Origin of the sequence: Streptomyces sp. NBC_01716 (genome assembly GCF_036248275.1) — a bacterium.
Taxonomy (GTDB): domain Bacteria; phylum Actinomycetota; class Actinomycetes; order Streptomycetales; family Streptomycetaceae; genus Streptomyces.
In genome coordinates, this window is the sequence record NZ_CP109181.1 from 3,443,704 (window position 1) to 3,501,374 (window position 57,671).

General features: G+C 69.0%; 45 protein-coding genes, 4 tRNA genes and 1 pseudogene (1 of these 50 running past the window's edge). 11 read left to right on the forward strand and 39 right to left on the reverse strand.

What is annotated here, in order from left to right:
* The 16 genes and pseudogenes from OIE74_RS14975 to OIE74_RS15055 form a co-directional block, all read right to left on the reverse strand.
* Positions 1-5,039 (reverse strand): annotated as a pseudogene (locus OIE74_RS14975) (polymorphic toxin-type HINT domain-containing protein); its annotated part reaches 1,541 nt to the left of the window's first position; the annotation flags it as partial.
* A gap of 91 nt (positions 5,040-5,130) precedes the next feature.
* The gene (locus OIE74_RS14985) at positions 5,131-9,339 is read right to left on the reverse strand and encodes a LamG domain-containing protein (RefSeq protein WP_443076352.1); all 4,209 of its coding nucleotides are present in this window, start codon (positions 9,337-9,339) and stop codon (positions 5,131-5,133) included.
* 347 nt (positions 9,340-9,686) lie between these two features.
* Positions 9,687-10,880 (reverse strand): elongation factor Tu, encoded by a 1,194-nt coding sequence (gene tuf, locus OIE74_RS14990; protein WP_023539362.1) that lies wholly within the window; start codon positions 10,878-10,880, stop codon positions 9,687-9,689.
* A gap of 165 nt (positions 10,881-11,045) precedes the next feature.
* On the reverse strand, positions 11,046-13,175 hold the full coding sequence (fusA, locus tag OIE74_RS14995; RefSeq protein ID WP_329383155.1) for an elongation factor G: 2,130 nt from the start codon (positions 13,173-13,175) through the stop codon (positions 11,046-11,048).
* A 38-nt stretch (positions 13,176-13,213) separates the two neighbouring features.
* Complete coding sequence (rpsG, locus tag OIE74_RS15000; RefSeq protein ID WP_023539364.1) at positions 13,214-13,684, reverse strand: 30S ribosomal protein S7; 471 nt, start codon at positions 13,682-13,684, stop codon at positions 13,214-13,216.
* 3 nt (positions 13,685-13,687) lie between these two features.
* Positions 13,688-14,059 (reverse strand): 30S ribosomal protein S12, encoded by a 372-nt coding sequence (rpsL, locus tag OIE74_RS15005; protein ID WP_003948652.1) that lies wholly within the window; start codon positions 14,057-14,059, stop codon positions 13,688-13,690.
* A gap of 316 nt (positions 14,060-14,375) precedes the next feature.
* Complete coding sequence (locus OIE74_RS15010) at positions 14,376-18,281, reverse strand: DNA-directed RNA polymerase subunit beta' (RefSeq protein ID WP_329383158.1); 3,906 nt, start codon at positions 18,279-18,281, stop codon at positions 14,376-14,378.
* Between the two features lie 134 nt (positions 18,282-18,415).
* Positions 18,416-21,898 carry a DNA-directed RNA polymerase subunit beta gene (gene rpoB / locus OIE74_RS15015; RefSeq protein ID WP_329383161.1) on the reverse strand — a complete coding sequence of 1,161 codons (3,483 nt, stop codon included), beginning with the start codon at positions 21,896-21,898 and terminating at the stop codon, positions 18,416-18,418.
* Between the two features lie 606 nt (positions 21,899-22,504).
* Positions 22,505-22,891, reverse strand: a complete 387-nt coding sequence (gene rplL, locus OIE74_RS15020; protein WP_329383164.1) for a 50S ribosomal protein L7/L12 — start codon at positions 22,889-22,891, stop codon at positions 22,505-22,507.
* Between the two features lie 85 nt (positions 22,892-22,976).
* A complete protein-coding gene (rplJ, locus tag OIE74_RS15025; RefSeq protein WP_189107669.1) occupies positions 22,977-23,534 on the reverse strand; it encodes a 50S ribosomal protein L10 in 558 nt (185 codons plus the stop codon).
* Positions 23,535-23,863: 329 nt separating this feature from the next.
* Positions 23,864-24,811: a hypothetical protein gene (locus OIE74_RS15030; protein ID WP_329383167.1), complete on the reverse strand. Its 948-nt coding sequence runs from the start codon at positions 24,809-24,811 to the stop codon at positions 23,864-23,866.
* 142 nt (positions 24,812-24,953) lie between these two features.
* On the reverse strand, positions 24,954-25,676 hold the full coding sequence (rplA, locus tag OIE74_RS15035) for a 50S ribosomal protein L1 (RefSeq protein WP_189107671.1): 723 nt from the start codon (positions 25,674-25,676) through the stop codon (positions 24,954-24,956).
* Between the two features lie 98 nt (positions 25,677-25,774).
* Positions 25,775-26,209, reverse strand: a complete 435-nt coding sequence (gene rplK / locus OIE74_RS15040) for a 50S ribosomal protein L11 (protein ID WP_078075574.1) — start codon at positions 26,207-26,209, stop codon at positions 25,775-25,777.
* Between the two features lie 201 nt (positions 26,210-26,410).
* On the reverse strand, positions 26,411-27,289 hold the full coding sequence (gene nusG / locus OIE74_RS15045; RefSeq protein WP_329383172.1) for a transcription termination/antitermination protein NusG: 879 nt from the start codon (positions 27,287-27,289) through the stop codon (positions 26,411-26,413).
* Between the two features lie 80 nt (positions 27,290-27,369).
* Entirely contained in the window at positions 27,370-27,660 is a 291-nt protein-coding gene (secE, locus tag OIE74_RS15050) for a preprotein translocase subunit SecE (protein WP_329383175.1), read from the reverse strand.
* A gap of 108 nt (positions 27,661-27,768) precedes the next feature.
* Positions 27,769-27,841: transfer RNA gene (locus tag OIE74_RS15055), tRNA-Trp, on the reverse strand.
* A 226-nt stretch (positions 27,842-28,067) separates the two neighbouring features.
* Here OIE74_RS15055 and OIE74_RS15060 point away from each other — a divergent pair.
* Both OIE74_RS15060 and OIE74_RS15065 read left to right on the forward strand, forming a co-directional pair.
* Positions 28,068-29,294, forward strand: coding sequence for a pyridoxal phosphate-dependent aminotransferase (locus OIE74_RS15060; protein ID WP_329383178.1), 1,227 nt, complete (start codon positions 28,068-28,070; stop codon positions 29,292-29,294).
* 120 nt (positions 29,295-29,414) lie between these two features.
* Positions 29,415-30,473 (forward strand): adenosine deaminase, encoded by a 1,059-nt coding sequence (locus tag OIE74_RS15065; RefSeq protein WP_329383181.1) that lies wholly within the window; start codon positions 29,415-29,417, stop codon positions 30,471-30,473.
* A gap of 20 nt (positions 30,474-30,493) precedes the next feature.
* Here the strand turns inward: OIE74_RS15065 and OIE74_RS15070 are convergent, their stop codons facing one another.
* Positions 30,494-31,096: a TetR/AcrR family transcriptional regulator gene (locus OIE74_RS15070; protein ID WP_329383185.1), complete on the reverse strand. Its 603-nt coding sequence runs from the start codon at positions 31,094-31,096 to the stop codon at positions 30,494-30,496.
* 106 nt (positions 31,097-31,202) lie between these two features.
* Here OIE74_RS15070 and OIE74_RS15075 point away from each other — a divergent pair, with 106 nt between their 5' ends.
* A complete protein-coding gene (locus tag OIE74_RS15075; RefSeq protein WP_329383188.1) occupies positions 31,203-31,838 on the forward strand; it encodes an NAD(P)-dependent oxidoreductase in 636 nt (211 codons plus the stop codon).
* Between the two features lie 326 nt (positions 31,839-32,164).
* Here OIE74_RS15075 and OIE74_RS15080 read toward each other — a convergent pair whose 3' ends face one another.
* From OIE74_RS15080 to OIE74_RS15115, 8 genes are all read right to left on the reverse strand, one after another.
* Positions 32,165-33,220, reverse strand: coding sequence for a UDP-N-acetylmuramate dehydrogenase (locus OIE74_RS15080; RefSeq protein ID WP_329383191.1), 1,056 nt, complete (start codon positions 33,218-33,220; stop codon positions 32,165-32,167).
* A 78-nt stretch (positions 33,221-33,298) separates the two neighbouring features.
* A complete protein-coding gene (locus tag OIE74_RS15085; RefSeq protein ID WP_329383194.1) occupies positions 33,299-34,762 on the reverse strand; it encodes an MFS transporter in 1,464 nt (487 codons plus the stop codon).
* Between the two features lie 102 nt (positions 34,763-34,864).
* Positions 34,865-35,425 carry a TetR/AcrR family transcriptional regulator gene (locus OIE74_RS15090; protein WP_329383197.1) on the reverse strand — a complete coding sequence of 187 codons (561 nt, stop codon included), beginning with the start codon at positions 35,423-35,425 and terminating at the stop codon, positions 34,865-34,867.
* Between the two features lie 104 nt (positions 35,426-35,529).
* On the reverse strand, positions 35,530-35,958 hold the full coding sequence (locus tag OIE74_RS15095) for a MaoC family dehydratase (protein WP_329383199.1): 429 nt from the start codon (positions 35,956-35,958) through the stop codon (positions 35,530-35,532).
* A gap of 5 nt (positions 35,959-35,963) precedes the next feature.
* Complete coding sequence (locus tag OIE74_RS15100; RefSeq protein WP_329383202.1) at positions 35,964-36,416, reverse strand: MaoC family dehydratase N-terminal domain-containing protein; 453 nt, start codon at positions 36,414-36,416, stop codon at positions 35,964-35,966.
* Between the two features lie 119 nt (positions 36,417-36,535).
* On the reverse strand, positions 36,536-36,700 hold the full coding sequence (gene rpmG / locus OIE74_RS15105) for a 50S ribosomal protein L33 (RefSeq protein ID WP_003956487.1): 165 nt from the start codon (positions 36,698-36,700) through the stop codon (positions 36,536-36,538).
* A gap of 89 nt (positions 36,701-36,789) precedes the next feature.
* Positions 36,790-36,862 (reverse strand) — tRNA-Met (locus OIE74_RS15110).
* Between the two features lie 47 nt (positions 36,863-36,909).
* Positions 36,910-36,982, reverse strand: a tRNA-Thr gene (locus tag OIE74_RS15115).
* 314 nt (positions 36,983-37,296) lie between these two features.
* On the opposite strand from OIE74_RS15115, the gene OIE74_RS15120 reads away from it, so the two are divergent.
* Both OIE74_RS15120 and OIE74_RS15125 read left to right on the forward strand, forming a co-directional pair.
* Positions 37,297-38,544: an amidohydrolase family protein gene (locus OIE74_RS15120; protein WP_329383205.1), complete on the forward strand. Its 1,248-nt coding sequence runs from the start codon at positions 37,297-37,299 to the stop codon at positions 38,542-38,544.
* 79 nt (positions 38,545-38,623) lie between these two features.
* Positions 38,624-39,283: an SDR family oxidoreductase gene (locus OIE74_RS15125; protein WP_329383208.1), complete on the forward strand. Its 660-nt coding sequence runs from the start codon at positions 38,624-38,626 to the stop codon at positions 39,281-39,283.
* A gap of 64 nt (positions 39,284-39,347) precedes the next feature.
* Here OIE74_RS15125 and OIE74_RS15130 read toward each other — a convergent pair.
* Positions 39,348-39,429, reverse strand: a tRNA-Tyr gene (locus OIE74_RS15130).
* A 226-nt stretch (positions 39,430-39,655) separates the two neighbouring features.
* Between OIE74_RS15130 and OIE74_RS15135 the strand changes: the two genes are divergently transcribed.
* Positions 39,656-40,144 (forward strand): YajQ family cyclic di-GMP-binding protein, encoded by a 489-nt coding sequence (locus OIE74_RS15135; protein ID WP_329383210.1) that lies wholly within the window; start codon positions 39,656-39,658, stop codon positions 40,142-40,144.
* Positions 40,145-40,283: 139 nt separating this feature from the next.
* Complete coding sequence (locus tag OIE74_RS15140; RefSeq protein ID WP_329383212.1) at positions 40,284-40,943, forward strand: alpha-ketoglutarate-dependent dioxygenase AlkB family protein; 660 nt, start codon at positions 40,284-40,286, stop codon at positions 40,941-40,943.
* A gap of 6 nt (positions 40,944-40,949) precedes the next feature.
* On the opposite strand, the gene OIE74_RS15145 is transcribed toward OIE74_RS15140, so the two are convergent.
* The gene (locus OIE74_RS15145) at positions 40,950-41,219 is read right to left on the reverse strand and encodes a GlsB/YeaQ/YmgE family stress response membrane protein (RefSeq protein ID WP_329383215.1); all 270 of its coding nucleotides are present in this window, start codon (positions 41,217-41,219) and stop codon (positions 40,950-40,952) included.
* Positions 41,220-41,305: 86 nt separating this feature from the next.
* On the opposite strand from OIE74_RS15145, the gene OIE74_RS15150 reads away from it, so the two are divergent.
* Complete coding sequence (locus tag OIE74_RS15150) at positions 41,306-42,562, forward strand: APC family permease (protein WP_329383218.1); 1,257 nt, start codon at positions 41,306-41,308, stop codon at positions 42,560-42,562.
* 13 nt (positions 42,563-42,575) lie between these two features.
* Here the strand turns inward: OIE74_RS15150 and OIE74_RS15155 are convergent, their stop codons facing one another.
* The 12 genes from OIE74_RS15155 to OIE74_RS15210 form a co-directional block, all read right to left on the reverse strand.
* On the reverse strand, positions 42,576-42,968 hold the full coding sequence (locus OIE74_RS15155; protein ID WP_329383221.1) for a YccF domain-containing protein: 393 nt from the start codon (positions 42,966-42,968) through the stop codon (positions 42,576-42,578).
* Positions 42,965-43,828 carry a zinc metalloprotease HtpX gene (htpX, locus tag OIE74_RS15160; protein ID WP_329383224.1) on the reverse strand — a complete coding sequence of 288 codons (864 nt, stop codon included), beginning with the start codon at positions 43,826-43,828 and terminating at the stop codon, positions 42,965-42,967. The genes OIE74_RS15155 and htpX overlap by 4 nt, the downstream gene beginning before the upstream one ends.
* Positions 43,829-44,015: 187 nt before the next feature.
* The gene (locus tag OIE74_RS15165; RefSeq protein ID WP_329383227.1) at positions 44,016-45,626 is read right to left on the reverse strand and encodes an NADH-quinone oxidoreductase subunit N; all 1,611 of its coding nucleotides are present in this window, start codon (positions 45,624-45,626) and stop codon (positions 44,016-44,018) included.
* On the reverse strand, positions 45,623-47,215 hold the full coding sequence (locus OIE74_RS15170) for a complex I subunit 4 family protein (RefSeq protein WP_329383230.1): 1,593 nt from the start codon (positions 47,213-47,215) through the stop codon (positions 45,623-45,625). Before OIE74_RS15170 ends, OIE74_RS15165 begins: the two co-directional genes overlap by 4 nt.
* A 3-nt stretch (positions 47,216-47,218) precedes the next feature.
* Positions 47,219-49,225, reverse strand: coding sequence for an NADH-quinone oxidoreductase subunit 5 family protein (locus OIE74_RS15175; protein WP_329383233.1), 2,007 nt, complete (start codon positions 49,223-49,225; stop codon positions 47,219-47,221).
* The gene (gene nuoK / locus OIE74_RS15180; protein WP_329383235.1) at positions 49,222-49,647 is read right to left on the reverse strand and encodes an NADH-quinone oxidoreductase subunit NuoK; all 426 of its coding nucleotides are present in this window, start codon (positions 49,645-49,647) and stop codon (positions 49,222-49,224) included. The genes OIE74_RS15175 and nuoK overlap by 4 nt, the downstream gene beginning before the upstream one ends.
* On the reverse strand, positions 49,647-50,195 hold the full coding sequence (locus OIE74_RS15185) for an NADH-quinone oxidoreductase subunit J family protein (protein ID WP_329383238.1): 549 nt from the start codon (positions 50,193-50,195) through the stop codon (positions 49,647-49,649). Before OIE74_RS15185 ends, nuoK begins: the two co-directional genes overlap by 1 nt.
* Positions 50,192-50,773, reverse strand: a complete 582-nt coding sequence (locus OIE74_RS15190; RefSeq protein WP_329383241.1) for a NuoI/complex I 23 kDa subunit family protein — start codon at positions 50,771-50,773, stop codon at positions 50,192-50,194. The genes OIE74_RS15185 and OIE74_RS15190 overlap by 4 nt, the downstream gene beginning before the upstream one ends.
* On the reverse strand, positions 50,774-51,742 hold the full coding sequence (locus tag OIE74_RS15195; protein ID WP_329383244.1) for a complex I subunit 1/NuoH family protein: 969 nt from the start codon (positions 51,740-51,742) through the stop codon (positions 50,774-50,776).
* Positions 51,739-52,575, reverse strand: a complete 837-nt coding sequence (locus OIE74_RS15200) for an NADH-quinone oxidoreductase subunit C (RefSeq protein ID WP_329383247.1) — start codon at positions 52,573-52,575, stop codon at positions 51,739-51,741. The genes OIE74_RS15195 and OIE74_RS15200 overlap by 4 nt, the downstream gene beginning before the upstream one ends.
* Positions 52,575-53,261: an NADH-quinone oxidoreductase subunit B gene (locus OIE74_RS15205; protein WP_329383250.1), complete on the reverse strand. Its 687-nt coding sequence runs from the start codon at positions 53,259-53,261 to the stop codon at positions 52,575-52,577. The genes OIE74_RS15200 and OIE74_RS15205 overlap by 1 nt, the downstream gene beginning before the upstream one ends.
* Positions 53,252-53,653 carry an NADH-quinone oxidoreductase subunit A gene (locus OIE74_RS15210; RefSeq protein ID WP_329392303.1) on the reverse strand — a complete coding sequence of 134 codons (402 nt, stop codon included), beginning with the start codon at positions 53,651-53,653 and terminating at the stop codon, positions 53,252-53,254. The genes OIE74_RS15205 and OIE74_RS15210 overlap by 10 nt, the downstream gene beginning before the upstream one ends.
* Positions 53,654-53,976: 323 nt before the next feature.
* Between OIE74_RS15210 and OIE74_RS15215 the strand changes: the two genes are divergently transcribed.
* From OIE74_RS15215 to OIE74_RS15225, 3 genes are all read left to right on the forward strand, one after another.
* Complete coding sequence (locus tag OIE74_RS15215; RefSeq protein WP_329383255.1) at positions 53,977-55,194, forward strand: sensor histidine kinase; 1,218 nt, start codon at positions 53,977-53,979, stop codon at positions 55,192-55,194.
* 170 nt (positions 55,195-55,364) lie between these two features.
* Positions 55,365-56,681 carry a sensor histidine kinase gene (locus OIE74_RS15220; RefSeq protein WP_329383257.1) on the forward strand — a complete coding sequence of 439 codons (1,317 nt, stop codon included), beginning with the start codon at positions 55,365-55,367 and terminating at the stop codon, positions 56,679-56,681.
* Between the two features lie 228 nt (positions 56,682-56,909).
* A complete protein-coding gene (locus tag OIE74_RS15225) occupies positions 56,910-57,581 on the forward strand; it encodes a response regulator transcription factor (RefSeq protein ID WP_078075602.1) in 672 nt (223 codons plus the stop codon).
* The last annotated feature ends 90 nt before the right edge of the window (positions 57,582-57,671 follow it).

Here is a 57,671-nt window from a genome sequence, read left to right on the forward strand (position 1 = left end):
CCGTGCGGCTGGTGGTGCTGCCGTTGTCGTCGTATCCGAAGGTTTCCCGCGCCGTGCCGGTCGGCCCCGTCCGGGTGATCGAGGTGAGCTTGTGCGGCTGAGGGGTCCCGGGCTCCGGATAGGCGTACGTACGGAGGGTGTCCTTGGCGCTGTCGCCTGCCGGGTCGTGGAGGGTCTCGGTCAGGCGGTTGCCGACCTTGTCGTAGGTGTACGAGTGCCGGTACGGCGCGGGGCCGCCGGCGGCGCCGCCCGCGGGCTCCGCCGGACAGGTGGACTGCCCCTGCGCCCACGCCTCGGTCAGCCGACGCAGGTAGTCGTAGGTGAAGCACTGCGTGTCGTTGCCCGAGCGGGAAGTGTCCGACACCGACAGGACGTTGCCCGCCTCGTCGTAGCGGTACGTGCTGAACTGGTCGACGCCGGCGACGTCCTGCCGGTCCACCCGGGAGGTCGCCAGCCGCTGGGTGCCCCACTCGTACGTGTTGGTCGCCTGAGTGGTCTTCCCCCCTGCGGAGAGCCGGTACTGAAGCGGCTTGCCCGTCAGGCTGTACGTGGCGGCCGACGACAGTCCGCCCATCCCGCTCACCGAGAGGGGCCGCTCCGTGGCGTCCTCGTACGCGTAGGCGACAACGGCGGGTGCCAGCGCCCCCGCCTTGGGGTAACCGACGCTCTGCACGGAGCCGGAGACGTTGTACTCGGTGCCGCTCACATAGGTGCCCGCGAGTTCGGCCTCCGCGCCGGGGATCGTGATGCTGGAGCGCTGCACCCGGTACCGCCGGTCGTACGCGACCACCTTGGAGGTGTACTGCTGGCCGCCCGTGTACCGGATGGACTCGGCGAGGTGTCCCTTGGCGCCGCTGATCGTGTCGTAGACCCATTTCGCGTGCAGCGGCCCGCTGTTGGAGCCCTCGCGCAGCTCCGTCTGGCGGCCGAGGCCGTCGTAGACGTACGCGAGTGTGGTGTCCTCGGCATCCGTGGTCGACGTGCGCAGGCCGCGGTCGTCGTAGACGCTGGTGGTGGTGCCCTTGTCCGGATCGACGCTCTCGATCTGCCGCCCGAGCATGTCGTAGGTGTAACTCCAGCGGTTGCCCGCCGCGTCGGTGACCTTCGCCATCTCGTCACGCGGCGTGTACTGGTACGCCATCGTGTCGTACGTCGAACCGGCGGACCGCTGGTGATGCTGGCGCAGCTCCGTCGTTCTGTTCCGCGCGTCCGTCAGGGTGGTGGTGGCGGTGCCGCCCGCCGGCGGGATCACCGTGACGCGATCGCCGCCGTAGACGGTCTTGGTGGTGCTGACCACCGCGCCGCCGTCACCGTTTCCGGCGATCTGCCGCGCCTCGGTCTCACGCCCCAGACCGTCGAAGGTATGGCGGGACTGCGTTTCCACGGAGAGGGCGTTGTCCGGCTCGAAGAGTGCGGTGGTGGGCGGTTGCGTGACGTAGTAGGGCGCGAATCTCTTTGCCGTCAGGCCCCGTTCGTCGTAGAAGACGTCGGTGAGGATGCGCCCGCCGTCGGGGCCCGGCTCCTGCGCCTGGCGTTCTCGCATCAGCCCGTCGAAGATCGTGTAGGACGTGCGCTGGACACCTCTGTTTCCGAGCAGCTTCGTCCCCACCGCGACCGGATGGCCTTCGACCATGCGGTAGGTGAACTCGTACGCCGGCGTCTGCCCGGTCAACTGGTCTGCCAGCCAGACCTTGGTGGAGCGGCCGAGTGCGTCGTAGGCGAAGGACGTCACCTTGCCGTTGGTGTCCGTCTGCGTCAGCGGCAGGCCGCGCGAGACCTCGAAGGTGCTTGTCGTCTTCTGCGCGGTTGTCGCGTCCCCCGTCTTCGCCGGCGGGCCGGTCACAGTGGTGTCGGTGGCGAAGCCCGTGGCGGGCGTACGCACGGTGGTGGTGGTCCGGCCGTCGGTCCGGGGTGTTCTCACCACCACGCCCGACGCGTTCACGGTCACATCGGCCGTGAGGTCGGTGCTGGTGAGGACACGGCCGTAACCGTCGAAGGTCGCGCCCGACTCCAGGTAGAGCGGCGTGGTGCCGTCGTACTTCTTCAGTACGGCGGTCGCTGTGACATCGCCCTTCTCGGGAGCCGCGCCGTAGGCGCCTGCGTCGTACGCGATACGCGAGTCGGACACCACGTCGGCGGGCCGCTGCGCGGTGGCGTCACAGGAGGTGGCGACCGACTCGGACCGGGAGGGCAGCGAGAGGATGTTCTTCTCGGTGTTCGTGGCGTACGTGGTCCGGGCGCACCTGTTGTCGGTGGACGTGGTGGTGTCACCGAAGTCGTCCACCTCGGTGACGCGGCCGGCGACGGTGTCGTACGCCGTACCGGTCGACGTCGTACGCCACTTGGTGCCGGCGCCGTCGTCGAGAGATGTCCACTTCTTCGACGCGCTGGTCCCGGTGAAGTTCGCGGTGACGGTGCCCCAGTCCCGTTCCTTCTTCGCGGTCTGGTGATGCCACGGACGGTTGACCGTCTTGGCGAGGATCTTGCCGCCCGGCCCGGAGTAGGTGGCTGTCTTGTACGCGAAACCGGCAGCCGACTCGTGATCGGTGATCGGATCGCCCTCACCTGCCGCGAGAGTGACGGACACACTCTTCGTGCCGCCGGACGGTTCCTTGCGGTCGCCGTCCATGCCGCGCAGGAAGAAGTGGTCCTCCTGCGACTTCATCGCGTCCGCGCCGCCCTGGCCACCGGTCAGGACCCGTACCTGTCCGTACCCCCGCCACTGTGACCAGGTCTTGTGCTTCTCCTTGGTCAGACCGTCGTCATCGTCGTAGTGCCAGGCGGCGTCGCCGACGTACTGGTACCGGGTGACCTGGTCCGGGGCGCCACCGGTCCGGTCCGATGAGGTCACGGAGTCGACCACGTACTTGTTGAACCACTGGCGTTCCGGGTCGTCGGTGGAGCTGCCCCCGATGTACTGGGGAAAGCAGCGTGTCGTATTCGACTGAGGTGTCGGTAGGGCGTCCCAGTCACAGGCCGCCGCCGTGTAGTTGATGGCGAGCTGGCCGCCCGTGGGGTCGTCGACCGAGGACAGCCGGCTCTTGATGAACGGGGCGTACCCGTCGCCGGTCTTGTCGAGACGGTTGGCGTGCTGGGTGTACGCGAACGTGGTCTTGGGGAGAGTGACCGCCGGGCTGGCGGAGTGACCGGTGCGCTGGATCGAGTCGAGCAGCAACTGGTAGTCGATGTCGGCCATGCCCCATCGATGGGTCAGCTTCCACGAGTCGACGCTCTGGTACGCGCCGGCCACCAGGACCTCGGTGGTGATGGCGGTCAGCCGCTTACGAGTGAAGAAGGCCGGAGACAGTCGGCCTTCGTCGCAGTCCGCGCCGGCGTCGCAGTTCAGGTCCCACGGAGTGTCGTACCAGTAGGCCGAATCCGTGGTGATGGACCCGCAATCCGTCTGCGCGTTCTGGATGCATCTCTCGGAGCTGGTGAAGTCCACCTGGGCGAGCGCTTTGGTGCCGTACATCGACGACGACTTGAGGCCGTACTCGATGCGGTCGAGGTAACCGCCGCGTGCGTAGCGGGTGTTGTCGGCGGCTTCGAGGTTACGGCCGTAGGAGTTCTCTTCCTTGTCGTAGTAGTAGGCGACGGCGTTGCCCCGCGTGTCCACGACGTAGTCGAGATTCCACCGCCAAGCCTGCTGGCACCAAGAAGCGGCGAAGGTCGCCGCGTGGCACGGCTCACCCGAGTCGTCGCCGAAAACGGGCGCCGTCCAGGCGGAGTCGGTCGCTTCCTTGCCCTCGGCCCAGCCGGGCAGCCGGTGGTAGCCGGTGGTAGCCGAAGTAGTAGCGAACGCCCTGCGGGTCGGTCAGCCGCCAGTATTCGCCGTCGGCGTCGCCGTTGCCTCTGTTGGTGGAGGTGAGGCGGTCGATCTTTGTTCCGTCGTCGCCCTTCAGCTTCCAGGCGTCGTCGCCCACGGGGACAAGTTCGCCGCCCTTGCCGTTGAACGAGATGAACGCGTTGTTGTAGGCCCAGCACTGATCGCCGGGCTCGTTGCCGTCCGCGTTCTTGACGCCGTCCTCGGCGCACGGTTTGTAACGTCGCTCGATGAATCCGGGTGAGAGGTCGAATCCGTCTCCGACCCAGGACGACTGGTTGTTCGTCGATCCCGTGCGGCCGTCGATCGCACCGGAGGCGTAGGAGAGCCCGAAGTTGGGCTTCAGGCTGCCCGGCACATCCGGTACGGGAATGTCGTAGGTCCAGTTGAAGTCACCGGTGTTGAGGTTGGTGCTCCAGGTGGCCGACGGCGAGAGCGGGGTGGCCTTGTACGTGCCCGTCCCGCCCTCCGCGTCGGCCACGGCGGCGAGGACGGTCGGGACACCGGCCCGCAGGCCGACACGCTCCGCGGTGAGGGTGCGCTTCTCGGTGTCGTTGACGGCCGGCACGGGCTTGCCCGTACGGCACCGTGCCTTGTCCGGCGTGGATGCCGCGCACGCGGGGAGTTCGACGAGCGTGAGGCGGGACGCGTACCCGCCGCCGTATGCCTGAGCGAAGGAGGAGTAGTCGATACGGGCCCGCACACCCCCGGCCGGGGTGGTAGCGGCCCGCTCGCCTGCCGTCGCGTCGCCCTTGCCGGGCACCGGCAGCAAGGTGAACAACGGTCCGTCCAGCCCGGCCCGCTCACTGGTCCTGCGGTCCAGTACGCGCACCTCGACCTCGCCGGGCGCCGTCGCTGCGTCCTTGCCCTTCGGGACGCCCAGAGCGACGGGCAGCCCCCGGTGCGAGGCGACAGCGGAGCTGCCGGAGGCGGTCGGCAGCTTCACGCGCGCGGACGCCGCCTTGGGCCACGCCGAGTCGGGCCGCTTCTTCGGTGTCCGCGGTTCCTTCATCGCCGTGCGAGGTTCGACCGAGCCGGCGTTGCCCTCGATCGGGCTTTCCGACGTCGGGATGTCCGAGCCCACGCCGCGGTCGTCCGCCGCGGCGGCCACGGGCTGAGCGACGCCCTGCAACAGGGTGCCGATCAGGACCACCGAGGAAGCGAGCGCGACGCGCGCCCGCCAGTGCCGGAAACGTGAACTCGGTCTACCGTTCATGCCGTCCTTCGATTCCTCACTGCGGGCATTCGGCGAGATCCCGAATGGCATTGCGGGTATGGGAGATGAGCCGTGCGGCGATGCCTTCAGGTCAGTCGGTCGCGGGAATCTCCGTCGGCAGGCCGGGCATTCCGTACGCCAGCCGGACGACCTGATCCGCCGTCAAAGTGCCTTGGAACGCCCAGACATCGGAGAGAACCCCGGGCCAGTACTGTCCCCAGGACGTTCCGCTCCTGAGCCTGCCGATTTGCAGAGGCTGGGCGGCCTTGAACGAGATCACGTTCTCGGACCACGAGATCCTGTCGATGCAGGCGCTGTCGTCGCCTTCGCCATTGCCGTCGGCGTCGACACAGGCCGACTCTTCCAGTTCGCCGTTCACGTAGAGCTGCAACCGCTTGGCGAATCCGTCGTAGACGAGCGCGAGATGGGTCCAGTCGGCCGCGCTGTAGAACTGGCCGTTCTCGACATCGGCGGACCCGGCGTCCGAGGTGTCCTGATCCGGGACGGAGATCCGCCAGCGCCCCGGATCCGTATCGGGTGTCGCGCTGGGCAGATACCGGACCGCGAAGGCGCTCTGCTGTGTCCCCGGCATGCTCAGCAGCGTCACGCCGGACTGCGGTACCGCCGCGGCCTGTGCCCACGCGGTCACGGTGAAGCTGGTGCTCGTGTCCACCGGGGCCGCCGCGCTGGCGGCGTAGTCGTTGACACCGTCGAGGACCAGGCCTCCGTCCACCCAGCCGGACCCGATCTGCGTGCCACCGCCCAGCGTCAGGTCGTTCCCCTCGCCGGAGTCGTCCGGTGATGTTGTCGCTCCGGGCTGGTCGAACTTCCAGCGGGCCTTGACGAGCGGACGTTGCTGGAACAGCTGCCGTACTTCGTCATCGGCCACCGGACGGTCGAAGAAGCGGATGTCGTCGATGGTGCCGGGGAAGTGCTGTATCAAATCACCCCCATCGATGGTCAGCGCGCCAACCTGGACACGACCGCCCGCGTACCAGGCGGCGGACTGGGCGACACTGGCTGACTTCACGCCGTTGACGTACAGGGTCAGCGTATTGGCGGTCGCGTCGTGCACACCCACGAGATGGACCCACTCCCCCACTCGTGCGGAGGTCCCTTCGGGCTGAACGGCGCGGACTTGCGTCGCACCCGGGACGTCGCCCGAGTACTGGGTGAATCCCCAGCGGTTGAAGGTCTTGGAGTAGTACAGCTCGAAGCCCGGCCGGTTCTGCCCCAGTTGGGCGACGACCGTCGCTCCCTCTCCCGGAATGCGATCGAGCTTGGCCCACGCGGAGACCGTGAACGGACGCTGCGTGTCGACGTGCGGAGCCGCCGTGTGCGCGTAGTCCCCGGCACCGTCCAGTTTCAGTGCCTTGCCGGCCACACCTGGTGCTCCGAGCCGCGCGTCACCGGCGAGACCGAGCGGTTGGGTGTCGGCGCGCCCGGTCACTTCCACGGCACCGGCGGGTTCATCGAGGGGAAAGACCGTACGGGCGGTCCGGCCGGTGCCGATCGACTCGTGACGCAGCAGACGCCCCACCTCGGTGGCGCTGACCGGCTTGTCGAATATCCGTACCTCGTCGATCTCGCCGGGCAGGAAGGAGCCGGGACTTCCGCTGTAGGACCCGGCGCCGATCTGCAGCCCGCGCCGTGCGTCCCAAGCCGTTGAGTACGGTGTCGATCCCACCAGCGAGCCGTCGACGTAGAGGTGCAGGTCCTGGGTACTCCCGCTGTAGACACCCACCAGATGCGTCCAGCGGCCGGCCACCACACCGCCCGGCTGTGGAGCCATGGCACGTGCGACGGGGGCGCCCGGCGTGTCCGAGGTGTACTGGTTGAACACCCAACGGCCGTAGGAGTGCGAGTAGTAGAGCTCGAAGCCCGGTGAATGGTTGCCCGGCTGGGCCGCGACGATCGCCGCGTGATCGGGCACGTCGGACAACTTCACCCAGGCCGAGACGGAGAAGCCGATCTCGGTGTTCACCGTGGGGATGTCCGTGACGGCGTAGTCGTCCACCCCGTCGAAGGACACGGCGCTCCCCTTCACCCCGGGCACACCGGTGACCGCGCCACCTCGCAGCTCGGCCACGCGCGCGCCGGAGGAGCCTTGCGCCGCTGTCGCTCCCGCGTTCTCGTCGAGTTGCCAGGCACCGCGCTCCGGTTGGCCCGCCTTGACCCGGTACTGATAGGTGCGGATCTCGCTACCATTGCCCGCGGCGTCGAATGCCTGAGCGGTGACGAAGTTGAGTCCGGGCTCCGCCGGCAGCACCTGAACGCTCTTCGCCGCACCGCCCGACGTGGTCAGAGTGTTCTTCGAACTCGGGTCGCCGTTGACGCCGTACCAGTACTTCGTCACATCGGAGTCGGCCGCCTTCAGAGAGAACGTGCCGTACTTGCCCACCCCATCGAACCACGGGTCATCGGCATTCTCGGGGTCGGACGCCGGATATTCGCCGGACGACACGGTGGGGGCCTTCGGCACGCTCGTGTCGTAGACGAAGTAGCAACCCGTGGGATCGTCCCCCGCGTACGACCAGGGCGAGTACTGAGCGCCGTCATAAGTCCGCGCGTACCAGTTGACCTGCTTGTTGGTCGGCACCGTGGCGGGCAGCGTGATCGAGAAACTCGAACCCGACTTCTTCGCGGTGGTCAGTGACGGGCTCCAGCGGGCGATCAGCCCCTTGCCGTCGCCGGAATCCCATTTGGCCTGGAACTGCACCCGAACGCTGTCACCGTCCGGGTCCGTCACCTTGTTCGCGTAGATCTTTCCCAGCGTGCGTACGCGCGCGACCGTCGCAGGCTTCTTGCAGGTGCCCCCGTACTCCATCGCCAACTGCGACATCTTGATCTGGGGAGGCGGGCGGTTGTACTCGACCCGAAGGAACGCCTTCTCCGAGAAACGCTTCCACGCCAGGCGATCGTCTTCACTGGCGGCCCGTAGCCCGAAGGTCATGGTCGACCACTTCTTGTCCGCGGCTTCCTGCACCGCGGACCTGATGCTGAACTCCGCGTCCTTGGCCGCGCACCCCTCGTATCCGTAGGCGAAGGACTTCGCGCTCAACTCCTTGATCCAGAAACCGGAGGCGTTTTGCGAGTTCCACGTGGTCGACGCAGAGATGTCCTTGGTGCGCCACAGCTCCACGCTGCGGTCCGTGCAGGACGCCGACCATGTGTTGCGCACCACGAACTCGGCGCTGAGAACGGACTTTCCAGCGAACTTGGAGACGGGGATGCGGTAAAAGAGCCGCTTGGTGTCGTGCGGCGCGCAGTAGTCCCAACCGCAGTACCCCAAGCCCTCGTCGGACTTGCCGTTGAACTTCCACTGCGGTGACGAAGCCCAGTACTTGGAGGCCATGGTCCAGGCCGAGGCCTTGGGCGAGTACCACTGCGGATCGATGAAGACCGGATACACCGTGTCCTCACCCGTGAGGACATCGGCGTCGGGCCTGAGCAACAACTCCTCGCCATTGGCGGTGACTTCAACACCGACGGGCACGAGCTTCCCCGACTCGCCGGGGCCGGGCTCCCCCTCGCCGGTGGCGTCCGATTCGTCGGCCGCACGCGTGCGGGGGGCCACCGTCTCGCCGGCACCGGCGCTCGGGCTGGAGTCCCACATAACAGGTGTCGCGGCCTCGAAGACGGTTCCCGCGGCGCCGACATCCACGGCTTCCAGGCCGCCGGAAGCAGTCGTTCGTACGTGCATGCCCTCGGTCGCGAGAGACAACCTCAGCTCCGCGAGTGCCTCGGTCTGCGCCGCCTCGGCCGATTTGACCACCAGCAGTTGAGTGAAGCCGTCCTCCTGCGCACCGAGGCGCAGATCCACGTCAGGCAGGATCTCCCGGTAGGTGGCCGTCGCACCGTCCATCTCCGGTACGGGCACTTCTCCCAGGGGCCAGGACAGCGCCAGTGCCCGGCCCGCCCGCTCCATCCGTACCAGCGGGCCGTCGCCCCCGCCGGAGAAGGCCAGACCGACCGTCGTCGCCCCAGGCCGGACCGTGCCGTCGTCGGAGGACCGAGCCAGAGCGGTGTCGACGGGCTTCCATTCGCCGCCCACGCGGGTCCAGACCGGGCGCAGATACTCCCGGGCCTCAAGGCTCCCCTCCGGGGTCGCGAATGTCTCGCTGCTCTCACCGCGCAGGGACAGGACCTCGACGTCTTCGCCGGACCGCTCGGCCCTGGCGAACGCGTCCGCCTCCGAGAGTGCGGGTGCCCCGGCGTCCGCGTTCTCCGGCGTGGCGATCGCCCGGCCGGGCTGAACGGACGACGCGGACGCCACCGCGGGGAGCCACCCCAGAACCATTCCGCAGCTCAACGCGACAGCCAGCACCCCTCGCAAGCTGCGCACACGGACAGGCCAGGCCCCCCGGACACGACCACACACCCCACCCACAAAAATGAAGATCAGCTGAATGAATTGTGGAGAAGGTATCCATCAGGCAAAGGTTCGGTCCAGGCCCCCATAACGACACAAAGTAAGGCGTTGATCACCATCCGGCGTGTGGGCCGCATCACATCTGGATGCGGCACGCGGAAAAGAAAAGCAGGCCCCGCACCAACTTCGGTGCGGGGCCCGCTTCTTGGTTGCTCGTGTCGGAGCTACCAGGTCGGACGGTCAGCCGTCGGAACAGCGGGCCGCCGGATCGGCAATTACTTGCTGATCTTGGTGACCTGGCCGGCGCCCACGGTCCGGCCACCCTCGCGGATGGCGAACTTCAGGCCCTCCTCCATGGCGACCGGCTGGATCAGCGAGACCGTCATGAGGGTGTTGTCGCCCGGCATGACCATCTCGGTGCCCTCGGGGAGGGTCACGACGCCGGTCACGTCAGTCGTACGGAAGTAGAACTGCGGGCGGTAGTTGTTGAAGAAGGGGGTGTGACGGCCACCCTCGTCCTTCGACAGGATGTAGGCCTGGGCCTCGAACTCGGTGTGCGGCGTGACCGAACCGGGCTTGATGATGACCTGGCCGCGCTCGACATCCTCGCGCTTGATGCCACGGAGGAGCAGACCGACGTTCTCACCGGCCTGGCCCTCGTCGAGCAGCTTGCGGAACATCTCGATGCCGGTGACCGTGGTGGTGGTCTTCTCGGTCTTGATACCGACGATGTCGACGGTCTCGTTGACCTTGAGCACACCACGCTCGATACGGCCGGTGACGACCGTGCCACGGCCGGTGATCGTGAAGACGTCCTCGATGGGCATGAGGAACGGCTTCTCGACGTCACGCTCGGGCTGCGGGATCGACTCGTCGACGGCCTTCATCAGGTCGAGGACGGTCTGGCCCCACTCCTTGTCGCCTTCGAGCGCCTTGAGCGCCGAGACCTTGACGACCGGCAGGTCGTCGCCCGGGAACTCGTACTCGGAGAGGAGCTCACGGACCTCGAGCTCGACGAGCTCAAGGATCTCCTCGTCGTCCACCATGTCGGCCTTGTTCAGCGCGACAACGATGTACGGCACGCCGACCTGGCGGGCCAGGAGCACGTGCTCCTTGGTCTGCGGCATCGGGCCGTCGGTCGCGGCGACGACGAGGATGGCGCCGTCCATCTGCGCCGCACCCGTGATCATGTTCTTGATGTAGTCCGCGTGACCGGGGCAGTCGACGTGCGCGTAGTGACGCGACTCCGTCTGGTACTCGACGTGCGCGATGGAGATGGTGATACCGCGCTGGCGCTCCTCGGGAGCCTTGTCGATCTGGTCGAAGGCCGAGGCCTCGTTCAGGTCCGGGTACGCGTCATGCAGCACCTTGGTAATGGCGGCCGTGAGGGTCGTCTTACCGTGGTCGATGTGACCGATGGTGCCGATGTTGACGTGCGGCTTAGTCCGCTCGAACTTCGCCTTCGCCACTGGGGTCCTCCTGGAGTGGTTCTGTACGCCTTACTCATCGGCGCCAGGTGATCTTTGCTGGGATGCCGGGGCCCGGGGCACCGGACACTCGCACGGTCTCCCGTACGCGTTGTCCGGCGGCCCCAGGGCTTGCCGGTGACAAGCCTAAAGCGTGCTCGGGACGAGCTACTCGCCCTTGGCCTTCGCGATGATCTCCTCGGCGACGTTCCGGGGAACCTCGGCGTAGGAGTCGAACTGCATCGAGTAGCTTGCGCGACCCGACGTCTTGCTGCGGAGGTCTCCGACGTAGCCGAACATCTCCGAGAGGGGCACGAGGCCCTTCACGACGCGAGCGCCGCTGCGCTCCTCCATGGCCTGGATCTGGCCACGGCGGGAGTTGAGGTCGCCGATGACATCGCCCATGTAGTCCTCGGGCGTGGTGACCTCGACGGCCATCATCGGTTCGAGAAGCACGGGAGACGCCCGGCGGGCGCCGTCCTTGAACGCCTGCGAACCGGCGATCTTGAAGGCGAGTTCGGAGGAGTCGACCTCGTGGTAGCCACCGTCGAGAAGGGTGACGCGCACGCCCACCATCTCGTAGCCGGCGAGGATGCCGAACTGCATGGCCTCCTGCGCGCCCGCGTCCACCGAGGGGATGTACTCACGGGGGATACGGCCACCGGTCACCTTGTTCACGAACTCGTAGGTCGCGTCGCCGCCCTCGATGGGCTCAAGCGCGATCTGCACCTTCGCGAACTGGCCGGTACCACCGGTCTGCTTCTTGTGCGTGTAGTCGATACGCTCGACGGCCTTGCGGATCGTCTCACGGTAAGCGACCTGCGGCTTACCGACATTCGCCTCCACGCGGAACTCGCGCTTCATGCGGTCGACAAGCACTTCGAGGTGAAGCTCGCCCATACCACCGATGATGGTCTGGCCGGTCTCCTCGTCCGAGTGAACCTGGAAGGAGGGGTCCTCCTCCGCGAGGCGCTGGATGGCGACACCCAGACGCTCCTGGTCACCCTTGGACTTGGGCTCGATCGCGACCTGGATCACCGGCGCCGGGAAGTCCATGGACTCCAGGATCACCGGGTTCTTGTCGTCGCTCAGCGTCTCACCGGTGGTGGTCTGCTTCAGGCCCATGACGGCGACGATGTCACCGGCGCCCACCGACTCGATCTCCTCACGCTTGTTCGCGTGCATACGGTAGATCTTGCCGATGCGCTCCTTCTTGCCCTTCACGGAGTTCAGCACCGCGGTGCCGGCCGTCAGGCGACCGGAGTAGATCCGGACGAAGGTGAGCTTGCCCAGGTGCGGGTCGCTCGCGATCTTGAAGGCGAGCCCGGCGAAGGGCTCGTCGTCGGACGGCTTGCGCTTGATGACCCGCTCCGGGTCCTTGACGTCGTGGCCTTCGATGGCGTCGACGTCCAGGGGGGAGGGCAGGTAGCGCACAACCGCGTCGAGCAGGGGCTGAACGCCCTTGTTCTTGAACGCGGTACCGCAGAACACGGGCGTGACGGTGACGGAGTCGGCCGCGCCCTTGGAAGCGAGGGTGATACGGCGGATCGCCGCGTGCAGCTGCTCCTCGGTGGGCTCCTGGCCCTCCAGGTACAGCTCCATCATCTCGTCGTCGTTCTCGGACACGGCTTCGAGGAGCTTGCCGCGCCATTCCTCGGCGGCCTCGGTGTGCGTGTCCGGGATGTCGACGACGTCGTACATCTCGCCCTTGGTGGCCTCGGCGGACCAGACGAAGGCCTTCATCGACACGAGGTCGACGACGCCCTTGAAGTCGGCCTCGGCACCGATCGGAAGCTGCATGACCAGCGGAACCGCGCCGAGGCGGTCCACGATCATGTCGACGCAGCGGTGGAACTCCGCGCCGGTCCGGTCGAGCTTGTTGACGAAGCAGATACGCGGCACGCCGTAGCGGTCCGCCTGACGCCATACGGTCTCGGACTGCGGCTCGACGCCGGCCACTCCGTCGAAGACGGTGACAGCGCCGTCGAGGACGCGGAGCGAACGCTCCACCTCGACGGTGAAGTCGACGTGACCGGGGGTGTCGATGATGTTGATCGTGTGATCGACATCGTCGAGCGGCCAGTGACAGGTCGTCGCGGCAGACGTGATCGTGATGCCGCGCTCCTGCTCCTGCTCCATCCAGTCCATCGTGGCAGCGCCGTCGTGGACTTCACCGATCTTGTAGCTCACACCGGTGTAGAACAGGATCCGCTCGGTGGTGGTCGTCTTGCCCGCGTCGATGTGGGCCATGATCCCGATGTTGCGGACCTTGGCCAGGTCAAGCGAAGTGGTGGCCATGAGGCTCAATCTTCTCTCGGTCTCGATGTGGGCGCTGACTACCAGCGGTAGTGCGCGAAGGCCTTGTTGGACTCGGCCATCTTGTGCGTGTCCTCACGCTTCTTGACCGAAGCGCCGAGGCCGTTGGAGGCGTCGAGCAGTTCGTTCATGAGGCGCTCGGTCATGGTCTTCTCGCGACGGGCGCGGGAGTAACCGACCAGCCAGCGCAGCGCGAGGGTGGAGGCGCGACCGGGCTTGACCTCGATCGGCACCTGGTAGGTGGCGCCGCCGACGCGGCGGGACTTGACCTCGAGCGAGGGCTTGACGTTCTCAAGCGCGCGCTTCAGCGTGATGACCGGGTCGTTGCCGGTCTTCTCGCGGAGGCCTTCCATGGCGCCGTAGACGATCCGCTCGGCGGTGGAACGCTTGCCGTTGAGCAGAAGCTTGTTGATCAGCGACGTGACAAGAGGAGAACCGTAGACCGGGTCGATGATGACCGGGCGCTTCGGGGCAGGGCCCTTACGAGGCATTGTTTACTTCTCCTTCTTGGCGCCGTAGCGGCTGCGGGCCTGCTTGCGGTTCTTGACTCCCTGGGTGTCCAGGGAACCGCGGATGATCTTGTAGCGAACACCCGGCAGGTCCTTCACACGGCCACCACGCACGAGCACGATGGAGTGCTCCTGCAGGTTGTGTCCCTCACCCGGAATGTATGCCGTGACCTCGATACCGGAGGTCAGCCGCACACGCGCGACCTTCCGCAGGGCGGAGTTGGGCTTCTTCGGGGTGGTCGTGAACACACGCGTGCAGACGCCGCGGCGCTGAGGGGAACCCTCAAGGGCAGGCGTCTTGTTCTTCTCGACCTTGTCCTGCCGGCCCTTCCGGACCAGCTGCTGGATCGTAGGCACTACTTCTCCGGTTTCTGTGTGCCGTCAGTAAAACTAACCTGGAACACTCGCCGACCCACGCGGTCGGGTGTGTCGGATACTGCAAGATCCCGCTGGAGGCGAGGAAAGCGCAGATCGCGGTGGCCTTTGTCCGGACTCGCCATGCGGTTGAGGACACGCACAGGAGCCCAGGCACACCCCAGGCACAAGGTCTGAGCGTACCTACCTCATCGACTCCGGTCAAAAAAGATGCGCCGCACCTGGTTTCGATCGCCTCACACACCGCCGATGGGCGGCCACCCCACCGGGGTGACCGCCCATCGGACCGCACTCACTCCTACTGGTTGTACGGACCGTAGTCGTAGTCCTCCAGCGGAACGGCCTGGCCGGAGCCCGTGCCGAACGGGGAGTAGTCGATGTCGTCGTAGCCGACGGCCGAGTACATCGCGGCCTTGGCCTCCTCGGTCGGCTCCACCCGGATGTTGCGGTAGCGGGAGAGACCCGTACCGGCCGGGATGAGCTTTCCGATGATGACGTTCTCCTTGAGGCCGATCAGGGAGTCCGACTTGGCGTTGATCGCCGCGTCGGTCAGGACCCTGGTCGTCTCCTGGAAGGACGCCGCCGACAGCCACGACTCCGTGGCCAGCGAGGCCTTGGTGATACCCATCAGCTGCGGACGGCCGGAGGCCGGGTGGCCGCCTTCCGTGACCACGCGACGGTTCTCGGTCTCGAACTTCGAGCGCTCGACGAGCTCGCCCGGCAGCAGTTCCGCGTCACCGGACTCGATGATCGTCACACGGCGCAGCATCTGCCGGATGATGATCTCGATGTGCTTGTCGTGGATCGACACACCCTGCGAGTTGTAGACCTTCTGGACCTCGCCGACCAGGTGGACCTGGACCGCGCGCTGACCGAGGATCCGCAGCACGTCGTGCGGGTTGGTGGCACCGACGGTGAGCTTCTGGCCCACCTCGACGCGGTCACCGTCACCGACGAGCAGCCGGGCGCGCTTGGAGATCGGGAACGGCGTCTCCTCGCTTCCGTCGTCCGGGGTGACGACGAGCTTCTTCGTCTTCTCGGTCTCCTCGATGCGGACGGAGCCCGCGGCTTCGGAGATCGGCGCGACACCCTTGGGCGTACGGGCCTCGAAGAGCTCGACGACACGCGGCAGACCCTGCGTGATGTCGTCGCCCGCCACACCACCGGTGTGGAAGGTACGCATCGTCAGCTGGGTGCCGGGCTCACCGATGGACTGGGCGGCGATGATGCCGACCGCCTCACCGATGTCGACCAGCTTGCCGGTGGCCAGCGAACGGCCGTAGCAGAAGGCACAGGTGCCCACCGCGGACTCACAGGTCAGGACCGAGCGGGTCTTGACCTCCTCCACGCCGGCCGCCACGACCGCGTCGATCAGGACATCGCCCAGGTCGACGTTGGCCGGTGCGATGACCTTGCCGTCCACGACGACGTCCTCGGCGAGCATCCGCGCGTACACGGACGTCTCGACGTCCTCCGCCTTGCGCAGGACACCGTCCTCGCCGCGCTCCGCGATCCGCAGCTTGAGGCCGCGGTCGGTGCCGCAGTCCTCCTCGCGGATGATGACGTCCTGCGAGACGTCCACCAGACGACGGGTCAGGTAACCCGAGTCGGCGGTACGCAGGGCGGTGTCGGCCAGACCCTTACGGGCACCGTGGGTGGAGATGAAGTACTCCAGCACGGACAGGCCTTCACGGAAGGACGCCTTGATGGGACGGGGAATCGTCTCATTCTTGGCGTTGGACACCAGACCACGCATACCGGCGATCTGACGCATCTGCATCATGTTTCCACGAGCACCCGAATTCACCATCATGAAGATGGGGTTGGTCTTCGGGAAGTTCGCGTTCATCGCCTCGGCGACCTCGTTGGTCGCCTTGGTCCAGATCGCGATGAGCTCCTGGGTGCGCTCGTCCTTGGTGATCAGACCGCGCTCGTACTGCTTCTGGACCTTCTCGTCCTGGGTCTCGTAACCCTGGACGATCGCCTTCTTCGCCTCGGGTACGACGACATCGGAGATGGCGACGGTGACACCGGAGCGGGTCGCCCAGAAGAAGCCGGCCGCCTTCAGGTTGTCGAGCGTCGCCGCCACGATGACCTTGGGGTAGCGCTCGGCGAGGTCGTTGACGATCTCGGAGAGCTGCTTCTTGCCCACCGAGTAGTCGACGAACGGGTAGTCCTCGGGCAGCAGCTCGTTGAAGAGCGCGCGGCCCAGGGTCGTACGCAGCCGGAACGGGTCGCCCTGCTGCCACTCGGTGTTCGTCTCGCCGTCCTCGCCGACCGGCGGGGTCCAGCCGCGCGGCGGGATGGTGCCCACCGGGAAGCGGATGTCGATCTTCGCCTGGAGCGAGAGCTCACGGTTGTCGAACGCCATCGTGGCCTCGGCACTGGAGCCGAAGGACCGGCCCTCGCCGATGACTTCGCGCTCCTCCTCGTCCGTGGTGAGGAAGAAGAGGCCGAGCACCATGTCCTGGGTGGGCATGGTGACGGGACGGCCGTCGGCCGGCTTGAGGATGTTGTTCGAGGACAGCATCAGGATGCGGGCCTCGGCCTGCGCCTCCGCGGAGAGCGGCAGGTGGACGGCCATCTGGTCACCGTCGAAGTCCGCGTTGAACGCGGTGCAGACGAGCGGGTGGATCTGGATGGCCTTGCCCTCGACCAGCTGGGGCTCGAAGGCCTGGATGCCGAGGCGGTGCAGGGTCGGGGCACGGTTCAGCAGCACCGGGTGTTCGGCGATGACCTCTTCGAGGACGTCGTACACGACGGTGCGGCCACGCTCGACCATGCGCTTGGCCGACTTGATGTTCTGCGCGTGGTTCAGGTCCACCAGGCGCTTCATCACGAACGGCTTGAAGAGCTCCAGCGCCATGGCCTTCGGCAGACCGCACTGGTGCAGCTTGAGCTGCGGTCCGACGACGATCACGGAACGGGCCGAGTAGTCGACCCGCTTGCCGAGCAGGTTCTGGCGGAATCGGCCCTGCTTGCCCTTCAGCATGTCGCTGAGGGACTTCAGGGGCCGGTTGCCGGGACCGGTGACCGGGCGACCGCGGCGGCCGTTGTCGAACAGCGCGTCGACGGCCTCCTGCAGCATCCGCTTCTCGTTGTTCACGATGATCTCGGGGGCACCGAGGTCAAGGAGACGCTTGAGGCGGTTGTTGCGGTTGATCACACGGCGGTACAGGTCGTTCAGGTCGGAGGTCGCGAAGCGGCCACCGTCCAGCTGCACCATCGGACGCAGGTCCGGCGGGATCACCGGCACGCAGTCCAGCACCATGCCCTTGGGGCTGTTGCTGGTCTGGAGGAACGCGGAGACGACCTTGAGGCGCTTGAGCGCACGGGTCTTCTTCTGTCCCTTGCCGGTACGGATGATCTCGCGGAGCCGCTCGGCCTCTTCGTTCAGGTCGAAGGACTCCAGGCGCTTCTGCAGAGCGGCGGCGCCCATGGAACCGTCGAAGTACGTGCCGAAGCGGTCACGCAGCTCGCGGTAGAGCAGCTCGTCGCCCTCCAGGTCCTGGACCTTGAGGTTCTTGAAACGGCTCCACACCTCGTCGAGCCGGTCGATCTCGCGCTGCGCGCGGTCGCGCAGCTGCTTCATCTCACGCTCGGCGCCTTCGCGCACCTTGCGGCGCACGTCGGCCTTGGCGCCCTCGGCCTCCAGCTCGGCCAGGTCGGTCTCAAGCTTCTTGGCGCGGGCCTCAAGGTCGGAGTCGCGGCGGTTCTCGACCTGCTGGCGCTCGACGGAGACATGCGCCTCCAGCGAGGGCAGGTCGCGCGTACGGCGCTCCTCGTCCACGAACGTGATCATGTACGCGGCGAAGTAGATGACCTTCTCAAGGTCCTTCGGCGCGAGGTCGAGCAGGTACCCCAGCCGGGACGGAACTCCCTTGAAGTACCAGATGTGGGTGACGGGCGCGGCAAGCTCGATGTGGCCCATCCGCTCACGGCGCACCTTGGCGCGCGTGACTTCGACGCCACAGCGCTCACAGATGATGCCCTTGAAGCGGACACGCTTGTACTTGCCGCAGTAGCACTCCCAGTCCCGGGTCGGACCGAAGATCTTCTCGCAGAAGAGTCCGTCCTTCTCGGGCTTGAGCGTGCGGTAGTTGATGGTCTCCGGCTTCTTCACTTCGCCGTGGGACCAGGTCCGGATGTCGTCCGCGGTGGCGAGGCCGATCCGCAGCTCGTCGAAGAAGTTGACGTCGAGCACTTGTCGTCAATCCCTCTTTCGGGGTCGAGTCTCAATCAATGGTCTGAAGGGGGTCCCGCCCGAGCCCACCAGGGCGCGAGGGGGGGGTCCGGGAGGAGCCGGCCGCCCCGAGACAGGAGCGGCCGGACAACCCGTCAGACCTCTTCGACGCTGCTCGGCTCTCGCCGGGACAGGTCGATACCGAGCTCCTCCGCCGCGCGGAAGACGTCCTCGTCCGTGTCGCGCATCTCGATGGACATACCGTCCGAGGACAGCACCTCCACGTTGAGACAGAGCGACTGCATTTCCTTGATGAGCACCTTGAAGGACTCGGGAATGCCGGGCTCGGGGATGTTCTCGCCCTTGACGATGGCCTCGTAGACCTTCACGCGGCCGGTCACGTCGTCGGACTTGATGGTCAGGAGCTCCTGGAGGGCGTACGCGGCGCCGTAAGCCTCCAGCGCCCACACCTCCATCTCGCCGAAGCGCTGACCGCCGAACTGGGCCTTACCACCCAGCGGCTGCTGGGTGATCATCGAGTACGGACCGGTCGAGCGGGCGTGGAGCTTGTCGTCGACCAGGTGGTGGAGCTTCAGGATGTACATGTAGCCGATGGAAACCGGCTCGGGGAACGGCTCACCGGAGCGGCCGTCGAACAGGCTGGCCTTGCCGGAGGCCTTGACCATCCGCTCGCCGTCGCGATTCGGGATCGTGGCCTCGAAGAGACCGGAGATCTCGTCCTCGCGCGCGCCGTCGAAGACCGGTGTCGCGACGTTGGTACCGGGGGCGACGTCGTCGGCCCCGATGCCCTTCAGCCGCTCCATCCACTCCTCGCTGCCTTCGACCTTCCAGCCCTGGCTGGCGAGCCAGCCGAGGTGGATCTCCAGGACCTGCCCCGGGTTCATGCGGGACGGGACGCCGAGGGGGTTGAGGATGATGTCGACCGGGGTGCCGTCCTCCAGGAACGGCATGTCCTCGATCGGCAGGATCTTGGAGATGACGCCCTTGTTGCCGTGCCGGCCGGCGAGCTTGTCACCATCGGTGATCTTGCGCTTCTGGGCGACATAGACGCGGACCAGCTGGTTCACGCCCGGAGGAAGCTCGTCACCCTCCTCGCGGTCGAAGACGCGGACACCGATGATCTTGCCGGTCTCGCCGTGCGGCACCTTCAGCGAGGTGTCGCGGACCTCACGGGCCTTCTCACCGAAGATCGCGCGGAGCAGCCGCTCCTCCGGCGTCAGCTCGGTCTCACCCTTGGGCGTGACCTTGCCGACGAGGATGTCCCCGGCCGTGACCTCGGCACCGATACGGATGATGCCGCGCTCGTCGAGGTCCGCGAGGACCTCTTCAGAGACGTTCGGGATGTCCCGGGTGATCTCCTCCGGGCCGAGCTTGGTGTCACGGGCGTCGACCTCGTGCTCCTCGATGTGGATCGAGGAGAGGACGTCGTCCTGCACCAGCCGCTGGCTGAGGATGATCGCGTCTTCGTAGTTGTGGCCCTCCCACGGCATGAACGCCACGAGGAGGTTCTTGCCGAGCGCCATCTCGCCACGCTCGGTGGCGGGACCGTCGGCGAGCACCTGGTTCTCGACGACCCGGTCACCCTCGGAGACGATGACCTTCTGGTTGACGGAGGTGCCCTGGTTGGAGCGGGAGAACTTGGCGATGCGGTACGTGGTGTACGTGCCGTCGTCGTTGGCGATGGTGATGTAGTCCGCGGAGACCTCCTGGACCACACCCTCCTTCTCCGCCTTGATGACGTCACCGGCGTCGACCGCGCAGCGGTACTCCATGCCGGTGCCGACGAGCGGCGCCTCGGAGGTGATCAGCGGCACGGCCTGGCGCATCATGTTCGCGCCCATGAGGGCGCGGTTGGCGTCGTCGTGCTCCAGGAACGGGATCATCGCGGTCGCGACCGACACCATCTGGCGCGGCGAGACGTCCATGTAGTCGACGTCGTCACCGGGGATGTAGTCGACCTCGCCGCCACGACGGCGGACCAGGACGCGCGGCTCGGTGAACCGCATCTCCTCGGACAGCGTCGCGTTGGCCTGCGCGATGACGAAGCGGTCCTCCTCGTCGGCGGTCAGGTAGTCGACGTCGTCGGTGACGACACCGCCGACGACCTTGCGGTACGGCGTCTCAACGAAGCCGAACGCGTTGACCCGGCCGTACGAGGCGAGCGAGCCGATCAGGCCGATGTTCGGGCCTTCGGGGGTCTCGATCGGGCACATGCGGCCGTAGTGCGAGGGGTGCACGTCACGGACCTCGAAGCCGGCCCGCTCACGGGACAGACCACCGGGGCCGAGCGCGTTGAGCCGGCGCTTGTGGGTCAGACCCGACAGCGGGTTGTTCTGGTCCATGAACTGCGACAGCTGGCTGGTGCCGAAGAACTCCTTGATGGAGGCGACGACCGGCCGGATGTTGATCAGGGTCTGCGGCGTGATCGCCTCGACGTCCTGGGTCGTCATGCGCTCGCGTACGACGCGCTCCATCCTCGCCAGACCCGTACGGACCTGGTTCTGGATGAGCTCGCCCACGTTGCGCAGACGGCGGTTGCCGAAGTGGTCGATGTCGTCGGTCTCGACCAGGATCTGGGTGCCGCTCTCGCCGACCGTCTCGGTCTCACCGGCGTGCAGCTTCACCAGGTACTTGATCGTGGCGATGATGTCGTCGGTGGTGAGCACACCGGCGTCCAGCGGCTCCGCGGCGCCGAGCTTCTTGTTCACCTTGTAGCGGCCGACCTTCGCGAGGTCGTAGCGCTTGGGGTTGAAGTAGAGGTTCTCGAGCAGCGTCTGGGCCGCCTCGCGCGTCGGGGGCTCGCCCGGACGCAGCTTGCGGTAGATGTCGAGCAGCGCGTCGTCCTGGCCCTGGGTGTGGTCCTTCTCCAGGGTGGCGCGCATCGACTCGTACTCGCCGAACTCCTCCAGGATCTGCTCGGTCGTCCAGCCGAGAGCCTTGAGCAGAACGGTCACGGACTGCTTGCGCTTGCGGTCGATACGGACACCGACCATGTCGCGCTTGTCGATCTCCATCTCCAGCCAGGCACCCCGGGAGGGGATGATCTTGGAGGAGAAGATGTCCTTGTCGGACGTCTTGTCGATCGAGGAATCGAAGTACACACCCGGCGAGCGGACGAGCTGGGTCACCACGACACGCTCGGTGCCGTTGATGACGAAGGTGCCCTTGTCCGTCATGAGCGGGAAGTCGCCCATGAAGACCGTCTGGGACTTGATCTCACCGGTCTCGTTGTTGGTGAACTCGGCGGTGACGAAGAGCGGGGCCGCGTACGTGAAGTCGCGCTCCTTGCACTCGTCGATCGAGTTCTTCGGCGGCTCGAAACGGTGGTCGCGGAACGTCAGCGACATCGACCCGGAGAAGTCCTCGATCGGAGAGATCTCCTCGAAGATCTCCTCCAGACCCGACTTCCTGGGGACGTCCTGGCCGCTCTCAAGAGCTGCCTCGACCCGTGCCTTCCACACGGCGTTGCCGAGCAGCCAGTCGAAGCTCTCGGTCTGCAGCGCGAGGAGGTTCGGAACCTCAAGAGGCTCCTTGATCTTTGCAAAGGAGATGCGCAGCGGGGCGGTGCTGGCGCCGTTGTTCGTATTCGTGGTCGAGGCGTTGCGCGAGGCGGCCAAGAGGGGGTCCTTCCGAGGGCTCGGACTCACTACGCGCGTACCGGTCCCGAGCTGGACGCGTCGGATCACAGGCCCCAAAAGGGCTGGTCAACCGACGATGTCTTGCATGGGGGTGCCCCTGGTGACGGGCAGGGAGCAGCTAACAGGCAGCGCAAAGGGTCAGTGTAGCCACTTGGCACACTGATGTCCAGGCCGGGTTTTGCGAGACCCTCGTTGTACTCAACACCTTGTCTCAACTGCGTTCGGACCCACGCCGTAGGCGCACATCGATCCTGCCCTCTTCGTCGCCGATCCATGCCTCGGAATCGGATCGAATATGGCGACGCGTCCCTGAGAATTGCGCGCTGCGTGCGGTTCGTCAAGGCCCCCCGTCCCGTACGGACCGTCACCGGTCATACGGAAGGCACGACGATGATCACCATACTCGCAGCCGGACGAAGAGCAAGGAACCCCTCACGGCAACGGAGAAGGGCGGTCACCCGTACGGGTGACCGCCCTTCTCGTCAACGCTCCGCGCCTCGCTCGGCGTGGTCGCCGTCACACCGGACCCACGGGAGCCTTCGCGGCTCCCGTGAGGCGGGTGATCAGCGGGGTGGTGCTACGAGGTCACTTGACCTCGACGGAGGCGCCGGCGCCCTTGAGGGACTCGGCGGCCTTGTCAGCGGCCTCCTTGGCGACCTTCTCAAGGACGGGCTTCGGCGCGCCGTCGACGAGGTCCTTGGCCTCCTTGAGGCCCAGCGAGGTGAGCTCACGCACGACCTTGATGACCTGGATCTTCTTCTCGCCGGCACCCGTGAGGATGACGTCGAACTCGTCCTGGACCTCTTCGGCCTCGACAGCGGCACCGGCGGCACCGCCGGCGGCGGCGACGGCGACCGGGGCGGCGGCCTTGACGTCGAACTTGGCCTCGAAGGCCTTCACGAAGTCGGAGAGCTCGATGAGGGTCAGGGTCTCGAACTGCTCAAGCAGCTCGTCCTGGGACAGCTTCGCCATGATGGCGTCCTTCCACTATGTCGGCAGGTGCCGGATGTATATGACGGCGGGCGTACGGTGGGGCCCGCTGCGACGCGGCGCCGAACTACTCGGCGTCGGCCTCGGCGGGAGCCGGCGTACCGGCACCGCCCTGCTCGACCTTGGCGCGAAGCGCGTCCGCGGTGCGGACGAACTCCGACAGCGGGGCCTGGAACGTCGCCGCGGCCTTGGCCATCGACGCCTTGATTCCACCGGCCACCTTGGCGAGCAGCACCTCGCGGGACTCGAGGTCCGCGAGCTTCTTGAACTCGTCGGCGCTGAGCGCCTTGCCATCAAGGACTCCGCCCTTGATGACGAGATTCGGGTTGTCCTTGGCGAAGTCACGAAGACCCTTCGCCGACTCCACCGGGTCACCGGTGACGAAGGCAACCGCCGTCGGACCCGCGAACAGGTCGTCCAGCGTGTTGATCCCGGCCTCGTTGGCCGCGATCTTGGTCAGCGTGTTCTTCACCACGGCGTACTGGGCGTTCTCACCGAGGGAACGACGCAGCTCCTTGAGCTGCGCCACGGTGAGACCCCGGTACTCGGTCAGCACTGCGGCGCTCGAGCTGCGGAACTGTTCCGTCAGCTCGGCCACCGCGGCAGCCTTGTCGGGCCTTGCCATGAGCGTCGGCCTCCTTCCGGGTGATGAGGACCGCTCAGAAGGGGCCGGACAAAACGAAACGCCCCGGCGCAGGCGCACGGGGCGTAGCTCAACCGGGACACGCCCGGGAACTCTCCTCGGTCACCTACGCGGGTCGTCCGCCTTTGGCGGATCCTTCGGTCGCCTCACCCTCTTGCGAGAGCACGGCGACGACCAGCGGTCTTTGGCTTCAACTGAAGAGTACGTGACGCGGTTACCCGCAGGCAAATCCGGTCGCCGGGGCCGTAAACCCGCCCCGGTGACCGGATTTGAGAGATCAGCTCCCCGAACTCAAGGATTCGGAAAGGAGATCAGATTCCGGAGCCCTCGGCGTCCGCGCCGAGGTCGCCCAGCATCTTGAACAGGTCGACGGTGTCGGCGGCCGGCGGCGTCTGGACGGAGGCCTCGGCCCCGTAGTCGGTGTAACGCGCGCCGATCTTCACCTCGCCCTGCGGGGTGTCCATCGCGACATCCATCTTGACCGGGTAGTTGTCCTCGTTGACCCAGACCTCGGTGTCGTAACCCTTGATGCCGGACTTCTTGACGTTGTCGAGAAGGTCCTTGCGCTCCTTCTCGCTGAGCACGTCGAGGCCCTCGTTCGACTCCATCATCTCGGCGACGGTGAGCGTGCCCTTGTAGTGCTGCGCCTCGGCCCCGTCGATCTTCTCCGAGCCGACGTGCTTCACGTTCGGCGAGTCCAGGAGGAGCGCGAGCTGCTGCGCCGGGTCCTGGTTCATGTTCTCCATGCCGCCGGTGAGCTCCTGGGCGACCGCAGGGTCGCCCGAGGCCTCCGCCGCCGCGGCCAGGTCCAGCTTCATCCAGCGCTTGCCGTCCATGTCCTTGGCCGCCTCGGCGCCCATGTCCATGTACATGGCGTTCTTGACCCACACCATCCGGATCTTGTCCGGGGCGTCGGGCTCGGACTGGAGCATCGAGCCGGTCATGGTCATGTCCATCACCACGGGGTCCCACCCCATGACGCCGGACATCTCCATGTCGCCCGCCCCGGCGCCCACGGCGGCCGGCATCGACATCGTCATCGTGACCTTGGCGGACTTCGCCGCCGCCGTCTTCTCGTACGCCGCCGTCAGCACGTCCGTCACCGCGGAACGCGACTGCGTCTCCCCCTTGGCGGCCGAACTCCCGCCGTTCTTCTTGCCGTCCGAGTCCGCGTCACCGCTCTGACAGCCCGCGACACCGGCCACCACGGCCACTGCCGTCAGCGAGACGCCGACGCGCCCCCATGCCGACATGGTCATACCCCACCCCTTATTCCGATGTTCCTTGTTGAACGGTATCGCACGGATATGACAGCCCGCTCATGCCAAAGCCGGCCCCTGCGCCTCAACAGAGGTGCCGGGACCGGCTCTTGACAAACAGCGACTCGACTGCCGTCCGGGATCAGACGGAGGCCGGGTCCTCCTCGACGAGGAGGTTGCGCGTGCGGTTGGCGTCCAGCGGAATGCCGGGGCCCATCGTCGTCGCCAGGGTCGCCTTCTTGATGTAACGGCCCTTCGCGGCCGACGGCTTGAGACGGAGGATCTCCTCCAGCGCCGCGGCGTAGTTCTCGACCAGCTTCGTCTCGTCGAAGGAGACCTTGCCGATGATGAAGTGCAGGTTCGAGTGCTTGTCGACGCGGAACTCGATCTTGCCGCCCTTGATGTCGTTCACGGCCTTCGTGACATCGGGGGTGACGGTGCCGGTCTTCGGGTTCGGCATCAGACCACGCGGGCCGAGGACGCGGCCGAGGCGGCCGACCTTGCCCATGAGGTCCGGGGTGGCGACGACGGCGTCGAAGTCGAGACGGCCCTTCTGGACCTCTTCGATCAGCTCGTCGGAGCCGACGATGTCGGCGCCCGCGGCGCGCGCTGCCTCGGCACGGTCACCGGTCGCGAAGACCAGGACCCGGGCGGTCTTGCCGGTGCCGTGCGGAAGGTTCACGGTGCCACGGACCATCTGGTCCGCCTTGCGCGGGTCGACGCCCAGCCGCATGGCGACCTCGACGGTGCCGTCGAACTTGGTGGTGTTGGTGTCCTTGGCGATACGGACGGCTTCGAGCGGAGGGTACGTGCGCTCCGCGTCGATCTTCGCGTCCGCGCTGCGGAGTGCCTTGCTGCGCTTCACTTCATTCTCCTGGTGGTTCATTCAGGCGTGGAGTTCGTGGTGCGGGCCGCGCATGGCCCTTCCACTTGGCGCGCCCGAGGGGGCCCGCCGGGCGGGGCTCAGCCCTCGACCGTGATGCCCATCGAACGGGCGGTGCCGGAGATGATCTTCTCGGCGGCGTCCAGGTCGTTGGCGTTCAGGTCGGGCATCTTGGTCGTGGCGATGTCACGGACCTGCGCACGGGTGAGCTTGGCGACCTTCTTGACGTGCGGCTCGCCTGAGCCCTTGTCCACACCGGCGGCCTTGAGGATCAGCTTGGCGGCCGGCGGAGTCTTGGTGATGAAGGTGAAGGAGCGGTCCTCGTAGACCGTGATCTCCACCGGCACGACCATGCCACGCTGCGACTCGGTCGCGGCGTTGTAGGCCTTGCAGAACTCCATGATGTTGACGCCGTGCTGACCCAGCGCGGGGCCGACCGGCGGAGCCGGGTTGGCCGCGCCGGCCGAGATCTGGAGCTTGATGAGCCCCGTGACCTTCTTCTTCTTGGGAGGCATGTGCTCTCTCCGGGTCCTAGTGAGAGTGTTCCGGCCCAGTCATCCGGTCATCCGGATGCGGGCATACCGCGCAACGATAACGGGTACAGCTGCACGGCCAAAAACCGAGCAGGTCAGACCCTCTCCCGCGCGTGGGGGCAATCCCCTGCGAGAGCCTGTCTGACCTGGTCGGAACTGGCTTTGGAGCGCGCGGAAAGCGCGTCAGTTCTTCTGGATCTGGTCGAAGCTCAGCTCGACCGGGGTCTCGCGGCCGAAGATCTCGACGAGGCCCTTGACCTTCTTCGAGTCGGCGTTGATCTCGTTGATCGTCGCCTGGAGCGTCGCGAACGGGCCGTCGGTGACGGTGACCGAGTCGCCGACCTCGAAGTCCAGCACCTGGACCTCGACCTTGCGGGACGGAGCCGGCTTGCCCTCGGCCTCGGCCGCCTCGCGCGCGGCCTTCTCCTCGGCCTCGGGGGCGAGCATCTTCACGATCTCGTCCAGCGTCAGCGGGTACGGGTCGTAGGCGTTGCCGACGAAGCCGGTGACGCCCGGCGTGTTCCGTACGACACCCCAGGACTCGTTCGTCAGGTCCATCCGCACCAGGACATAGCCCGGGAGCTTGTTCTGGCGGACGTTCTTGCGCTCGCCGTTCTTGATCTGGACGATCTCTTCCTCGGGCACCTCGGCCGAGTAGATGAAGTCCTCGACGTTGAGCGAGACGGCGCGCTGTTCCAGGTTGGCCTTCACGCGCTTCTCGTAGCCCGCGTACGTGTGGATGACGTACCACTCGCCGGGCAGCCCGCGCAGCTCCTCGCGGAGCGCGGCGACAGGGTCGGCCGCGGGGGCGGGCTCCTCGACGAGCTCGGTCTCCTCGCCGTCCTCGGCGTCGGCAGCGCCGTCCTCGGCGGAAGCGGACTCCGCGTCCCCGTCCTCGACGTCGTCGGCATGCACCGCCGACTCCTCGGCCGGCTCGCCGGCCTCGGCGTCAGCGGCTTCGGCCTGGTCTGGCTCGACAGCGTCCGCCGCCTCCACGATGTCGGTCTCGTCCTCGCGGGACTCGACCGCCTCGTTGGCGTCGTTCAGGTTCGGGTCAGACACGTTGGCTGCTTCTTCCTGGCTTCACGATGGGTGGAACATGCGGATAGGGACGCCCGTGGGCGCCCTCTGCCTCCGCGGGCCTAGCCGAAGACGTACTTGACTACTCTCTGGAAGCCGTAGTCCATCACGGTCACCAGACCGATCATGACGACGACGAAGACGATCACAACAGTCGTGTAGGTCGTCAGCTGGTTGCGAGTCGGCCAGACGACCTTGCGCAGCTCCGCGACGATCTGACGGTAGAAGAGCGCGAGACGGCCCAGCGGGCCCTTCTTGCCGCGCTTGCCACCCTTGCGAGTCTTCTTGCTCGACTCGGGGGTCTCGTCATCGTCAGCATCAGGCTTGTCGATGGAGCCCACGGCGTCCGTCACGCTCTCTCACCTGATTCCGGGTCGTGGCCGTGCCGCGCCCGGTGGAGCCGCACGGCAGTGCTTTTGAAGTACGTACACGCGCACACATCCTGGCGAAGGATTGTGTAGCAGGGCCGGAGGGACTTGAACCCCCAACCGCTGGTTTTGGAGACCAGTGCTCTACCAATTGAGCTACGACCCTTTGTGTTTTCCCCAACCTACCGCATCCGACCGGAAGCACGGCGTGCCCGGATCGGCGGTGGCGGCTGAGGGCCAACGACCAGTGAGTGTACGTGCTCAGGGGCCCGGCGTCGAACAGGTAACACCGGACCGGCTCTTGTCCGAACCTGTCCGCTCTCTGTCCGTGGGCTGTCCAGTCGGCGAAACCCCTGTGCCCGGGTCTCCGGGGGTCTGGGACCATGGCCCGCATGAGCGCTGCAATTCCTCCGACCGAGCGCCGGGTCTCCGCCCGAGTCGGCGCAATCTCCGAGTCCGCCACCCTTGCCGTCGACGCCAAGGCCAAGGCCCTCAAGGCCGCCGGCCGGCCGGTGATCGGCTTCGGCGCCGGTGAGCCCGACTTCCCGACGCCCGACTACATCGTCGACGCCGCGAGTGAGGCCTGCCACAACCCGAAGTACCACCGCTACACCCCGGCCGGCGGGCTCCCCGAGCTGAAGGCCGCGATCGTCGCGAAGACGCTGCGTGACTCCGGTTACGAGATCGACCCCGCCCAGGTCCTGGTCACCAACGGCGGCAAGCAGGCGATCTACGAGGCCTTCGCCGCGATCCTCGACCCGGGCGACGAGGTCATCGTCCCGGCGCCGTACTGGACGACGTACCCCGAGTCGATCCGGCTGGCCGGGGGTGTCCCGGTGGACGTGGTGGCCGACGAGACCACCGGCTACCGGGTCTCGGTCGAGCAGTTGGAGGCGGCGCGCACGGAGCGTACGAAGGTCGTGCTCTTCGTCTCGCCGTCCAACCCGACCGGCGCCGTCTACAGCCGCGAGGACACCGAGGCCGTCGGCCGCTGGGCCGTGGAGCACGGCCTGTGGGTCATGACGGACGAGATCTACGAGCACCTCGTCTACGGGAAGGCCGAGTTCACCTCGCTGCCCGCGGCCGTGCCCGAGCTGCGTGACAAGTGCGTCGTCGTCAACGGTGTGGCGAAGACGTACGCGATGACCGGCTGGCGGGTGGGCTGGGTCGTCGGCCCCAAGGACGTGGTGAAGGCCGCGACCAACCTCCAGTCGCACGCGACGTCGAACGTGGCCAACGTCTCGCAGGCCGCCGCGCTCGCCGCCCTGACCGGGAGTCTCGACGCGGTGGACGAGATGCGGGTCGCCTTCGACCGGCGCCGGGGCACCATCGTCCGGATGCTCAACGAGATCGACGGCGTGGTCTGCCCGGAGCCCGAGGGTGCCTTCTACGTGTACCCGTCGGTGAAGGCGCTGCTCGGCAAGGAGATCCGCGGCAAGCGGCCGGCGAGCTCGGTCGACCTCGCCACCCTGATCCTGGAAGAGGCCGAGGTCGCGGTCGTACCGGGTGAGGCCTTCGGTACGCCGGGGTATCTGCGGCTGTCGTACGCGCTGGGCGACGAGGACCTGGTCGAGGGTGTGGCGCGGCTCCAGAAGCTGCTGGCGGAGGCCCGCGACTGAGTGCGCCGCTTCGGCAGAACGGGTCCCCGGTGCGTCCGGGGGCCCGTTCTTTCGTTCGGGCAACGGCCCGAAGGTGGAAAGGGACTCCCGGAGTCCGCCCGCGTACGGCAAGATCCATGGATGGAGAACGTTTCCGGCCCCCCGCGCCCCACGCGTGACGACCGCGCCACCCGCGACATCCGTCTGCTGCCCAAGGCCCATCTGCATCTGCACTTCACCGGCTCGATGCGGCCCACGACCCTGCTGGAGCTCGCCGACAAGTACGGCGTCCATCTCCCGGACGCGCTCACCGGCGGCGAGCCGCCCCAGCTGCGCGCGACCGACGAGCGGGGCTGGTTCCGCTTCCAGCGGCTCTACGACATCGCCCGGTCCTGTCTGCGGGCCCCCGAGGACATCCAGCGGCTGGTCCGCGAGGCCGCCGAGGAGGACGTACGGGACGGCTCCGGGTGGCTGGAGATCCAGGTCGACCCCACCTCGTACGCCCCGCTGCTCGGCGGGCTGATCCCGGCGCTGGAGATCATCCTGGACGCCGTGGACGCGGCGTCGCGCGACACCGGGCTCGGAATGCGGGTCGTGGTCGCGGCGAACCGGATGAAGCATCCGCTGGACGCCCGCACGCTGGCCCGGCTCGCGGTGAGGTACGCGGACAGGGGCGTCGTCGGCTTCGGTCTGTCGAACGACGAACGCCGGGGCATGGCACGGGACTTCGACCGGGCCTTCGCCATCGCCAGGGAGGGCGGGCTGCTCGCGGCGCCGCACGGCGGTGAGTTGAGCGGGCCCTCGTCGGTGCGGGACTGTCTGGACGATCTGCGGGCGAGCCGGATCGGGCACGGCGTACGGGCGGCCGAGGACCCGCGGCTGCTGCGCAAACTGGCCGACCGCGGGGTGACCTGTGAGGTGTGCCCGGCGTCGAACGTGGCGCTGGGCGTCTACGAGAAGCCCGACGACGTACCCCTGCGCACTCTGTTCGAGGCCGGGGTGCCGATGGCGCTCGGCGCGGACGACCCGCTGCTCTTCGGGTCGCGGCTCGCGGCACAGTACGAACTGGTGCGCAGGCACCACGGGTTCACGGACGTCGAACTGGCCGAGCTGGCACGGCAGTCGGTGCGGGCCTCGGCGGCGTCGGACGGGACGCGGGACAAGCTGCTGGCGGGGATCGACGCCTGGCTGGAAGGCTGAGCGGACGGCGGCGGGGGCCGTCAGGGGCTGAGCGGGGACAGGACCGTCCGTACCAGGGCCGGGGCGAACTCGTCGAGCGGGGGGACCTGTTCGCCGTCCGGGAAGGCCTTCAGGAAGGCCCGTTGCAGGCACGCGCCGAGCAGCAGTGAGGCCACGGCGTCGGCGTCGGCGCCCTCCCGTACGCGGCCGGCCTCACGTTCGGCGCGCAGATATCCGGCGAGTGCGCGCAGCGGCCACTGGGGGCCGGCGCCCAGGGCGCGGATCCCTTCGGCGTGCCTGCGCAGCAGCGCCGGTTCGGCGAAGAGCGAGGCGCCGATCGGGAAGGTCGCCTCGTAGAAGAGGGCCGCCTGGCGGACGACTTCGGTGAGATTCTCCTCGACGCTGTGACGGGCGTTCGCGCCGAACGGCCCCTCCCCGAGCTCGGAGAGCAGCGGGCCGAGGCGCGGCAGCCGCTCTTCCAATACGCGCAGGAAGAGCTCCTCCTTGCCGGAGAAGTACTTGTAGAGGGCGGCCTCCGAGCACCCGGCGGCGCGCGCGATCTCCTTGGTGGTGGCGCGTGCCAGCCCGATGGTGCCCATGAGTTGGGCGGCGGCGTCCAGGATGCGGGCCCGCGCGGGCTTCATAGGTGCGCTCCGATCGCTCTGACGAGGCTTGACGAAGGGGTGGGTGGATACTCACCATAGAGGTGAGTGAATACTCACCCACCATAGAACGGAAGAGGCGAGGGCGATGAGACTCACCGTGTTCGGGGCGACCGGGGGCGTCGGCCGGGAGATCGTGCGGCAGGCACTGGCGGCGGGGCATCGGGTCACGGCGGTGGTGCGGGACCCGGCGCGGCTGGATGTCACCGGGGACCGGCTCGACGTGTTCACCGCGGCCTCGTTCGACGACCCTGAGGCGCTGCGGGCCGCCGTGGCGGGCCGTGACGCGGTGCTGTCGGGCGTCGGTCCGCGCGGGCGCAAGGACGCGGGGATCACCGCGCCGGTGACCCGCTCGATCCTGCGGGCGATGGACGCGGAGGGCGTGCGCCGGCTGCTGGTGGTGAGCGCGGCCCCGGTCGGCGAGGTGCCGCGGGACGAGCCGCTGCTGGGGAAGGTGGCCATGGGCGTGGTCAAGGTCGTGCTCAGGCCCGTCTACGACGACCTGGCGCGGATGGAGGAGGAACTGGCCCGCAGCGGGACCGACTGGACCGCCGTCCGGCCCCCGCAGCTTCTGGACAGGCCGGTGACGGGGGTCTACCGCGCGGTGGTGGGGGCGAACCCGCGCGGCGGCAGCAAGATCGGCCGCCCGGACCTCGCCCACGCGATGCTGGCGATGATCGACGACCCGGCGACGGTGAAGCAGCCGGTGGGGGTCGCGTACTGAGATGCGGGCGACTGCGGGGCGGAGGATCACCCTCGTACGGGACGTACATGAGGCGCGGGGAAGAAGCGCTTCGTCACCACGGTCCCGGGCCGGACACGACGGGGCGGCGCGGGCACCAGCACCGCCCAGGGCTCAGCGAGTTGAGCCCTGTGGACAACGCGGGGGGCCTCCCGTGCCCGAAGGACCATGGGGAGAGCGCACGTGCCAACGAGACACCAGCCACTCCGCGGCGGGCGCGGCCGGACATCGGCCGCCCGACCGGGGGCCTGAACCGGACGGGGTTCGTCCAACACGCCCTGGCGCTCCTCGCCGGGCGACGGCGGGGCTCAGAGGCTGACGCCGACCGTCACCGGCTCGTTGACCAGCGTGATCCCGAACGCCTCGCGGACGCCGGCGACGACCTCCCGCGCGAGCGCGAGCAGGTCCTCGGTGGTGGCGTGGCCCCGGTTGGTCAGCGCGAGCGTGTGCTTGGTGGAGATACGGGCGGGGCCGGTGCCGTACCCCTTGGTGAAGCCCGCGCGGTCGATCAGCCACGCGGCCGAGGTCTTCGTGCGGCCCTCCCCCGCCGGGTACGCGGGCGGCGTGACGTCCGGGCCGAGCCGCTCCGCCGCGCGGGCGAGGAAGGCCGCGTACGCCGTGTCGTCGAGGATCGGGTTGGTGAAGAAGGAGCCGGCCGACCATGTGTCGTGGTCCGCGGGGTCGAGCACCATGCCCTTGCCCGCGCGCAGTTCGAGCACCGTACGGCGGGCGGCGTCCAGCGGGACGCGGTCGCCGGGTCCGACTCCGAGCGCGCGGGCCGTCTCGGCGTACTTGAGCGGGGCCGAGAGCCCGCCCGCGTCCTCCAGCGCGAACCGGACACGCAGGACGACGTAGCGCTCGGGGTGCTCCTTGAAGCGGCTGTGCCGGTATGAGAAGGCGCACTCGGCGTTGGCGAGGGTCAGGATCTCGCGGGCGGCGCGGTCGTAGGCGACGACCTCGGTGATGGTGCTGGACACCTCCTGGCCGTACGCGCCGACGTTCTGGATCGGGGTGGCGCCGGCCGAGCCGGGGACGCCGGCCAGGCATTCGATACCCGCGAGCCCCGCATCGACCGTACGGGCGACGGCGTCGGTCCAGGTCTCGCCGGCGGCCAGTTCCAGCGCCGCACCCGTGAGGTCGAAGCCGCGTGTCGCGATGCGCAGGGCGGTGCCCTCGAAGCCCTTGTCCCCGATGACCAGATTGCTGCCGCCGCCGATGATCAGGAGCGGCGTGCCGGCGTCGTCCGCCTCGCGCACGGCGGTGACGACCTCGGCGTCGGTGGTCGCGGTGATCAGCCGGGTGGCCGGGCCGCCGAGGCGGAAGGTGGTCAGCGGGGCGAGGGGAGCGTCCTGGAGTTCCTGCACGGGACAAGACTACGGTCCGGTCCGGAGACGATTCGTCTCCGGACCGGACCGGACCGCGCCGTTCCGCGCCGGGGGTTGTCAGACACCGACCGTCCTGCGCTCCCCCGCCGCCCCGGCTTCCGGCCCGGCTTCCGGCTTCCGCAGCAGTACGGTCTTCGCCCGCGCCCGGCGGCCCGGCATGGCCAGGGCCGCCAGGGCCGCGACCCCCACGACCGCCGAGCCGATCCACAGGGCCGGGACCGTGCCGTCGACGAAGATCTGCGGCGTCTCGTAACCGCCCTGCGCGGAGAACACCGCCCCGAGGACCGCGACGCCGAGCGCTCCGCCGACCTCGCGCAGCGCGTTGTTGGCGCCGGACGCGATTCCCTGCTCCTCGGTCCTGACGCTGGACATGACCAGGCTGGCGGCGGGGGCGAAGTACATCGCCATGCCGATCCCGCTGATGATCAGGGCGGGCAGCTGCGCCGCGTACGACACACCGGGCTCGATGACCATCGCGAACAGGGCCAGCCCGACGGCCTGGAGGGCGAGCCCGGTGGTGACGACGGGCCGGCCGCCGATCCGGTCGGAGAGGATCCCGGCGAGCGGCGCGACGAGCAGCGGCATCGCGGTCCAGGGCAGCATCCGCAGGCCGGCCTCGGTGGGCGAGTAGCCTGCGACGCCCTGCATGAACTGGCTGAGCAGGAAGATCGAGCCGAACATGCCGAGGAACATCAGCAGGCTCGCGGCGTTGATCCCGGCGAAGGTGCGGTCCTTGAACAGCCGCATGGGCAGCATCGAGTCGGGCCTGCGGATGCCGTGGCGTACGAAGCCGCCGATCAGGGCCGTGCCGACGATCAGCCCGGTGAGGACGAGCGGGCTGGTCCAGCCCTCGGTGTTGGCGGTGACCAGGGCGTAGACGATGCCGAAGAGGCCGCCGCTGATGAGCAGGGTGCCGGGGATGTCGATACGGGCGTTCGGGGCGTACGACTCCTTGAGCCGGGTCCTGGCGAGCGGCAGCAGCACGAGGCCGACCGGGACGTTCAGCCAGAAGATCCATTCCCAGGAGATGTGTTCGGTGAGGCTTCCGCCGACGAGCGGACCCGCGGCCACGGCGATGCCGGTGACGGCGCTGAAGATGCCGAGGGCCGCGCCGCGCTTCGCGGCCGGGACCGCCGCGGTGAGCAGGGTGAGTGCCAGCGGCATCATGATCGCCGCGCCGACTCCCTGGACGGCGCGCGCGGCGATGAGGCTGTTGATGCCGGGCGCGAGGGCCGCGGCGGCGGACGCCGCGGTGAAGATCGAGAGGCCGCCGACGAAGAGCCTGCGGCGGCCGAAGCGGTCGCCGAGGGCCGCGCCGAACATGAGCAGCACCGCGAAGGTGAGCGTGTAGGCGTTGACCGTCCACTCAAGGTCGGCGAGTTTGCCGCCGAGGTCCTCGCGGATGGACGGCAGGGCGGTGGTGACGACGAGGTTGTCGAGGGCCGCCATGAAGCCCGCGGCGCCGGTGATGACGAGGGCCCAGGTGGCGTTCGCGCCACCGCGGGCTGCTGGCTGGTTCATTGTTCTCCCCGATCTGATTAGTTATGGATTACTAACTTTCATTCCCATGAAAAGGGCATGAAACGAGTAGCGAAAAGCATGAGCGGGGCCGCCCGCTTCGGATCAGCCGTCCGAGCCGGCCAACGGCCGCGCGGAGTCGTAGAAGCCGCTCCAGACGCGGTCGTCGGCCGGAAACCCCAGCGCCAGCAGGGTGTTGGCCAGCATGCCGAAGGCCAGGAAGGTCGTCGTCTCCTTCGCGTCCGCACCCAGCGCCAGATGCGCGGTGTCCCAGAGCCGCGACCACGCGGCCCGTACGGAGGCGCCGAATTCGTGGTCCCCCGCCGCTTCGGCCGCCGCGACGGCGGCGTACACCTGCATCTGCATCATCAGCTTGTCCGGGTCGTCGGCGATGAGCTGCTGATAGGCGCGGGCCATGGAGTGGACGACCTCGTCGGGGGCGACCCCCTTGGACACCTCCTCGAAGATGCGCCGGGTGTCCTGGAGGCAGCGCTCCGACGCCGCGAGGAAGATCGCCTGCTTGTTCGCGAAGAGGCGGAAGAGGTACGGCTGCGAGACGCCCACGCGGCGGGCGATCACCTCGGTGGAGGTGCCTTGGTAGCCGGTGCGGGCGAATTCGGTGATCGCCGCGCGGATGACGCTCTCGCGTCGCTCTTCTGCGCTCATTCTGACCATGAGAAGTAAGTTATTGATTGATTACTTACCTGTCAAGCCCTGAGCTCGCCCCACGTTCCCGGGCGCCGTACGGCGCCCGGGAACCGGTCATCTCCTTAGGCCAGCTGGACGACGGCGCGGGACATCCCCAGCACCTTCTTGCCCTCGCTGGTCGCCGTCAGATCCACGCGTACGCGGTTGTCGTCGAGCTTGTCGCCGATCTTGGCGGTCACCTCGACGACCGCGCCCCTGCCGTCGTTGGGCACCACGACGGGTTTGGTGAAGCGGACGCCGTACTCGACCACGGCCCCCGGGTCCCCCACCCAGTCGGTCACCACCCGGACGGCCTCGGCCATCGTGAACATGCCGTGCGCGATGACGTCGGGCAGCCCGACCTCCCGCGCGAACTTCTCGTTCCAGTGGATCGGGTTGAAGTCGCCCGATGCGCCCGCGTAGCGCACCAGGGTGTCGCGCGTCACCGGGAACGTCGCGGCCGGCAGCTCCGTACCGATCTCGACGTTGTCGTAGGCGATCTGCGTGGCCATCGGCGTCACTCCCCCTCGGCGGCGCGCGCCACCAGCTTGGTCCACGCGGTCACGACGTGCGCACCCGCCTCGTCGTGCACCTCGCCGCGGACGTCGAGGATGTCGTTGCCCGCCATGGACTTGATTCCCTCGATGGTGGAGGTGACCGTCAGCCGGTCGCCCGCATGTACGGGACGGGTGTAGACGAACTTCTGGTCGCCGTGCACGACCCGGCTGTAGTCGAGACCCAGCTGCGGATCGGCGATGACCTCCCGCGCCGCCTTGAAGGTGATCGCGAAGACGAACGTCGGCGGGGCGATCACGTCGAGGTGACCGAACGCCTTCGCGGCGTCCGGATCGACGTACGCCGGATTGGTGTCACCCACCGCCTCGGCGAACTCGCGGATCTTCTCCCGGCCGACCTCGTACGGCTCGGTCGGCGGATACGTCCGCCCGACGAAGGACTGGTCGAGCGCCATGGACTCGTTCCCTCCTGATCAGACTGCCCTGTTGAATGGTGCCCAACTATGGATCGGGCGCGGCAAACGACACGAGGCCGCCCCCCGGTCAAGGGGACGGCCTCGGGTGCGAGCCTGGTTCAGCGCGTTTCGCGGTGAGCCGTGTGCGAGTTGCAGCGAGGGCAGTGCTTCTTCATCTCAAGACGGTCCGGGTTGTTGCGCCGGTTCTTCTTGGTGATGTAGTTCCGCTCCTTGCACTCCACGCAGGCCAGCGTGATCTTCGGGCGGACGTCGGTGGCAGCCACGTGAGTGCTCCTTGGACGGACAGATTGACGGGTTAACGCATAAAAGAGTAGCCGATCGAAGGATCGCCCCCACCATCGGCTACCGTGTGTAGCGGTGACCGGACTTGAACCGGTGACACAGCGATTATGAGCCGCTTGCTCTACCGACTGAGCTACACCGCTGTGATGTCGGATCTCCTCACCCGAAGGCGAGGAGGACCGAACACCAGAGCCCCAATACGGAATCGAACCGTAGACCTTCTCCTTACCATGGAGACGCTCTACCGACTGAGCTATTGGGGCGAGCGATGAAGACATTACACGGTCCGTCGCCGTTCGCCCAAATCCGTTTCCGGCCTCTCGTCCCACCTGTCCCTTCCGTGCCGGGGCGGATGCCGGGTGTGCGTGGGGAGGGCGTCGGGCGGGCGCGGGACGGGTGTTGAGCGGGCGCCAGGACGGCCGTGCGCGCCGTCCCGGGCGCCCGGGAAGAGCCACAGCAGTATGACTATTTCTTTCCTCCTCGAAGCCCGCGCGGGGCGGCTCTAGGCTCGACGCACGCTGCGTGATCTTGCAGCCAGAGCTTCACCGCCCCCACCCAGGAGCCCACCAGGAGGACGATGCCCGACAGCCAGCCGGAGCCGTCAGACGGCGTCACGGCGAACGCCCCCGCGCTGCTGCTGCGCGGGGCTCGGCTCGTCGACGGCCGCGCCGTCGACGTACTGCTGAGCGGCGGCCGTATCGAGGCCGTCGGCACCGCCGGCAGCCTTCCCGCGATCGACGCCTGCCTGGACCTCGACGGGTATCTGCTCCTGCCCGCCCCCGCCGAGCCGCACGCGCACAGCGACACCGCGCTGAGCGCCGTCACGCCGGACGGGCCCGTGTCGTACGACCCCGAGTCGGTCCAGCGCCGGGCGACCGAGGCCGCGCTGCTCCAGGTCGGGCACGGGGCGACGACGCTGCGGACGCATGTGCGGGTCGGTGACGCGCGGGAGTTGGAGCCCATGGAGGCGGTGCTCCAGGCGCGGCGTTCGCTGCGCGGGCTCGGGAATCTGACGGTTGTCGCCGTCCCGCGCCTGCTGACCGGGATCGCGGGCGCCGACGGGCTGGCGATGCTGCGGGACGCGGTGAAGATGGGCGCGGGGGTGGTGGGCGGCTGCCCGGACCTCGACCCCGACCCGACCGGATACGTGGAATCGGTGCTGACCGTGGCGGCGGAGCACGGCTGTCCGGTCGACCTCCATACGGACGGCGGCGACCCGGCCCGCCTCGCGCGTCTCGCGGCGATGGCCGGAGGGCTGCGGCCCGGCGTCTCGATCGGGCCCTGCGCGGGGCTGTCCCGGCTGCCGGCGGACGTGACGGGCCGGGCGGCGGACCAGTTGGCGGCGGCGGGTGTGACCGTGGTCTGTGTGCCGCAGGGCGGCTGCGGCGGTGTCGAGCAGCGGGGGGTGGCGCCCGTACGGGTGCTGCGTGCCGCCGGGGTGCGGGTGGCGGCGGGCAGCGGGGCCGTACAGGACGTGGCGAACCCGGTGGGGCGAGGGGATCCGTTGGAGGCGGCGTATCTGCTGGCCTCCCAAGGAGGGCTGCGGGCGGCGGAGGCGTACGAGGCGGTGAGCACGGCCGCGCGTGAGGCGATGCGGCTGCCGGAGGTACGGGTGGAGGCGGGCTTTCCGGCGGAGTTGCTGGCGGTGCGGGGGGACCGGCTGGAGGGGGTGCTGTCGCTGGCGTACAGCAGGATCGTCATTCACCGGGGGCGGGTGGTGGCCCGGACGAACGCGGTGCGGGAGTACTGCGACGACTCGGCGGTGGCCGTGTCGTTGGATCTGCCCCGGCAGGGACGGCAGGGGCGGCCGGAGACGCGGCCGTGAGGGGCGTGCCGTGCGGGGCGTTCCTCCTACGGAGGTGCCGCGTGAGCGGTGACGGCCCGTCGGACGTACCGTCGTGAGCATGCGAATTGTCATCGCCGGAGGACACGGTCAGATCGCGCTGCGGCTGGAGCGGCTGCTCGCCGCGCGCGAACACGAGGTCGCGGGAATCATCCGCAAACCCGAACAGGCGGACGATCTGCGCGACGCGGGCGCCGAAGCCGTCGTGCTCGACCTGGAGTCGGCCTCGGTGGACGAGGTCGCCGCGGTGCTGGAGGGCGCCGGCGCGGCGGTCTTCGCCGCCGGAGCGGGGCCGGGCAGCACGACGGAACGCAAGGACACCGTCGACCGGGGCGCGGCGGTCCTCTTCGCCGACGCGGCGGAACGGGCGGGCGTACGGCGCTACGTGATCGTCTCGTCCATGGGCGCCGACCCGGACCACCGGGGCGACGACGTCTTCGACCACTACCTGCGGGCCAAGGGCGCGGCGGACGCGTACGTCATGGGCAGGCAGGGGCTCGACACGACGGTGCTGCGCCCGGGAATGCTCACGAACGACGCGGGCACGGGCGTCGTGAACCTCGCGCCGTCAACAGGCCGTGGCCCAGTGCCCCGGGACGATGTGGCGGCGACGCTGGTGGAGTTGGTGGAGACACCGGCGACGGCGGGTCTGACGCTGGAGCTGATCAGCGGGACGGTGCCGGTCACGGAAGCGGTGAAGAACGCGGCGTCGTCCGGCTGATGGTGAGCTGACGACGATGGCCCCTGGTCCGCGTCTCCGCGGGCCAGGGGCCATCATTTCCGTGTGGCGGCGCCAGGATTCGAACCTGGGAAGGCTAAGCCGGCGGATTTACAGTCCGCTCCCATTGGCCACTCGGGCACACCGCCATGGGATGTCGTCGCGGGACCGGCGCTGTGGGGCGCTGCTCCGTAGCAACGACGTAAACGATACCCGATGCCCGGGGGTGCTCCGCCACCGGATTGATCAGGCCGGGAGGGGGGCGGGATGACTACCCTTTACCGGAGCGGGCCGGGGGCCCGGCCGTAGTTTCGGCATCAGTCGCGGCGTGAGTCGCGGCTCTCTTCCAGCACCCGATTCAAGGAGCCACAGGACATGGCCGACTCCAGTTTCGACATCGTCTCGAAGGTCGAGCGGCAGGAGGTCGACAACGCCCTCAACCAGACCGCGAAGGAGGTCTCCCAGCGGTACGACTTCAAGAACGTCGGAGCCTCGATCGCCTGGTCGGGCGAGAAGATCCTTATGCAGGCCAACAGCGAGGAGCGGGTCAACGCGATCCTCGACGTCTTCCAGTCCAAGCTGATCAAGCGGGGCATCTCGCTGAAGGCGCTGGACGCGGGCGAGCCGCAGCAGTCCGGCAAGGAGTACAAGATCTTCGCGTCCATCGAGGAGGGCATCTCCCAGGAGAACGCGAAGAAGGTCGCCAAGATCATCCGCGATGAGGGCCCCAAGGGCGTCAAGGCGCTCGTGCAGGGCGACGAGCTGCGGGTCAGCTCGAAGAGCCGGGACGATCTTCAGGCCGTACAGGCGCTGTTGAAGGGGCAGGACTTCGACTTCGCGCTGCAGTACGTCAACTACCGCTGACCGAAGGCCCCGCCGGGCGCGGGCGTCGCCGGTCCGGCACGAACACGGCGCAACGAGGGCGGCCGGCCGGGGACTTCCCGGCCGCGGCCCTCGTTGCGTTCTCCTCCTGTTGCGTTCTCCTCCCAAGGAGGTGGTTCCGATGAGTGACGCGTTGTTTCCGCGGGGGCGGGTCGTTCTTGGGGAAGGGGCCGTGCATGTGCCCGGGTGGCTGAGTGAGGCGCGGCAGCGGGAGTTGGTGGAGGTTTGTCGGGGGTGGGCACGGGGGCCCGTGCCCATGCGGCACACCCGGCTGCCCAACGGGGGTGTGATGTCCGTCCGGACCGTCTGTCTGGGGTGGCACTGGCAGCCGTACCGCTACACCCGCACCGCCGGGGATGTGAACGGCGCGCCGGTCGCGCCTTTTCCCGCGTGGCTCGGGGAGTTGGGGCGGGCGGCGGTCGAGGAGGCGTACGGGGCGGGGGCCGGGGCCGGTTACGCGCCCGACACCGCGCTGGTCAACTTCTACGAGGGCGACGCCAGGATGGGCATGCACCAGGACAAGGACGAGAAGTCCCGGGCGCCCGTGGTGTCGCTGAGCATCGGTGACAGCTGCGTCTTCCGGTTCGGCAACACGGAGACGCGGACGCGTCCTTATACGGATGTCGAGTTGGCGTCCGGTGATCTCTTCGTCTTCGGCGGGCCGGCCCGGCTCGCGTTCCACGGCGTGCCCAAGGTGTATCCGGGGACAGCCGGCCCGGCGAGCGGGATGCGCTCCGGGCGGCTGAACATCACCCTCCGCGAGACCGGGCTGGGCGGCTGAGCCTCGTCAGCGGGAGCGGGAGTGGCCGAAGAGGAGGCGGTAGATGATCAGCAGCACCAGGGAGCCGCCGATCGCCGCCGCCCAGGTGGCCGCGTCGAAGAAGCCGGTGTCGATCGGGCGGTCCAGCCAGCGGGACGATATCCAGCCACCGATGAAGGCGCCGACGATGCCGATGAGGGTGGTGCCGATCAGGCCGCCCGGGTCCCGGCCGGGCAGCAGGATCTTGGCGACGGCTCCGGCGAGGAGTCCGAGGACGAGCCAGCCGATGATGGTCATGCCGTGAACCTGCCTTTCGTGCTGTGTTCTGCGGAAAGACGCCCGTGGGGCGGGCCGCGGTTGCGGACGTCGATAGCGTGCGGCGTATGACACAGGAGCTGCGTCGCACGCTGGGCGTCTTCGACGCCGTCGTGGTCGGTCTGGGGGCGATGCTCGGGGCGGGTGTCTTCGTCGCGCTGGGGCCCGCCGCGGGGGCGGCCGGAACCGGTCTGTTGTGGGGGCTGGCGGTGGCCGCCGTGGTGGCGTACTGCAACGCGATGTCGTCGGCCCGGCTCGCGGTCGACTACCCGGCTTCGGGCGGGACATACGTGTACGGCCGTGAGCGGCTGGGCCCGTTCTGGGGGTGGCTGGCGGGCTGGGCCTTCGTGGTCGGCAAGACCGCCTCGTGCGCGGCGATGGCGCTGACGGTCGGGGCGTACGTGTGGCCGGGGCAGGCGCACACGGTGGCCGTCGCGGCGGTGGTGGTCCTGACCGCGGTGAACTACGGGGGCGTGCGGAAGTCGGCGGCGCTGACGCGGGTGATCGTGGCCGTGGTGCTGGGGGTCCTCGCCGCCGTCGTGGTCGTGTGCCTCGGCTCGGACGCGGCCGACGCCGGGCGGCTGGGGCTCGGCCTCGGTACGGAGGCCGAGCCGAAGGCGGGGTCGGTCACGGCGTGGGGGGTGCTGGGGGCCGCCGGGCTGCTCTTCTTCGCCTTCGCCGGATACGCCCGCATCACCACGCTCGGCGAGGAGGTGCGTGACCCGGCCCGTACGATCCCGCGCGCCGTCCCGCTGGCCCTTGGCCTCGTGCTGGCCGTCTACGCGTGCGTGGCGGTCGCGGCGCTGTCGGTCCTCGGCGCCGGGGAGTTGGGGCGTTCGGCGGCCCCTCTGGCCGATGCCGTACGGGCCGCCGGGGCGTCCTGGCTGGTGCCCGTGGTGCGCGTCGGGGCCGCCGCGGGGGCGCTCGGGGCGCTGCTGGCCCTGATCCTCGGGATCTCCCGTACGACGCTGGCGATGGCACGGGACGGGCATCTGCCGCGCGGGCTGGCCGCCGTGCATCCACGCTTCCAGGTGCCGCACCGGGCCGAGCCGGCGGTGGGCGCGGTCGTGGCCGTGCTGGCGGCGACGGCGGACGTGCGCGGGGCGATCGGCTTCTCGTCCTTCGGGGTGCTGGCGTACTACGCGATCGCCAACGCCTCGGCGTGGACGCTCGGTTCGCAGCCCGTACGGATACGGGCGGCGGTCGGGCTCGTGGGCTGTGTGGTGCTGGCCTTCGCGCTGCCCGCCCCGTCGGTCGTCTCCGGGGCCGCGGTGCTGCTGCTGGGGGCGGCCTGGTACGCCGCCCGGCGCCGTACGAGCCGCTGAGGCGGCGCTGAGGTCACCAGCCCGCGAACGCCTCGTCCGTACGGACGATGTCGCGGCCGAAGGGCAGCAGCGAGACGGGGATCAGCTTGAAGTTGGCGATGCCCAGCGGGATGCCGATGATCGTCACACAGAGGGCGAGCCCGGTGAAGATATGGCCGAGGGCGAGCCACCAGCCGGCCAGGATCACCCACAGCACGTTGGCGACGAACGACGGTGATCCCGCGTCGCGGCGCTCCACCGTCGTGTAGCCGAACGGCCACAGCGCGTACCGGCCGATACGGAACGCGGCCACCCCGAAGGGGATGCCGATGATCGTGACGCACAGGAGCAGTCCGGCGACCATGTAACCGAGGAAGAGCCAGAAACCACTCAGAACCAGCCAGATGATGTTGAGGATTGTCTTCATGGGCGGCCACCTGCCATCTGCTCTAGTCGGGCGATGCGCTCCGCCATCGGCGGATGCGTGGAGAACATTCTCGATACACCCTGCCCGGGCCGGAAGGGATTGGCGATCATGAGATGGCTCGCCGTCTCGATCCGCGGCTCCGGGGGCAACGGCAATTGCTTCGTGCCGGCTTCGAGCTTGCGCAGGGCGCTCGCGAGAGCCAGCGGATCACCGGTGAGCTGCGCGCCCGACGCGTCCGCCTCGTACTCCCTGGAACGGCTCACGGCGAGCTGGATCACCGAGGCGGCCAGCGGGCCCAGCAGCATCACCAGGAGCATGCCGACGAGGCCGGGGCCCTCGTCGTCGTCCGAGCGGCCGATGGGGATGAGCCAGGCGAAGTTCACCAGGAACATGACGACCGAGGCGAGGGCGCCGGCGACGGACGAGATGAGGATGTCGCGGTTGTAGACATGGCTGAGCTCATGGCCGAGCACTCCGCGCAGCTCGTCCTCGGTCAGGATCTGGAGGATTCCGTCCGTGCAACAGACTGCGGCGTTACGGGGATTGCGGCCGGTGGCGAACGCGTTGGGGGCCTGGGTCGGCGAGATGTAGAGCCGTGGCATCGGCCGGCGTGCGTTCGTGGAGAGCTCGCGGACGATGCGGTAGAGCTTCGGTGCCTCGAACTCGCTGACCGGGCGTGCGCGCATGGCGCGCAGGGCGAGCTTGTCGCTGTTCCAGTACGCGTACGCGTTCGTCCCGAGCGCGATCACGACCGCGACGATCAGACCCGTCCTGCCGAAGATGCTGCCGATGACGATGATGAGTGCGGACAGTCCCCCGAGGAGTGCGGCGGTCCTCAACCCGTTGTGCCGGCGGTGCACGGAGCGCCCTCCAAATCGTGCGGCAGGGGAACCCTTTACGTGATGCTGCTCCACTCTCCAGTGGACCCTTCCTCACTGGTCAACGCCAGGCGAGGGTCACGGGTTCCCTGGCGCCCCCGCGCGGGCGTGTACGCCGTACGGGTGGCGGAGGGTGCGGATGGGGCGGGTTCCCGGGCGGGAGAGCGCCTCAGAAGAGGCTTTCGGCGGCGAAGCGGAGGACCAGCTGGGGCGCTCCCGACAGGGCGACGCCCGCGAGGGCGGTCAGGCCGATCGCGGCGGTCAGGGGGGCCGGGGCGGGGTGGGCGGCCAGGGTGCCGGCGGTGAGGCCGGCGGGAGCGGGCGTCTCCGGGACGGCCTCGGCGCTCTCCGGGCGGCCGTCCTCGGCGCTCTCGGGGCCCCGGAAGAGCACCGCCGTCCACTGGAGGTAATAGAAGAGTGCGATGACGACGTTGAAGGCCATCACGACGGCCAGCCAGCCGAGGCCCGCGTCCACGGCCGACGAGAAGACCGTGACCTTCGCGAAGAGGCCGACGACGCCGGGCGGCAGTCCGGCGAGACAGAGCAGGAAGAAGCCCATGGCGAGCGCGACGAGCGGGCGCTCGGAGGCGAGGCCGCGGTAGTCCGCGAGACGGTTCAGGGGCTTCGTACGGGCGACGAGGGCGGCGACGGCGAAGGCGCCGAGGTTCACGACGGCGTACATCAGGGCGTACGCGACGGTGGAGCCGATCTGGTCCGTGCCCGCGTACGCCGCCGCCGCGACCGGCACCAGCAGATAGCCGGCCTGCGCGACGGACGACCACGCGAGGAGCCGTACCGCGCTCCACGCGCGCGTGGCCGACTGGCGCAGCGCGGCGACGTTGCCGACGGTCATGGTGAGTGCGGCGAGCACCGCGACGGCCGGGCCCCATACGTCGGAGTGGCTCGGGAAGGCGATGACCGTCACCAGGATCAGCCCCGAGAAGCCGACGGCCTTGCTGACGACGGAGAGGTAGGCGGCGATGGGCAGCGGCGCGCCGACGTAGGTGTCGGGGACCCAGAAGTGGAAGGGCGCGGCGGCGGCCTTGAAGGCGAAGCCGACGAGGGTCAGGGCGACGCCGGCCGACGCGAGGGTTTCGAGCTTTCCGGGGACGTCGTCGAGTCCGGCGGCAATCTCGGTGAGATGCAGGGAGCCGGTGGCGGCGTACACGAAGCTGACGCCCAGCAGCATGACGGCGGTGGCCGTCACGGAGGAGAGGAAGAACTTCAGCGCCGCCTCGGAGGAGAGGCGGTCGCCGCGCTTGAGGCCGACCAGCGCGAAGGCGGGGAGGGTGGCGACTTCGAGGGCGACGACGAGGGTGGCGAGGTCGCGGGCCGCGGGCAGGAGGGCGGCGCCGGAGGCCGAGGAGAGCAGCAGGAACCAGAATTCGCCCGCCGGGAGCCCCTTGCCGGTGTTCTTGCCCCCGTCGAGTTCGGTGACGGAGAGCAGCGCGGTGAGCAGGGCGCCGCCGAGCACCAGGAGCTGGATGACGAGGGTGAAGTGGTCGGCCGTGTAACTGCACACCCCGGGCTCCGCCGTCAGGCAGAAGGTGGACCGGTCGCCGGCGCGCAGCGGGATGAGCAGGAGGAGCGCGGCGGCGAGGCCGGCGACGGAGAGTACGCCGAGGAGCGGCTTGCGGCGTGCCGGGACGAAGAGGTCGGCGACCAGGACGGCCAGGGCGACGGCGGCGGTGAGGGCCGGGGGCGCGATGGCGAGCCAGTCGACGGACTGGACGAGATTCGCGGCGCTGTCGGCGGCGCCCTGGGCAGCGGCCACGGTCACGACTTGCCTCCTGCGAGGAGCTTCTGCACGGCCGGGTCGGTGAGGCCGAGGAGGACGGCGGGCCAGAGTCCGGCGAGGACGGTGAGGGCGACGAGCGGGGTCCAGGCGGCGAGTTCGTAGCCGTGGACGTCGGCGAGTTCGGGCGTGGGGCCGGAGTCCTCGCCGGGCTGCCGGACGACGCCCATGCAGACGCGGCGGACCACGATCAGCAGGTACGCGGCGGTGAGCAGCGTGCCGAAGCAGGCGATCGCGGTGAAGGTGACGAAGGCGGGGCGGCTGAGGCCGTCCGCGGGGTCGAAGGCGCCGAACATGGCGAGCATCTCGCCCCAGAATCCGGCGAGGCCGGGCAGGCCGAGCGAGGCGACGGCGGCGAAGGCGAGCAGACCGCCGAGGCGCGGGGCACGGCCGTACAGCGCCGCGCCGGTGGCGCCGGCGAGAGTGTCGAGGTCGGCGGTGCCGTAGCGGTCCTTGAGCGCTCCGACCAGGAAGAAGAGCAGGCCGGTGATCAGGCCGTGGGCGACGTTGGCGAAGAGCGCGCCGTTGACTCCGGTGGGGGTCATGGACGCGATGCCGAGGAGTACGAAGCCCATGTGGCCGACGGAGGAGTACGCGATCAGGCGCTTGAGGTCGCCGCCAGCGCCCTGCCGGGCGAGGGCGAGGCAGGCCAGGGACCCGTAGATGATGCCGGCGACGGCGAAGGCGGCGAGATACGGCGCGAAGGTCCGCATCCCGTCGGGCGCGACGGGCAGGACGATACGGACGAACCCGTACGTACCCATCTTGAGCATGACCCCGGCGAGAAGGACGGAGCCGACGGTCGGGGCGGCGGTGTGGGCGTCCGGGAGCCAGCTGTGCAGCGGCCACATCGGGGTCTTGACCGCGAGCCCGATCCCGATCGCCAGAACGGCCGTGACCTGCACGGATGTACTCAGCCCACGGCCGTTGTCAGTGGCGAGTGCCACCATGTCGAATGTGCCCGCGTGCAGCCCGACGAGCAGCAGGCCGAGCAGCATGACCACGGATCCGAGGAGCGTGTAGAGGATGAACTTCCAGGCGGCGGCCTGCCGTTCCTCGCCGCCCCAGCGGGCGATGAGGAAGTACATCGGGATGAGCACCGTCTCGAAGGCCAGGAAGAAGAGCAGCAGGTCGAGTACGGCGAAGGTCGCGAGGGTGCCGGATTCGAGGACGAGCAGCAGGGCGACGAAGGCCTTCGGGGAGGGGCCTGCCGGGGGCTTGAAGTAGCTGTAGAGCGCGCAGAGGAAGGTCAGCAGCGCGGTCAGGACCAGAAGGGGGAGAGAGATGCCGTCGACACCGAGGTGGATCCGCACGTCCAGAGCGGCGATCCAGCTGATGTCCGTCGTGGCCTGCATCCTCGACGGCTGGTCGTGGTCGAAGCCGAGCGCGAGGACGATCGCGGCGATGAGGATCGCGCCGGTCACGCTCACGCCGTGGCGCAGTACCGCCTGGTCGGGGCTCTTGCCCCGGAGTCCGGGCGGGGCGGGCAGCAGCGCCGCCGCCGCGCCCGCGAGGGGGGCGACGACGATGAACGCGAGAAGGACCCGCATCACGGACGTGCTGATATCGATCACGGCTCACGCTCCGGCTGCGACGAGTACGGCGGCGATGGCCAGGACGACCGTTCCGGCGAGCAGGGCGCCCAGGTAGGTCTGGACGTTGCCGGTCTGCGCGCCGCGTACGGCGATGCCGAGCCAGCGGGTGCCGGTGCCCGCTCCGCGTACGTAGGTGTCGACGACCTCGCGGTCGAGGAAGCGGACCAGCGTCGCCGCGGCCTGGACCGGGCGCTGGAAGAGGACGCGGTAGAGGGCGTCCAGGTGGAAGCCGGCGGCGGCGTGGTCGTGGAGCCTGCCCAGCAGGAGCCGGCCGGGGTCGGCCGGGTCGGGGGCCGAGGCGATGTCGCCGTAGGCGGGGATGTGGCTGGCGATGGCCTCGGCCTCGGAGAGCGCGGGCTCGGCGTCCGGGTGCGCGGCGACGGCGCCCATCGGGGTCCGGGCGGCGAGTGCCGTGGTGTGGCTCCAGGCGCCGTAGGTGACCAGTCCGCCGACGAGGGCGACTCCCGTGCCGAGTACGGAGGTGGTGACCGTGGGGGTGAGGCTGTCGGCGTCCAGCCAGGGGGCGATGATGCCGACGGTCAGGCCGAACGCGAGGGAGGGGACGGCGAGCACCCACAGGACGGTGTTCATCGCGAGGGGCTGTCTGCCGTGGTCGGCCGCTTCGGGGCCCCGGCCCCGGAAGGCGAGGAGCCACAGGCGCGTGGCGTAGGCGGCGGTGAGGAGGGCGGTGAGCAGACCGGCGACCAGCACGGTCCAGCCCGCCAGGCTGGGGGCGATCTCGGACTCGCCGAGGGCGGTGTGTTCGGCGGCGACGAGGACGGCTTCCTTGGAGAAGAAGCCGGCGAAGGGCGGGATGGCGGCGAGCGCGAGCAGGGCGACCGTCATCGTCCAGTAGGCGTCGGGGACGCGTTTGGCGAGGCCGCCCATCCGGGACATGGCGGCGAGGGAGTTGGTGCCCGCGGCGTGGATGATCACGCCGGCGCCGAGGAAGAGAAGCGCCTTGAAGGCGCCGTGCGAGATGAGGTGGAAGACGGCCGCGCCGCGGTCGCCCACGGCCAGCGCGCCGGTCATGTAGCCGAGTTGGCCGATGGTCGAGTAGGCGAGAACACGTTTGATGTCGTCCTGCGCGAGGGCGGCGAGCGCCGAGCCGACCATGGTGATCGCCGCCAGCACGGCGAGTACGCCGAGGGCGGCGGCCGAGGCGGCGAAGACAGGGAGGAGACGGGCCACGAAGTAGACACCGGCGGCGACCATCGTCGCCGCGTGGATCAGCGCGGAGACGGGGGTGGGGCCGGCCATCGCGTCGGGCAGCCAGGTGTGCAGCGGGAATTGGGCCGACTTGCCCGCGACACCGGCGATCAGCAGGAGCGCGATCAGGGTGGGGTGGTCGAGTCCGTCGTTCGCGACGGAGTGGAGGACGCCGGTGATCCGGAACGTGCCGGTGTCGACGGCGAGCGCGAACAGACCGAGCAGGAAGGGGACATCACCGAGTTTGGTGACCAGGAAGGCCTTCAGGGAGGCGGCGCGCGCCTCGGGCGTCTCCCAGTAGTGGCCGACCAGGAAGTACGAGCAGATGCCCATGATCTCCCAGCCGACCAGCAGCACCATCAGGTCGCCGGAGTAGACGACGAGCAGCATCGCGGAGGTGAAGAGGGAGACGAGGGCGGCGTACGAGGGGTAGCGCGGGTCGTCGCGCAGATAGCTCGTCGAGTAGATCTGCACGCATGTCGCGACCACGCCGACGAGGATCGCGACGAGGGCGGCGAAGCCGTCGATGTGCAGGGCGAGGTCGATCGGGACCGAGCCGGTGGGGGTGAGCTGGGTCGCGGCGTCGATCGGTGCGCGGGTGCCGCCGTGCCCGTTGCTCTGGCGTACGGCGACGATCGCGGCGAGTACGGCGGCGGCGAGCGGCGGCAGCACGGCCAGTGGCCGGACGAAGCCGGGGGCCGTACGGCCGATGAGCAGTCCGGCGACCGCCCCGAGGAACGGCAGGAGGGGGACGAGGACGGCGAGGGTGGTCGTGGTCACGCGGTGGCCTCAGCCTTCTTCGCACGGGCGTCGGCTTCGGCCCGCGCGGACTCGGCGGCCGCGTCTTCAGCCGCCGCGTCTTCGGCGGACCTGGCCGCGGCCTCGTCGCTCGCGTCGCTCTCGACGCTGTCGCGGAGGCGGTCGACGTCCGCGGTGCCCCGGGCGCGGTAGACCATCAGGACGATCGCCAGGCCGATGCCGATCTCGGCGGCGGCGACGGCGATCACGAACAGGGTGAGCGCCTGGCCGGCGTGCAGGGTGTCGCGCAGCCAGACGTCGAAGGCGACGAGGTTGAGATTGACGGCGTTGAGCATCAGCTCGACGGACATGAGGACGAGGATCGCGTTGCGGCGGGCGAGCACCCCGTACAGACCGGTGCAGAACAGCAGCGCCGCGAGCACGGCGGGATAGGCGAGATGCATCAGCGCTGCTCCTTGCCGCTCTTGCGGGACAGGACGATCGCGCCGATGAGCGCGGCGAGCAGGAGGACGGAGAGTGCTTCGAAGGGCAGGACCCAGTGCCGGAAGAGGAATTGTCCGGAGACCTCGGTGGACCCCTGGGCGGGGCCTTCGAGTTCGATCCAGGTCGTACGGAACGCGTCGACGACCACCCACACCAGCGCGACGGCCGCGGTGATCGCCACCGCGAGCGCGACCCACCGGTTCTCCGAATCCGCGTCCGGGGAACGGCCGATGGGCGCCTTCGTCAGCATCAGCCCGAACAGAAGGAGGACGACGACGGAGCCGACATAGATCAGGACCTGGACCCAGGCGATGAACTCGGCGGTCAGCAGCAGGTATTCGACGGCCAGGCCGCCGAGCGCGACGACGAGCCAGAGGGCGGCGTGCACCAGCTGTCTGGTCGTGACGGTGATGACGGCCGCGCCGAGGGTGACGACGCCGACGAGGACGAAGGCGATCTCGACACCGGTCGGGGAGAGGAAGCCGGGGTCGGCCGCGAGGTGGGTCACGCGCCGTCCTCCCGCTCCCGGGGTGCGGAGGTGCTCTCCGCCCGTGCCGCGGCTTCCGCCGCCGCCAGCTTGTCGGCCGTCTTGCGGGCGGCGCCGATCTCCTTCGGCTCCTCGGCGCCCGGGTCGAGGGCGGGCGGGGCCGGCACGGTCCACATCCACTCGCGGAGCCTGTCGCGCTCGTGGGTGAGTTCCAGGATGTCCGTCTCCGCGTACTCGAACTCCGGTGACCAGAACAGCGCGTCGAAAGGACAGACCTCGATACAGATACCGCAGTACATGCAGAGCGAGAAGTCGATGGCGAACCGGTCGAGGACGTTGCGGCTGCGCTCGCGTCCGCCGGGGGCGGCGGCGGGCAGCGTCTCCTTGTGGGAGTCGATGTAGATGCACCAGTCGGGGCACTCACGGGCGCAGAGCATGCAGACCGTGCAGTTCTCCTCGAACAGACCGATCACGCCCCTGCTGCGGGGCGGGAGTTCGGGCTGGGTGTCCGGGTACTGCGCGGTGACGGACTTCCTCGTCATCGTACGAAGGGTGACGGCCAGCCCCTTGGCCAGGCCGCTACCGGGGATCGGAGCCACTTACTGGATCACCACCTTGACGATGCCGGTGAGGGCGATCTGGGCGAGGGCGAGCGGGATGAGCACGGTCCACGCGAGCTTCTGGAGCTGGTCCTCGCGCAGCCGCGGATAGCTGACGCGCAGCCAGATGACGACGAAGGCGAGGAGGAACGTCTTGAGGAGAGTCCAGAGCCAGCCGAGGTCGTCCCCGCCGAACGGGCTGTGCCAGCCGCCGAGGAACAGGACGGTGGTCAGTCCGCACAGGACGACGATGCCCGCGTACTCGGCGAGAAGAAACAGCGCGAAGCGCAGACCGGTGTACTCGGTGTAGGCGCCGAAGATGATCTCGGAGTCGGCCACCGGCATGTCGAAGGGAGGGCGCTGGAGTTCGGCGAGGCCGGCGACGAAGAAGACGAGGGCGCCGACGATCTGCCAGGGCACCCACCACCACTCGAAGGCGTCGAGGATGCCCGGCAGCGAGACCGTGCCGGCCGCCATCGCGACGGAGGCGGCGGTGAGCAGCATGGGCAGTTCGTACGCGAGCAGTTGGGCGGCGGTGCGCAGCCCGCCGAGCAGGGAGAACTTGTTGGCCGACGCCCAGCCCGCCATGAGCGAGCCGAGCACGCCGACGCCCATCACGGCGAGCACGAAGAAGATGCCCGCGTCGACGACCTCGCCGACGGCGCCCTCCTGGGGGCCGATCGGGATCACGACCAGGACGAGGAGATAGGGCAGCAGGGCGACGGCCGGGGCGAGCTGGAAGATCCGGCGGTCGGCGGCGGCCGGGACGATGTCTTCCTTCTGCGCGAACTTCACGCCGTCGGCGACGAGTTGGGCCCAGCCGTGGAAGCCGCCGACGTACATGGGGCCGAGGCGGCCCTGCATGTGGGCCATGACCTTGTGCTCGGTCTGTCCGACGATCAGGGGCAGGAGGAGGAAGGCGGCGAAGACGATGACCAGCCGAATGGCGACGTCGAGCACGTCGTTCACGCGTCTCCTCCGGGCCGCTCGGAGTCGGGACCGGGCTCCGCCTCAGGCGCGGGCGCCGTCTGGTCGGGGGCGGACTCAGGCCCGGCGTCCCGACCGGACTCAGGGGCCGTCTTGCGCCACGGGGCGTCCGTGGTTGTGGGGGAGGGCTGCTGGCTCGTGGAGCCCTCCGTCACGCTGCGGGCGCGGCGGACCGGGCGGTCCCCCGCAGCGCGGGGCGCGCGGGCCGGGCGGGCGGGGGCCGGTGGGAGCTGGCCCTTGAGCGGGCCCCAGTCGTTCGGGTCCGGTACGCCCGGCGGCAGCATCTGGCGGCGCTTGGGGCCCGTGTGGCCCGGCGCGGACTCCCCCGGCTCCTTCGCGCCCGGCCAGGCCTTCGCGACCCGGGCCGCCAGGACGAAGTCCTTGCGCAGCGGGTGCCCTTCGAAGGTCTCGGGCAGCAACAGGTGCACCAGGTTGGGGTGGTCGGTGAAGGTGATGCCGAACATCTCGTACGTCTCGCGCTCGTGCCAGCCCGCGCCCGCGTAGACCCCGAGGGCGGTGGGCAGTACGGCGGCCGCGTGCGGAACGGTCGTACGGACCAACAGGCGCCGTACGGCCCCGCGTTCGACCGACGCGACGTGCGCGCTCACGCGGAAGCCGGTGCCCGGTTCGTCGACGGCGCTCAGCCAGTCGAAGTAGGTGCAGCCCAGGCCGTCACGGGCGGTTTTGAGCGCGGTCAGCCAGGAGGCGGCGGGGACGTCGACCGTCAGCAGGTCGTACGCGCGCTCCGCGGTGGCGTCCGCGCCGAAGATCTCGGTGACGGCGTCGGGCAGGCCCTCGTACGCGTCCGAAGTCATCAGGTGCTCTCCCCCGCCGTGGATCCCGGCGTGGATCCCGCCGTGGCACCCGGCGTCGGCGGGGCCGCGACCAGCCCGCTGGTCAGCGCGGCGGTGCTCGGCCGGCTGCTCCCGGAGCCGTAACGCTCCCCCAGCGACTCGCGGGAGATCTTCTCCTGGAGCTTGAGGATCCCCTGGAGCAGCGCCTCGGGGCGCGGCGGGCAGCCCGGTACGTAGACGTCGACCGGGATGATCTGGTCGACGCCCTTCGTGACGGAGTACGAGTCCCAGTACGGGCCACCGCAGTTGGAGCAGGCGCCGAAGGAGATCACGTACTTGGGCTCGGGCATCTGCTCGAACAGCCGCTTCACCGCCGGTGCCATCTTGTCCGTCACCGTGCCGGACACGACCATCAGGTCCGCCTGGCGCGGGCCCGGCGCGAGGGGGATGACGCCGAGCCTGATGAAGTCGTGCCGGGCCATCGACGCGGCGATGAACTCGATGGCACAGCAGGCGAGTCCGAAGTTGAAGACCCAGAGGCTGTAGCGGCGGCCCCAGTTGAGGACGACCTTCATCGGCTGGGGTGCCAGGCGCGAGAGCACGCCCAGGCGTTGGGGATCGGGCAGTTCGACCGGTGCGGCGGCGGCCGGAGCCGGCTCGGCCCCGGCGGGAGTCGCAACCTCGGCGGCGGCGGGGGTCACGTCCATTCCAGGACGCCCTTCTTCCATGCGTAGAGAAGTCCTACGGCCAGGAAGCCGAGGAAGATGAACATCTCGACGAGCGTCGTCGCGCCGTATCCCGGGGCCGCGAAGACCGTCGCCCACGGGAAGAGGAAGATCGAGTCGACGGCGAAGATGACGTAGAGGAAGGCGTAGACGTAGTAGCGGACCTGGGTGTGTGCCCAGCCCTCGCCCACCGGGTCGACGCCGCATTCGTACGTGAGCAGCTTCTCCGGCGTCGGTACCACCGGCCGCAGCAGCCTGCCCGCCCCGAAGGCCACGGCGACGAAGAGCACGCCGACGACCGCGAGCAGGCCGACGACCGAGTAGCTCTGGAAGTAGTCCGCCGCGAGAACGGTCGGTCCCGGCACATGCGTCACCCGCGTCACCCGCCCCTCGCTCCGCCGATCGGTGTGTTCCCGGACCCTCGTGCCGACCTGGTGCCGACCCCGGTGCCGACCTTGATGCCGCCCCTGGTCGCCGCCCCGGTCGCTGATCCGTACGCACGGGAGTCTAGGCCCTGCTAAAGGGACCGTAAGCAGTCGGTCGCGCATCAGTCACGGCAGGGTCATGGATGGCTCCCACACGTGTCCGCTCAGGTGCTGGTCGGGCGGGTTCCGAGAGGGTGGTGGGGTTATCCCCACCCGCGCTCCCCCAGCCACCCCATGGCGTGCGCCCCCCTGGCCGTGCAGGCTAGAGCCTTATGACCGCCCGTAACAGCCTCTTCGACGACGAACGGCTCCCGCCGCCACGTTTCGCCTTCGACCGGCACACCTGGAAGGAGATCGCGCATCTCCTCGCCAATCTGCCGCTGTCGATCGCCGGCTTCGTCTACGTCGTGTTCGTCGTACCCACCGGCGTCTTCCTGTCCGTCACCGTGATCGGTCTGCCCTGGCTCGCCGGCGGCCTGGCCGGGGCGCGGCTGCTGGGGAAGGCCGAACGTGCGCGGGCGCGCGCCCTGCTGGGGGTCCGGATCGACGAGCCGAGCCCGCTGCGCGGCCGTGGCCGCCGTAAGCGGCGGGCCCGCGGCAGCGAGGGGTTCTTCGACTGGCTGTGGACGGGGCTGAAGGACCCGGTGGCCTGGCGGACCGCGTTGTACGAGTTCATCCGGCTGCCGTGGGGGATCCTGACCTTCACGATCACCACGGTCAGCCTGTTCGTCCTCTGGCCGGTGCTGCCGTTCATCGCGCGCGGTCTCACCAACGTCGACCGCGCCCTGGTCCGCGGGCTGCTCTCGCCCTCCGACGAGCTGGAGAGCCGGATCGCGGAGCTGGAGTCGGACCGGGGCGTCGTCGTGGACACGGCAGCCGCCGATCTGCGCCGTATCGAGCGCGATCTGCACGACGGCGCGCAGGCCCGGCTGGTGGCCCTGGCCATGGGGCTCGGTCTCGCGAAGGAGAAGCTCCTGGACGACCCGGAGACGGCGGCGAGCATGGTGGACGAGGCGCACGGCGAGGTGAAGCTGGCCCTCCAGGAGCTGCGCGACCTCGCGCGCGGCATCCATCCGGCCGTACTGACGGACCGGGGCCTGGACGCCGCGCTCTCCGCCATCGCCTCCCGCTGCACGGTCCCGGTCAAGGTCGAGGTCGAGCTGGCGGAGCGGCCGGCAGCGGCGATCGAGGGCATCGCGTACTTCACGGTCTCCGAGCTCCTGCAGAACGTCAGCAAGCACAGCGGGGCGAGTGCGGCCGGTGTCGAGGTGTGGCGGGCGAAGGACCGGCTGCTCATCCAGATCCAGGACGACGGGCGCGGGGGCGCCCGGCTGGACGGCGGGACGGGTATGGCGGGGCTGGCCGAGCGGCTGGGCGCGGTCGACGGTCTCTTCGTACTGGACTCGCCGGTCGGCGGGCCGACGGTCGTCACCGCCGAACTCCCCTGGCGCGAGCGCGAGCCGGCCCGCGGCGAACCGGCCCACGAGTGAGCGTCAGGGCCCTGAAACCGCACCACCGAAGGTGGGGAAAACCCCAGGGCGAAGACGGTAACCGCCCTCATGGTGCGGGCCCGGCCGGCGGACGAGCATAGAGGTACGACAGGGAGCACGACCGCCCCGCTCGCAGACACGACCGCCCCGCTCGCAGAACGGACGACACGATGGCCACGGATTACGGCACGCGGACACCGCCACGGAGCCACACCCTTCATCCGGCACTGCGCGCTCCGTTCTCGGGCCGGGCGTGGAAGGAGTTCCTCTATCTCCTTCTCAACCTCCCGATGGGCATCCTCTTCTTCGTCTACGCGGTGACGACGGTCTCGCTCAGCGCGGGACTCCTCGTGACCTTCGTCGGCATTCCGCTGCTGGCCGCCGCGCTCGTCGGCTGCCGGGCCCTGGGAGCGGTCGAGCGGATGAGGGCGCGGGCCCTGCTCGATCTGGACATCGCGAGCCCGCTGCCCGTCCGGGGGAAGAAGTCAGGTCTGATGTCCTGGGTCGGCGCGGTCCTCAAGAGCGGCGTCTCCTGGCGGCATCTGCTCTACGGCTTCCTGCACTTCCCGTGGGCGATATTCTCCTTCGTCGTCTCCGTGACCTTCATGGCCACCGGCTGGAGCCTCTTCCTCTATCCGCTGTGGCAGTGGGTCTTCCCCGAGTACACCGACCAGGACGGCATCGCGCTCTTCAGTGACGGCACCAACGACTTCTTCCTGGACACCCCGTTCGAGACGGCCGCGACGAGCGTCGTCGGTCTGGTCCTCGTCCTCGCGTCGCCGTGGGTGGTCCGTGGACTGGCCGGTGTGGACCGGCTGTTGGTCACCGGTCTGCTCGGCCCGTCCCGGCTGGCCGAGCGGGTCTCGGAGCTGGAGTCGGACCGCGGCGTCGTGGTCGACACCGCCGCGGCGGACCTGCGCCGTATCGAGCGTGACCTGCACGACGGCGCGCAGGCCCGGCTGGTGGCCCTCGCCATGGACCTGGGGCTGGCGAAGGAGAAGCTGCTGCACGACCCGGAGGCGGCGGCGCGGATGGTGGACGAGGCGCACGGCGAGGTGAAGGTCGCCCTCCAGGAGCTGCGCGACCTCGCGCGGGGCATCCACCCGGCGGTCCTCACCGACCGGGGCCTGAACGCCGCGCTCTCCTCCGTCGCCTCCCGCTGCACCGTGCCGGTCCAGGTCGAGGTCGACCTCGACCAGCGCCCGGCGGCGGCCATCGAGGGCATCGCCTACTTCACCGTCTCCGAGCTCCTGCAGAACGTCAGCAAGCACTCCCGGGCCGGGCGCGCGTCGGTGGACGTGTGGCGGATGCAGGACCGGCTGATGCTCCAGGTCTCGGACGACGGCCGGGGCGGCGCGAACACCTCGTCGGGCAGCGGCCTGGCCGGTCTCGCGGAGCGGCTCGACGCGGTGGACGGGATCCTCGTCGTGGACTCGCCGGTCGGCGGGCCGACGACGGTGACGGCGGAGCTGCCCTGGCGCAAGTGACACCGGCGCCGCCGGAGCACCGGCGGGACACAGACGCGGCCACGGCGCACCGGACATCGTCCGGTGCGCCGGAGTCGCGTGTCCGGCCCGCCCGGCCGCGCCGGAGTCACGTCTATCGCTTCGATCAGTTCCCGGTCGGTGGACGCACGCGGATACGAATACTGGGATGCTGGAACCGCAGGGCGGACGCGGAGCGCGTACGCACATCGACATGGGGGCGGCAGGGTTGTGGAGGACAGGGTACGAGTGGTCATCGCCGAGGATTCGGTGCTCCTGCGGGAGGGCCTGACCCGGCTCCTGACCGATCTCGGGCATGACGTCGTCGCCGGTGTCGGGGACGGTGAGGCGCTGATCAAGACCGTCGGCGACCTGGCCCGTGAAGGAGCGGCGCCGGACGTGGTGGTGGCCGACGTACGGATGCCGCCGACCCACACCGACGAAGGGGTCCGGGCGGCGGTCCAGCTGCGCAAGGACCATCCGGGCATCGGCGTGCTGGTGCTGTCCCAGTACGTGGAGGAGCAGTACGCGACGGAACTGCTCGCGGGCAGCAGCCGGGGGGTCGGCTATCTGCTCAAGGACCGGGTGGCCGAGGTCCGCGAGTTCGTGGACGCGGTCGTACGGGTGGCCAGGGGCGGCACGGCACTGGACCCCGAGGTGGTGGCACAGCTGCTCGGCCGCAGCCGTAAGCAGGACGTGCTGGTCGGTCTGACGCCCCGGGAGCGCGAGGTCCTGGGCCTGATGGCGGAGGGGCGGACCAACTCGGCGATCGCCAGGCAGCTGGTCGTGAGCGACGGCGCGGTGGAGAAGCACGTCAGCAACATCTTCCAGAAGCTGGGCCTGTCGCCGAGTGACGGAGATCACCGCCGGGTGCTGGCGGTGCTGACCTATCTCAACTCGTGACGGCGCCGTGCCCCACCGGTCGCCGCGGCCAGGTGAGGGGCAAGTAGGGGCAGGCAGTGGGTCCTAGTCCAAAAGACTGAGTTCAAATCG

Bases quoted from the DNA above. Each gene is read 5' to 3' on its own strand.
- OIE74_RS14985 (WP_443076352.1), bottom strand. From the start codon at position 9,339: ATGGTTCTGGGGTGGCTCCCCGCGGTGGCGTCCGCGTCGTCCGTTCAG.
- fusA (WP_329383155.1), bottom strand. From the start codon at position 13,175: ATGGCCACCACTTCGCTTGACCTGGCCAAGGTCCGCAACATCGGGATC.
- rpsG (WP_023539364.1), bottom strand. From the start codon at position 13,684: ATGCCTCGTAAGGGCCCTGCCCCGAAGCGCCCGGTCATCATCGACCCG.
- rplL (WP_329383164.1), bottom strand. From the start codon at position 22,891: ATGGCGAAGCTGTCCCAGGACGAGCTGCTTGAGCAGTTCGAGACCCTG.
- rplJ (WP_189107669.1), bottom strand. From the start codon at position 23,534: ATGGCAAGGCCCGACAAGGCTGCCGCGGTGGCCGAGCTGACGGAACAG.
- OIE74_RS15030 (WP_329383167.1), bottom strand. From the start codon at position 24,811: ATGACCATGTCGGCATGGGGGCGCGTCGGCGTCTCGCTGACGGCAGTG.
- rplK (WP_078075574.1), bottom strand. From the start codon at position 26,209: ATGCCTCCCAAGAAGAAGAAGGTCACGGGGCTCATCAAGCTCCAGATC.
- OIE74_RS15060 (WP_329383178.1), top strand. From the start codon at position 28,068: ATGAGCGCTGCAATTCCTCCGACCGAGCGCCGGGTCTCCGCCCGAGTC.
- OIE74_RS15065 (WP_329383181.1), top strand. From the start codon at position 29,415: ATGGAGAACGTTTCCGGCCCCCCGCGCCCCACGCGTGACGACCGCGCC.
- OIE74_RS15070 (WP_329383185.1), bottom strand. From the start codon at position 31,096: ATGAAGCCCGCGCGGGCCCGCATCCTGGACGCCGCCGCCCAACTCATG.
- OIE74_RS15075 (WP_329383188.1), top strand. From the start codon at position 31,203: ATGAGACTCACCGTGTTCGGGGCGACCGGGGGCGTCGGCCGGGAGATC.
- OIE74_RS15085 (WP_329383194.1), bottom strand. From the start codon at position 34,762: ATGAACCAGCCAGCAGCCCGCGGTGGCGCGAACGCCACCTGGGCCCTC.
- OIE74_RS15090 (WP_329383197.1), bottom strand. From the start codon at position 35,425: ATGAGCGCAGAAGAGCGACGCGAGAGCGTCATCCGCGCGGCGATCACC.
- OIE74_RS15095 (WP_329383199.1), bottom strand. From the start codon at position 35,958: ATGGCCACGCAGATCGCCTACGACAACGTCGAGATCGGTACGGAGCTG.
- OIE74_RS15100 (WP_329383202.1), bottom strand. From the start codon at position 36,416: ATGGCGCTCGACCAGTCCTTCGTCGGGCGGACGTATCCGCCGACCGAG.
- OIE74_RS15120 (WP_329383205.1), top strand. From the start codon at position 37,297: ATGCCCGACAGCCAGCCGGAGCCGTCAGACGGCGTCACGGCGAACGCC.
- OIE74_RS15125 (WP_329383208.1), top strand. From the start codon at position 38,624: ATGCGAATTGTCATCGCCGGAGGACACGGTCAGATCGCGCTGCGGCTG.
- OIE74_RS15135 (WP_329383210.1), top strand. From the start codon at position 39,656: ATGGCCGACTCCAGTTTCGACATCGTCTCGAAGGTCGAGCGGCAGGAG.
- OIE74_RS15140 (WP_329383212.1), top strand. From the start codon at position 40,284: ATGAGTGACGCGTTGTTTCCGCGGGGGCGGGTCGTTCTTGGGGAAGGG.
- OIE74_RS15145 (WP_329383215.1), bottom strand. From the start codon at position 41,219: ATGACCATCATCGGCTGGCTCGTCCTCGGACTCCTCGCCGGAGCCGTC.
- OIE74_RS15150 (WP_329383218.1), top strand. From the start codon at position 41,306: ATGACACAGGAGCTGCGTCGCACGCTGGGCGTCTTCGACGCCGTCGTG.
- OIE74_RS15155 (WP_329383221.1), bottom strand. From the start codon at position 42,968: ATGAAGACAATCCTCAACATCATCTGGCTGGTTCTGAGTGGTTTCTGG.
- nuoK (WP_329383235.1), bottom strand. From the start codon at position 49,647: ATGCATCTCGCCTATCCCGCCGTGCTCGCGGCGCTGCTGTTCTGCACC.
- OIE74_RS15200 (WP_329383247.1), bottom strand. From the start codon at position 52,575: ATGACTTCGGACGCGTACGAGGGCCTGCCCGACGCCGTCACCGAGATC.
- OIE74_RS15205 (WP_329383250.1), bottom strand. From the start codon at position 53,261: ATGGACGTGACCCCCGCCGCCGCCGAGGTTGCGACTCCCGCCGGGGCC.
- OIE74_RS15215 (WP_329383255.1), top strand. From the start codon at position 53,977: ATGACCGCCCGTAACAGCCTCTTCGACGACGAACGGCTCCCGCCGCCA.
- OIE74_RS15220 (WP_329383257.1), top strand. From the start codon at position 55,365: ATGGCCACGGATTACGGCACGCGGACACCGCCACGGAGCCACACCCTT.